Raw genomic sequence first — 55,955 nt, forward strand, 5'->3', positions numbered from 1 at the left:
CAGACCTGGAACTGCACGGCCCGAGCGCCGTGCCGGTTGCGCAGTTGAAGGCGGCCCTGACCGGCGTCTCCAACGCGGCGGACATCGTCGTGGCCTACGAGCCCGTCTGGGCGATCGGGTCCGGCCAGGCTGCCACTCCGGAGCAGGCCGAGCAGGTTGCGGCCCAGCTCCGCACCGTGCTGAAGGACACCCTCGGGGAAGATGTGGCCGCCAAGACCCGCATCCTCTACGGCGGTTCCGTCAAGGGCGTCAACATCGCCGGCTACATGCGCGAACCCAATGTGGATGGCGCCCTCGTCGGCGGAGCAAGCCTGGACATCGACGAGTTCTCCAGCATCGTGCGTTTTCAGAAGCACGTTGGACTGTAGCACCGGTTACACCGTCTGAGGCAACCCGCCGTCCCCCGAACCGGGGGACGGCGGGTTGTGACGTGAGTCAGGCTATGATTATCACTGATCTTGGTGGGGCAAGTGCCCCATCGCACTGTGAAAGGTTTCGCGTGGGTATTCTCCAGGTAGTGCTGCAGGTTTTGCTCGGCATTACGAGCCTCCTGCTCACCATGCTCATTCTGTTGCACAAGGGGCGTGGCGGAGGACTGTCCGACATGTTCGGCGGCGGTGTGACCTCGAACCTCGGCGCTTCCGGCGTCGCCGAACGAAACCTCAACCGCATCACCGTGATCCTGGGTCTTTTGTGGATCTCGTGCATCGTCGTGCTCGGCCTGATCACGAAGTTCGACGCGGGCCTCTGATCCACGTCGCGAGGCCGGGGTTGATTCCCGGCCGAACGAAATCTGCACGACCCGTTCAACCCGACATCGGTTGAAACGGCCAATCAGCTTCAACGCCCCTTTCTAGCGGAGGAACATCATGGCATCTGGTGGCAGCGCAATTCGTGGCTCCCGTGTAGGAGCTGGCCCCATGGGCGAGCAGGACCGCGGTTTCCACGCGGACCGGATCAGGGTTTCCTATTGGGACGCCCTGGGCAATGAGACCGTCCGGTACTTCGCGGCGAACCTCCCCGACGAGGAAATCCCGGAGACCATCGACTGCCCGTCATCCGGCCTGCCTGCCGGGCGCGACAAGGAGAACCCGCCGTCGGTGGTGAAGCTCGAGCCGTACAAGACGCACCTCGCCTACGTGAAGGAGCGTCGCACGGAGGAAGAAGCCGAATCCCTCCTCGAAGAGGCGCTCCAGCAGTTGCGGGTTCGTCGCGGGAAGCTCTCCGCCACCAACTAGCATCCTGTCGTCCGATCCCCGGTTCCGGACGACACAGAGCGGCCCCCGATAAATCGGGGCCCGCTCTTTTTGTCGCCGCCCTCTTCTCGTCTGGGCCGGCTCGCGCAGCCTGCTTCCGAGTCAGGTCAGAAGGTCGACGCCGTGAGGTTCTCCGGGACCTCTGCGGCGGCTTCCTTGTCGACGAAGAAGTTCGTGTACCGGCGTCCCTTGATCCCGGCCACGGGAACCTCGTCACGGCTCGCGCCGGCGAGGGCGAGCCCGAGGGCGGATGCCTTGTCCGGCCCGGCGAGGACCATCCAGATGCACCGGGAGGAGTTGAGGGCTGGCCGGCTCAGGCTGAGTCGTTCCGCGGGGGGCTTGGGGGAATCCCGGACGGCGAGCACACTCGCCTCCGATTCCCTGATCCCCGGCTGGTGCGGGAACAGCGACGCGACGTGCCCGTCAGGGCCGACGCCAAGGAACGTGATGTCGAAGCGCGGAAGGGCAGTGCCCTCGATGGACGCGGCCTCGAGCTGGGCCGCGTAGGCGGCGGCCGCGGAATCGAGATCGATGCCCTCGTCCGACGCCGCAAAGGGGCGGATGTTGGCCTCGGGGACCGCGATGTGGTCGAGGAGGGCGTTCCGCGCCTGCAGTTCGTTGCGTTCGGGGTCGTTCTTCGGCACCCAGCGCTCGTCGCCCCACCAGAAGGTGACCAGGTCCCAGTCAATGGTGTCCCTGGCGGCTGAGGCGTTGATCGCCTCGAGCACCTCGTTGGCGACGGAACCGCCTGCGAGCACCACATTGATCTCGCCCTGCTCGTGCAGGATGTCCACGGCCGTCGTGATGAATCGAGCCGCCACCGACGCAGCGAGGGCGGCCCGGTCGGGGTGTACGAGTACGCGTCGTTCGTTGGTCACGGTCGTCCTTCGGTTTGATCTGCGACCACATCGTCAAGGTGCGGGAGGCCGCGCGTGATGACCTCACCATACAGCTCATCAGGATCGAGGCGGCGCAACTCGTCGCTGAGGCAGTCGCGGAGACTGCGCCGTTTGAGGGTGAGGTCCTGCACCGGCTGGCCCGGCTGGGTGAGGGTGGCGATGCCGGGCACCTCGCGCTCGAGCGAGATCACCCCGGCCGCCCGGGTGAGGTGCACGCCGCGGATGCCGCTGGACAGCGGGTCGGTGGTGAACTCGTAGCTGACCGGAACCTGCAGCTGCAACTGCAGCCAGGCCGCCAGCAGCGCCGTCGACGGGGAATCCGACGCACCGGACACCTGAACGGCTGTGACGGGCTGGTAGGGCGGCTGGTCGAGGACCGCGGCGAGCTGGGCTCGCCACAAGGTCAGCCGGGTCCAGGCGAAGTCGGTGTCACCCGGGCGGTAGGAGGTGCAGAGGTGATGCAGTGCGGCCTGCGGGTCGAGCTGCGCGGACGCATCCGTGATCCGGCGGTAGGCGATGCGTCCGAGCGGGGACTCGGCGGGCACGGCAGGGGCCACACCGGGCCACCAGGCGACGACGGGAGCGTCCGGCAGCAGCAGACCGGTGACCAGGCTTTCCGGGTCGCTGGCGGCCTCGCCGTAGGCGCGGAGCACGATGACCTCGCTCGCGCCGGCGTCGCCGCCGACCCGGATCTCCGCGTCGATGCGTGGTGTCGTGGCCAGGCCCTTGTCATCGAGCGCCTGGGTGGACACGACGATGACCCGCATCGGGTGTTCGCGGGAGGCGTCGTTCGCGGCCTCGATGGCCTCCTCTTCATGGCCCATCGTCGACGCGATGATCAGGGTGAGGACCCGGCCGAGAGCGACCGCGCCGCCCTCTTCGCGGATCCTGACCAGGGCCTTGGATATCTTGGAGGTGGTGGTGTCGGGAAGATCGACGATCATGGGCGTCTCCAGTGTCGGCCGTCGCGAGACAGCAGTTCATCGGCTGAGGCCGGGCCCCAGGTTCCCGGACGGTACTGCTCCGGTTGTCCCTGCTCGGCCCAGAACTCCTCGATCGGATCGAGGATCTTCCAGGACAGTTCCACCTCTTCGTGCCGCGGGAAGAGGGGCGGGTCGCCGAGAAGCACGTCGAGGATCAGGCGCTCGTAAGCCTCCGGGCTGGCCTCGGTGAAGGCATGGCCGTAGCCGAAGTCCATCGTGACGTCTCGCACCTGCATGCCCACACCCGGCACCTTGGAACCGAATCGGATTGTGACGCCCTCGTCGGGCTGCACTCGGATCACGAGGGCGTTCTGGCCGAGGTCGGCCGTGTTGCCCTTCGCGAAGAGATGCTGCGGCGCGCGCTTGAACACGACGGCGATCTCGGTGACGCGGCGTCCGAGGCGTTTGCCTGCCCGAAGGTAGAACGGCACCCCCGACCAGCGACGGGTGTCGATCGTGAGGCGGAGCGCCGCATACGTCTCGGTGACCGATTCAGGGTCCATGCCATCCTCCTCGAGGAAGCCGAGGACCTTCTCCCCGCCCTGCCAGCCGCCGGCATACTGGCCTCTGGCCGTGCCGGTGGCGAGGTCTTCCGGCAGGCGGATCGACGCCAGCACCTTCTCCTTCTCCGTGCGGAGGTCTGCCGCGTCGAAGGAGATGGGCTCCTCCATCGCGGTGAGGGCCAGGAGCTGGAGCAGGTGGTTCTGGATCACGTCCCTGGCCGCGCCGATCCCGTCGTAGTAGCCGGCCCGGCCGCCGACGCCGATGTCCTCGGCCATCGTGATCTGCACGTGGTCGACGTAGTTGGCGTTCCAGATCGGTTCGTACAACTGGTTGGCGAAACGCAGCGCCAGAATGTTCTGGACCGTCTCCTTGCCCAGGTAGTGGTCGATCCGGAAGACGGAGTCGGGCGGGAAGACCGACTCGACGACGTCGTTAAGTTCGCGCGCGGTCTGCAGGTCGCTGCCGAACGGCTTCTCGATGACGACACGCCGCCATTGCCCGTTTTTCTGTTCCGCCAACCCGGACCGCCTCAGTTGCTCGGTCACCTGCGGGAAGGCCTTCGGCGGGATCGACAGGTAGAACGCGTGGTTGCCCATCGTTCCGCGTTCCTCATCGAGCGACGCGATCGTGTCCTTGAGACGCTCGAACGACTCGTCGTCGTCGAACGTCCCCGGAACGAAACGGATGCCCTCGGCCAGCTGAGCCCAGACATCCTCATGGAACTCGGTGCGGGCGAACTCCTTGACGGAGTCGTGCACCACCTTCATGAAGTCCTCGTTGTCCCAGTCCCGCCGGGCGAAGCCGACCAGGGCGAACCCGGGCGGCAGCAGGCCCCGGTTGGCCAGGTCGTAGACGGCCGGCATGAGTTTCTTCCGTGAGAGGTCTCCGGTCACGCCGAAAATGACGAGGCTGCTGGGCCCCGCGATTCGATTCAGGCGGTAGTCGGAGGGCGATCGCAGCGGGTTGAACTCCGGGGTGATTTCCACCGGGGACATGCAGCTCCTTCAGGGTGTGCACAGCGGCGTGGCCGTGGCCGGCCGGGTGACGGGATTCGGTTAGCGGAGGGCAGCGAACAGTGACGCCACGTTCGCTTCCGGCTGGGTGAGCGTGAGCGTGAGCACCGGGCGACCATGGTCGGCCAGAACGCTCGCGTCTCCACTGGCCTGGGCCTGGATGAGCTCGCCGAACGTGAACGGGCGCTCCGGGATGTCCAGGTCGACGGGGGGAGTGGCGAGGATCTGCAGGAAGACACCGGTGGCCGGGCCGCCCTTGTGCAGCTGACCGGTCGAGTGCAGGAACCGAGGTCCCCACCCGAAGGTCACCGGGCGCTTGGCGAGGGCCGCGAGCAGGTCGCGGATCTCGGCGAGCTGCGGCAGGGCCAGGCGGTTGACGTAGGCCTGCACGGACACATAACCGTCCGGGCCGAGCTCCTCCAGGAGCGCGTCGATCGCGGATGCCAGGTCACTGGCGGCCCCGATCACGTGGGCAGTTCCCCTGACCTCGATGCCGTCCGCGATGAACGCCGCGGGAGCGGGTTCCGGGCGGGCGTCGAGCAGGCCGCGGGTGGCGATCTTGGCAGCCTCCACGTCGGGCTGATCGAACGGGTTGATGCCGATCAGGCGCCCGGCGATGACCGTGGCGTACTCCCAGACCAGGAACTGCGCCCCGAGGGTTCCGCTGACGCGGATCTCATCCGCGCCGTCTCGGGCGGAGTAGACCTCCACCCCGGCATCGGCGACGAGGCGCACGACCTGGACGTCGGGGAGGTTCTCCGAGAGCTCGGGGGCATCCAGGCCGACGACGACCGGGAGGATGCCCTTTCCCTGTTTGCCGGTGGATTCGGCGATGAGCTGTTCGGCCCAGTCGGCGAAACCGACGATGTGCGTGCCGTCGGCGACGATGGCGAGCTTGTCCCGGCGCGGCGTGGTGGCGGCGATCGCCGCACCGAGGATGAGCCCCGGGTTCTCCGGGCTGTCCACGGCAAGCGCGATCGAGATCGCCTCGGCCTCGTCGAGCAACTCGGCGATGTCCACCCCGGCCAGGCCGGACGGCACCAGACCGAAGGCGGTCAGCACGGAGAATCGACCGCCGACGGTGGGATCGGCGTTGAAGACGCGGTAACCGGCGGCGCGCGCGGACGCGTCCAGCGGGGAGCCAGGGTCGGTGACGACGATGATCCGCTCGGCCGGGTCGATGCCGGCTTCGCGGAAGGCACGTTCGAACACGCGACGCTGGCTGTCGGTCTCCGCGGTCGAGCCCGACTTGGAGGAGACGACAAGAGCGGTCGCGGCGAGGTGCTCGCCGAGTGCGGCAAGGACCTGGCCGGGGTCGGTCGAGTCGAGTACCGTCAGCGGCACTCCGGCGGTGCGGGTGATGACCTCCGGCGCGAGCGAGGAGCCGCCCATGCCGGCGAGGGCGATCCGGTTCACTCCCGCGGCGCGCAGTTCGTCGCGCAGCGCCAGGATCTCGGGGATGAGCGGACGGGAGTCGGAAACCGACTCGGTCCAGCCCAGTCGCTTGGCAGCCTCGTCCTCGGCTTCCGGACCCCACAGGGCCGGGTCGAGCGCGGTGATACCGGACGCGACCATGTCGGCGACGAGGGTCGGGACCGTGCTGCGCACGGCGTCGGCGGCCGCGCCGCTGACCGAGATGCGGAAGCTCACAGTGCTGCCGTCGTGGTGGCCTTCGCTGCGTCGAGCGCCACGGAGACGGTTTCGAGGAGTTCGTTCCAGGACACGATGAACTTGGCGACACCCTCGGCCTCGAGGACCTGGGTGACGTCCACGTAGGAGACGCCTTCGTTCGCGAGGGCGTCGAGCACGGCATTGGCCTCGTCGTAGGCGCCGGTGACCGAGTCGGCGGGGATGACACCGTGGTCGAGCGTCGCCTCGAGCGTCTTCTCGGGCATCGTGTTGACGACCTCGGGTGCGACCAGGTTGGTCACGTAGAGGGTGTCCGGCAGGGCCGGGTCCTTGACGCCGGTGGATGCCCAAAGGGGGCGCTGCTTGTTGGCGCCGGCATTGAGCAGGCCGAGGGCGCGCTCGCTGGAGAACGCCTGCTCGAAGACCTCGTAGGCCAGCTGGGCGTTGGCGACGCCGGCCTTGCTCTTGAGGGCGAGGGCAGCATCCGTGCCGATGGCTTCGAGGCGCTGGTTGATCTCGGTGTCGACGCGGGACACGAAGAACGAGGCCACGGAATGGATCGTCGACAGGTCGAGGCCTGCGGAGCGGGCCTTCTCCAGGCCGGACAGGTAGGCGTTGATGACCTGGCGGTGACGCTCGAGGCTGAAGATCAGGGTGACGTTCACGCTGATGCCCTGCGCGATGGTCGCGGTGATCGCGTCGAGACCTTCGATGGTCGCCGGGATCTTGATCATGGCGTTGGGACGGTCGACCTTGGCCCAGAGTTCCTCGGCCTGGGCGACCGTGCCGGCCGCGTCGTGGGCGAGGCCGGGCTCGACCTCGATCGAGACCCGGCCGTCGACGCCGCGGGTGCCGTCGTAGACCGGGCGGAAGATGTCGCTGGCGGCCCGGACGTCGTCGGTCGTGATCTCGAAGACGGCCTCCTGTACGGTGGCGCCGCCGGCGGCGAGGGCCGCCACCTGCTCCACGTACGCGTCGCCCTTGCTCAGGGCGCCGGCGAAGATGGTGGGGTTGGTGGTCACACCGACGACGTTCTTCGTGTCGATCAGATTCTGCAGGCCGCCGGAAACGATGCGTTCGCGGGACAGGTCATCGAGCCAGATGCTGACGCCGGCAGCGGAAAGCTGGGCGAGGGGAGTGTTCTCGGTCATAGTGATTCTCCTAGTGAAGCGGGTGATTCAGGTGTGGGGGATGGGCGCCGTCGAGGAGCTCAGTGGGCGGCGAGCGATTCCTTGGCGGCGGCGACGACGGCCTCCGTTGTGATACCGAATTCGCGGAACAGGGTCTTGTAGTCCGCCGATGCGCCGAAGTGCTCGATGGAGATGCTGCGGCCGCGATCGCCGACGTAGCTATTCCAGGTCAACGCGATTCCGGCCTCGATCGATACCCGGGCCGTCACAGTTTTCGGAAGGACCGACTCGCGGTACTCCGCTGACTGTTCCGTGAACCATTCGAGGCTCGGCGCCGACACGACGCGCGCGTTGATGCCCTCAGACTTCAGCTGGTCCCTGGCGGCCAGCGCCAGTTGCACCTCTGAGCCGGTTCCGATCAGGATGACGTCGGGGGTGCCGTTGGCGGCCTCCGCCAGGATGTAGGCGCCCTTGGCCACGTTCCGCGCCGAGGCGAGGACGTCACCGGATGCTTCGCCGTCGCCGCGGGTGAACACCGGGATGTTCTGGCGGGTCAGCACGATCCCGGCCGGGCCGTTGCGTCGTTCGAGGATCGTCTTCCAGGCCCACGACACCTCGTTGGCGTCGCCGGGGCGCACCACGTCCAGGCCGGGGATGGCGCGCAGGGTCGCGAGCTGCTCGATCGGCTGGTGGGTGGGACCGTCCTCGCCGAGGGCGACGGAATCGTGCGTCCAGACGAAGATCGAAGGGGCCTTCATCAGCGCGGCAAGCCGGACCGCTGGGCGCATGTAGTCGCTGAAGATCAGGAACGTGCCGCCGAACGGGCGGGTGTTGCCGTGGAGCACGATGCCGTTGAGGATGGCGGCCATCGCGTGCTCGCGGATGCCGAAGTGCAGCACTCGGCCGTACTCGTTTCCCGTCCACTCATGGGTGGAGTGCTCGCCGGGAATGAACGAGGCTGCACCGCCGATGGTGGTGTTGTTCGACTCGGCGAGGTCGGCCGAGCCGCCCCAGAGTTCGGGGACGACGGCGCCGAGCGCCGTCAGGACCTTGCCGGATGCCGCGCGCGTCGACACCTCGGTGCCGCCTTCGAACACGGGGAGGGCCGCTTCGACGCCCTCGGGGAGTTCGCCGGACAGGACCCGGTCGAGCAGCGCCTTGCGCTCGGGGTTGGCCTCAGCCCAGACCCGGAACGCGGCATCCCACTCGGAGTGCGCGGCCGCGCCGCGGTCGAGTGCCTTGCGGGTGTGCTCGATGACCTCGTCGGCCACCTCGAAGGTCTGCTCCGGGTCGAAGCCGAGAATCACCTTGACGGCCGCCAGTTCGTCGGCGCCGAGCGCCGAACCGTGGATCTTGCCGGTGTTCTGCTTTTTCGGGCTGGGCCAGCCGATGATGGTCTTCAGGATGATCAGGGACGGCTTGTCGGTGACGCCCTGGGCGGCCTCGATCGCGTCGTTGAGCGCCTGCACGTCTTCGACGTAGGAGCCCGTCTTCTTCCAGTCGACCGTCTGCACGTGCCAGTGGTAGGCCTCGTAGCGGGCCGCGACGTCTTCGGTGAAGGCGATGTTGGTGTCGTCCTCGATCGAGATCTGGTTGCTGTCGTAGATCGCGATCAGGTTGCCGAGCTGCTGGTGGCCGGCCAGCGAGGACGCCTCGCTGGTGATACCTTCCTGCAGGTCGCCGTCGCCGGCGATCACGTAGACGAAGTGGTCGAACACGCTGGTGCCCGCCGCCGCGTCCGGGTCGAACATGCCGCGCTCGAAGCGAGAGGCGTAGGCGAAACCGACCGCGGAGGCTAGTCCCTGGCCGAGGGGACCCGTGGTGATCTCGACACCGTCGGTGTGACCGTATTCGGGGTGGCCCGGTGTCTTCGAACCCCAGGTACGAAGGGCCTTGAGGTCGTCGAGTTCGAGGCCGTAGCCACCGAGGTACAACTGAACGTACTGCGTGAGGGAGCTGTGTCCGACCGAGAGGATGAACCGGTCGCGGCCGATCCATTCATTGTCGGCAGGGTCGCGGCGCATGACCTTCTGGAACAGGAGATAGGCGGCGGGTGCAAGGCTCATCGCCGTTCCCGGGTGCCCGTTCCCGACCTTCTCGACGGCGTCAGCCGCGAGGAGACGTGCGGTGTCGACCGCCTTGTTGTCAATCGAATCCCACTGCAGTGCTGCCACTTGGTCTTGACCCTTCGTAGACAAAGGGGGCAGGTTGTCGAGAACCCGCACCCATTGGATTGAGCGCGCCCGTGGACATCGACGTCATCCAGGCATTGCGGCAGAGGCCCGACTTCGGTGGATCCGCGCATGCACCGAGATTGGCGAGCACCCCCCAGTATAGGCAGTCGTCGAGAAACGGCCGAGCGATGTGACGCTGGATGGCACCGGATCCCCGATGCCCCGGTCCGGAGCGCCCCTGCCTTATCCGCACGGCCGGATCGCCTAGACTCGTCTCACAATGCACAGCGTAAGAGGAGTCATGCCCGGACCCGTCTCAACCCCGACCGTGAGCCGAACCCGCTCATTCCGGCGCACGTTCCTGGCCTACCTGTCTCTGACCAAACCGAGGGTCGTCGAGCTTCTGCTCGTCGTGACCGCGCCGACCATGTTCCTGGCGCAGCAGGGCATCCCGAGCCTGTGGCTGGTCCTGGCGACCCTGGTCGGCGGTGCGTTCAGCGCCGGATCGGCCGGCGCCTTCAACTGCTACATCGACCGGGACATCGACCGGGTGATGGACCGCACCAAGGGCCGTCCGCTGGTGACAGGGGAGCTGACCGATCGTCAGGCCCTCGTGTTCGCGTGGGTGCTCGGTGCCGTGTCCATCGTCTGGCTCTGGGTGTTCACCAACTGGCTCGCCGCACTGCTGTCGCTCGGCGCCATCCTGCTCTACGTGGTCTTCTACACGCTGGTACTCAAACGGCGCACCGCGCAGAACATCGTCTGGGGCGGTATCGCCGGCTGCATGCCGGTCCTGATCGGCTGGGCCGCGGTCACCGGAGACCTGTCCTGGCCACCGTTCATCCTGTTCCTGATCATCTTCCTCTGGACCCCGCCGCACTACTGGCCGCTCTCGATGAAATACCGCAGCGAATACCAGGCCGCCGGGGTGCCGATGCTCGCGGTCATCCGCGGGCGCAGCCAGGTCGGCCTGCAGGTCATCCTCTACGCCTGGGCGACGGTCGCCTGCTCACTGCTGCTCATCCCGATCGCCGACATGGGGCTTGTCTACGCCTTCACGGCACTGGTCAGCGGCGGCTGGTTCATCTATGAAACGCACCGCCTGTACAGCCTCGCCATCCGGCACGAGCACGTGTCGCCGATGCGGGTCTTCCACGGTTCGATCGTCTATCTGACTCTCTTGTTCGTCGCCGTCGGCATCGACCCGCTGCTGCCCTTCTAGCCTTCCCCATCTTCCTGCGGCCGGGCCCTGACCATGACCGGTCCCCGTTCGGGGGGCGACTCTGCTGTAGTCTGACCTTGCCTCCTGTTCGCAGGAGGCGATCCGCCCCGGCCTACGCGACGTGCCATCAACTGCCGTGTCAGTTCCGTCAGTCACCCACGTGAAGAGGTCTCGAAGTGCTGGATTTCCTGGGCGACCGGTATGAGCAGATCCTGTTCTCCAGCTGGCAGCACTTCAGCCTCGTCGTGCAGTGCCTGGTGCTGGCGACAGTGCTGGCCGTGGTCATCGCCGCGCTGGTCTACCGCAGCCCGGCTCTGACCGGCGTCGTGAACTCGGTCTCCGCCATCGGCCTGACCATCCCGTCCTTCGCCCTGATCGGCCTGCTCATCTCGCCGTTCGGTTTCGGTGTGCTGCCCGCCGTCATCGTGGTCGCGTTCTTCGCCACGCTGCCCATCCTCCGCAATGCCGTCGTCGGCCTGTCCGGCATCGCGCCGACCGTGGTCGAGGCGGCACGGGGGATCGGCATGAGCAGATTCAGGTCCCTGGTCCAGGTGGAGCTGCCGCTCGCCTGGCCGATCATCCTGACCGGCATCCGGGTCTCTGCCCAGATGGTGATGGGCGTGGCCGCTGTGGCGGCCTACGCGCTCGGCCCAGGCCTCGGCGGGTTCATCTTCTCCGGCCTCTCCCGGCTCGGGGGCGCCAATTCGTTCGAATCCGTGGTCACCGGTGTCGTCGGGGTCATCATCCTGGCCCTCATCCTTGATCTCCTGCTCGTCGGCCTCGGCCGCCTGACCATCCCGCGAGGTATCCGTGCCTGAACACACACCCGCCAAACCGGCCGACTCCGTCGTGACCGGGGCCGGCATCCTGCTCGACCACGTGACCAAGCGGTACCCAGGCCAGGCCAGGCCGGCCGTCGACGGCCTCACCATGGAGATCCCCGCCGGCAAGACGGTCATGCTGGTCGGCCCATCCGGCTGCGGCAAGACCACGACGCTCAAGATGATCAATCGACTGATCGAACCGTCCGAGGGCCGGATCGTCGTGGACGGCGACGACGTCACGCAGATGAACGGCGACCGGCTCCGTCGGGGAATCGGCTACGTGATCCAGGCCGGCGGACTGTTCCCGCACATGACGGTCGCCACGAACATCGGCATCGTGCCCCGGATGCTCGGCTGGACCAGGGAGCGTGTTGCGGCTCGGGTCGACGAACTGCTCGAGCTGGTATCCCTTGACCCTGAGCAGTACCGGGACCGATACCCCAAGGAACTCTCAGGGGGTCAGCAACAGCGTGTGGGGGTGGCCCGTGCCCTGGCTGCCGACCCGCCGGTGCTGTTGATGGACGAGCCCTTCGGGGCGGTGGATCCGATCACCCGCCTCCGCCTGCAGGACGAGCTGATCAACATCCAGGACGAACTGCAGAAGACCATCGTCTGCGTGACCCACGACTTCGACGAGGCCGTGAAACTGGGCGACTGGATTGCGATCTTCGACGAGGGCGCCCAGCTCGTGCAATACGACACACCGGAACGGATCCTGGGCAACCCGGCTAACGAGTTCGTGGAGAACTTCATCGGGTCAGGGGCCGGGCTGAAACAGCTCACGCTGACAAGGGTCGCCGATGTGGGAATGGAGAAGGCGGTCCTCGCCCGGCCAGGCGAGCCGGCGGGGGACGTCCTCGCCCGGATCGTCGCCGCCGGGCACGGCCACGCCGTGGTCGTCGACTCGCGGGAACGTCCCATCCAATGGCTGTCCCGCCGCAAACTGGACCGGCTCGAGACGATCGGTTCGACGCCGGATCCGGCCCTGCCCGTGGTGGGGAGCAGGGCGACGCTCAGCGACGCGCTCGACACGATGCTCGTGTCCAGCGCCGGGGCTGCGCTCGTGACGGGCCGCCGTGACGTGTTCAAGGGCGTGATCGACATCAAGACCGTCATGGACGCGATCGGCCGGTCTCAGGATGCGGCGGCGCTGGACTCCACGGATGCCCCGGTCGGGCTGAACACGGGCATCTTCAGCACACCAGCCACCGGCGACGAGGGCGACGACAGTGCTCCCGCCGACAATCCCGGCCCGTCGGGTGCGGCCGGCGACGCCCCGGCAGCGCCGTGAGCAGGGCCCCCGCGCCAGGCCGCGCCGCCTGGCGCGGCCTGGCGCTCCAACTGGCCGGGATCGTCGCCGCCGGACTGGGCCTCGCGGGCTGGCTGGCCACCGCTGACCTGTCGAAGACCGAGCTGACGACGCTCGCCCCGGCCGCACTGTGGGGCTACACCGTCGAACACCTGCAACTCACCCTCGTCGCCGCCGTGATCGTGCTGCTGATCGCGGTACCGCTCGGCGTCGCCCTCACGCGCACCGCGATGCGGCGGTTCACCGGCCCGGTGCTCACCGCCGCGAACATCGGTCAGGCCGCCCCCGCCATCGGGCTGGTCGTGCTCCTCGCATTCTGGCTGGGTTTCGGTTTCTGGGCGGCGACCATGGGCCTCGTGCTCTACGCCCTGCTGCCGGTGCTGCGGAACACCATCGTCGGGCTCCAGCAGGTGGACGCCCGGCTGGTGGAGGCCGGCCGGGGGATGGGGATGAGCGCCGCCGCCGTGCTGCTGCGGGTCGAACTCCCGCTCGCGGTGCCGGTCATGCTCGCCGGCATCCGCACCGCCATGGTCCTGCTGGTCGGGACCGCTGCCCTCGCCACGTTCATCAACGGGGGTGGACTTGGCATCCTGATCACGACCGGGGTCAACCTGAAGCTCACCTCCGTGCTCGTGACCGGCTCGCTGCTGGTGGCGCTCCTCGCCCTCCTGGTGGACTGGCTCGGCCGCGTCGTCGAACAGCTCGCCCGGCCGAAGGGCCTCTGATGCCACCCCGGTCCACCACGCCGACACACGAGAACGGCCGAACCATGACGAATCCACGACGACGCCTCGTCGCCCCGGCAGTGCTGCTGGTCGCCGGGCTCGCCCTGACCGGCTGCGGACTGTCGCCGGCCACCTCCTACGTGCCGGCCGTCGGCCCGGGCACCATCCGGCCGATCCCCGGACTCAAGAACGCGTCGCTCACGGTCACCTCGAAGAACTTCACCGAGCAACTCATCCTCGGGAAGATCGCGGTGCTGGCCGCACAGGCCGCCGGGTTCTCCGTCACGGACCTGAGCAACCTGCCCGGAAGCCAGCCCGCGCGCGAACTCCTCGCCCTCGGCCAGGCCGACTTCATGTGGGAGTACACCGGCACGGCCTGGCTGACCTACCTCGCCCAGTCCGAGGGCATCCCCGACCAGGCAGCCCAGTGGAAGGCCGTGCACGACGCCGACCTGGCGAACGGGCTCACCTGGGGTAGTCCCGCCCCGATGAACAACACCTACGCCCTGGCCATCCGCAGCGAGGCGGCCGCGAAGCTCGGCGGAATCAGCACGATGTCGCAGATCGCGGCGCTTCCCGCGGCGGAACGCACCTTCTGCGTCGAGGCGGAATTCAACTCCCGCTCCGACGGCTTCAACCCGATGCTCAAAACCTACGGGCTCGAGCGTGGAACCGCCGCGGGCGTCCCGGACGCCAACGTAGGAATCTACGACGGCGGTGCGGTGTACAGCGCCACCGACAAGGGGGACTGCAACTTCGGCGAGGTGTTCACCACTGACGGCCGCATCGACTCCCTCGGGCTGACCGTGCTGACCGACGACCGGGCGTTCTTCCCTGCCTACAACGTGGCCCCCGTGTACTTCACCGACACCTTGACGAAGCACCCGGAGCTGGCGGATGTCTTCGACCAGATCACGCCGGCCCTCACCGACAAGGTGCTCAGGGCCCTCAACCGCAAGGTCGACGTCGACGGTGAAGAACCCGCCGACGTCGCCTTCGCCTGGATGAAGGCCCGGGGATTCATCACCGATCCCGATTAACGGGCGGCGGCGCTCTCCGCGAGCGGGCCGGCCGCCGGCGACGCCTTCGCCGACGGCACCGTGAGGTTCAGGACGAGCGCGGTCATGCCCGCCACGAGAACGCAGGACAGCACCATGTGAATGCCGACCAGCGCGGGCGGGAGCCCGACGTTCGCCTGGAGCAGGCCGACGCCGATCTGGCCGGCCTCGATGATCAGCAGCAGCACGGCCCAGCCGCGCGGCGGGAGCGTCAGGGCGACCGAGGCGATCACGAGGGCGATCGTCAGGGCGAGGGTGGCATAGGCCGGCCAGCTGTGCACGTGCTGAAGCAGCTCGGAGTCGAGGCCGTTGCGCGGCGCGTTCGCGTCCCCGGCGTGCGGGCCGGAACCGGTGGTGACGATCCCGACGAGGATGGTGACCAGGACGAGCGCGCTCGTGACGTACGCGAGGAACCGGAACCAGCCGGGGACGGCCGGCACCCGGGGTGGGTTTCCGGTGTAGACGCGGTGCAGGAAGACCGTGCAGAGAACGACCAGGGCGACGGAGATGACGAAGTGCAGCCCGACCACGTACGGGTTGAGTTTCACGAGCACGCTCACCCCGCCGATGACCGCCTGCGCGGGGATGCCCAGGCCGGCCAGCAACGCAAGCCAGAACAGGTCGGGACGCGACCGGCGCAGTCGCACGACCGCCAGGAACGCGGCGATCGCGACCAGCCCCAGCACGACGCCGAGCAGCCGGTTGCCGAACTCGATCACGCCGTGGATGCCCATTTCGGGCGTGTTGACGAAGGATGCGTCCGTGCACCGGGGCCAGGTCGGGCACCCGAGGCCGGAACCGGTGAGCCGCACCAGACCTCCCGTGCCCACGAGAAGGATCTGGGCGGCGAGGTAGATCCAGGCCACCACTCGAACCCGTTTGTCAACGCTCGTGGGCAACCATTCCGAAATCCGTTTCACCGGTTCTGCTTCCTCTTCGCTGTGGCACATGTGAAAACGCCGGATCGCACTACTAATCCCACCGCTAACCTGTAGAATTAGGTGTTTCCTGGGCGGCTCGACCGCGGTTGACACAACCGCGGCTGAGAACCACGTCGTCCTTAAACATCTTAGGTACGCAACGTAGCCGCCCACACAACCCGTTCCCTCGCCGGGTCTCCTTCGGAAGACCCGCCCGGGAATGACCGGACTAATATCCGGGTTGTCGTGGATGGGAGAAGAGGTATATATGTCTGACGTCCTGCTCGACCGCCCCGAACTCGCGGGGCTCGGTGTCTACGAATTCGGGTGGTCCGACTCCGACGCGGCCGGCGCATCCGCCCGCCGTGGCATCTCACCGGAGGTTGTCACCGACATCTCCAAGCTCAAGAACGAGCCCGCCTGGATGCTGAAGCGCCGGCTCAAGGCCCTCGAACTCTTCGAGCGAAAGCCCATGCCGACCTGGGGTGCCGACCTGTCCGGCATCGACTTCGACAACATCAAGTACTTCGTCCGGTCCACGGAGAAGCAGGCCCAGACCTGGGAAGACCTGCCCGACGACATCAAGAACACCTACGAGAAGCTCGGCATCCCCGAGGCCGAGCGCCAGCGTCTCGTCTCCGGCGTCGCCGCCCAGTACGAGTCCGAAGTGGTCTACCACCAGATCAACGAAGAACTCGAAGCCCAGGGCGTCATCTTCATGGACACCGACACGGCGCTCAAGGAGCACCCGGAGATCTTCCAGGAGTACTTCGGCACGGTCATCCCGTCGGGCGACAACAAGTTCGCCGCCCTGAACACGTCGGTCTGGTCCGGCGGCTCCTTCGTCTACGTGCCGCCCGGCGTGCACGTCGAGATCCCGCTTCAGGCCTACTTCCGGATCAACACCGAGAACATGGGCCAGTTCGAGCGCACCCTGATCATCGCCGACGAGGGCAGTTACGTTCACTACATCGAGGGCTGCACCGCTCCGATCTACTCCTCGGACTCGCTGCACTCCGCGGTCGTCGAGATCATCGTGAAGAAGAACGCCCGCGTGCGGTACACGACCATCCAGAACTGGTCGAACAACGTCTACAACCTCGTCACCAAGCGTGCCACGGCCGCCGAGGGTGCCACGATGGAATGGATCGACGGCAACATCGGGTCCAAGGTGACCATGAAGTACCCGTCGATCTACCTGATGGGCGAGCACGCCAAGGGCGAGACCCTGTCGGTGGCTTTCGCCGGCCCCGGCCAGCACCAGGACGCCGGCGCCAAGATGATCCACATGGCGCCGTACACCCAGTCGTCCATCGTCTCGAAGTCCATCGCCCGTGGCGGCGGCCGTTCCGGTTACCGCGGCGAGGTGCGAGTGGATGCCACCGCGCACCACTCCGCGAACACGGTGCGCTGCGACGCCCTGCTGGTCGACACCCAGTCCCGCTCCGACACCTACCCGTCCATCGACATCCGTGTCGACGACGTGCAGCTCGGCCACGAGGCCACGGTCTCCCGGGTCAGCGAAGAGCAGCTGTTCTACCTGATGAGCCGCGGCATGCCCGAAGACGAGGCCATGGCCATGATCGTGCGCGGCTTCATCGAACCGATCGCCCGGGAACTCCCCATGGAGTACGCCCTCGAACTCAATAAGCTCATTGAAATGGGCATGGAAGGATCCGTCGGCTAAATGTCCGCCGCCCCCACACCTACACACGCCCCACCCACTCAAGAATCGGCAGTGACCCCCACGGTGCCAACAACCGAAGCAATGCCCACCGAAGAGCAGCACGGAATCAAGGAACACTCGGACGGGCGGTTCGGTTTCGTGCCGGTCCAGACCCGTTCCGGCCGTTTCAAGAGCTTCAACGTCGCGGACTTCGCGCCGGTGACCGGGCGCGAGGCCGTCTGGAAGCTCTCGCCGGTCGCCAAGTTCACCGATCTCACGGCCGGGGAACTGGACGGTTCCGTCTACCCCGTGGAGTCCACCCCGGCCGCCGACATCACCGTCGGCTGGGTCGACCGGGATGATTCCCGGATCGGCACCGCCGGGGCCCCGGAGGAACGCGCTGCCGCCAACGCCTGGAGCAGTTTCGACCAGGCCCTGGCGATCACGGTCGGCGGCGAAGAGGCGAAGGAGATCACGGTCACCCGTGCCCACCTCGGCTCCGCGCCTCGCGGCGCGCACACCATCATCGAAGCGAAGCCGTTCAGCCAGGCCGTGGTGATCCTCGAGAACATCGGGGACGCGCGCCTCACCGAGAACGTCGAGATCATCCTCGGCGAGTCGGCGAACCTCACCGTGGTGACACTCCAGGAATGGAACGCCGGTGCGGTGCACCTGGCCAACCACTTCGCCTCGATCGGACGCGACGCGCGCCTCAAGCACATCGTGGTGTCGCTCGGCGGCAGCATCGTGCGGGTCAACCCGTCCGTCCGCCTGGCCGGACCCGGCTCTGACACCGAACTCCTCGGGCTCTACTTCGCCGACGCCGGGCAGCACCTCGAACAGCAGGTCTACGTGAACCACGATGCGCCGAACAGCCGCAGCCGGGTGACCTACAAGGGCGCGCTGCAGGGCACCGGAGCGCGGACCGTCTGGATCGGCGATGTGCTGATCGGCCGCACGGCGGCCGGCACCGACAGTTACGAGCAGAACCGCAACCTCGTGCTGACCGAAGGCACCCGCGCGGACTCGATCCCGAACCTGGAGATCGAGACCGGCGACATCAAGGGTGCCGGCCACGCCAGCGCAACGGGACGCTTCGACGACGAGCAGCTCTTCTACCTGCAGTCTCGCGGCATCACCGAGGATGAGGCCCGTCGGCTCGTCGTGCGCGGCTTCCTCAGCGAAATCGTGCAGCAAATCGGGTCCAAACCGCTCGAGGACCGGCTCCAGGCAGCGATCGAAGCGGAACTCCGCGGAACAGAGGAAAAGTAACCATGGCGTCCACGAAAATCTGCGCGTTCGACGAGCTCGAACCGAATGAGGCCGTCAAGGTCGAAATCGACGGAGTACCCATCGTGGTCGTCCGCGACGCAGCCGGCGACGTGTTCGCCATCGGCGACACCTGCACGCACGGGGACATCTCCCTGTCCGAGGGATTCGTCGAAGACGACACCGTCGAATGCTGGGCGCACGGTTCCAAGTTCTCCCTCAAAACGGGCAAGCCCCTGAACCTGCCGGCTTACGAGCCGGTACCGGTCTTCAAGGTCGAGCTGATCGACGGTGATGTCTACATCGACCCTTTGGTTATCGTGCCCGTCTGACCTGGTCGACTTCCGACCCAGTGGCCACCAGCCACCCCAACGTACCGGCGCCAGCGCCGGAGAATGAAAGAGATAGCGAATCCATGTCTGTTCTTGAGATCAAAGACCTGCACGTCAGCGTCGAGACCGACCAGGGCACCAAGCAGATCCTGCGCGGGGTCGACCTGACCATCAAAGAGGGCGAAATCCACGCCATCATGGGCCCCAACGGCTCGGGCAAGTCGACCCTCGCCTACACGATCGCCGGCCACCCCAAGTACAAGGTCGACAGCGGCTCGATCCTGCTCGATGGCGAAGAGGTCACCACCATGACCGTGGACCAGCGCGCCAGGGCCGGCCTCTTCCTGGCCATGCAGTACCCGGTCGAGATCCCCGGCGTCACCGTCACGAACTTCCTCCGCACCGCCAAGACCGCGATCGACGGAGAGGCCCCGGCCATCCGCACCTGGATCAAGGACGTCCGCGAATCGATGGCGCGCCTTCGGATGGACAAGAGCTTCGCCGAGCGCAACGTCAACGAGGGCTTTTCGGGCGGCGAGAAGAAGCGCAACGAGATCCTCCAGCTCGAACTGCTCAAGCCGAAGTTCGCCATCCTTGACGAGACCGACTCCGGACTCGACGTCGACGCGCTCAAGATCGTGTCGGAGGGCGTCAACCGGGCCAAGGAGAACACCGGCCTCGGCCTGCTCCTGATCACGCACTACACCCGCATCCTGCGCTACATCACGCCGGACTTCGTGCACGTGTTCGTCGACGGACGGATCGCCGAACAGGGCGGCCCCGAGCTCGCCGACCGGCTCGAGGACGAGGGCTACGATCGCTTTCTGACCGAATCGAACGTAGGCTAAAAACATGGTTTCAACGCTGACACCGGCGCGATTCGACGAAATCGAAGAAGCGCTCAAAGACGTCATGGACCCCGAGCTGGGCATCAATGTCGTCGACCTCGGCCTGATCTACGACCTCGGCTGGGACGACGAGAACGACGCCCTCATCATCCACATGACGCTGACCTCCGCGGGCTGCCCGCTGACCGACGTGCTCGAAGAACAGACCGCCGAGGCCCTGGACGGCGTCGTCGACCAGTTCCGAATCAACTGGGTCTGGATGCCGCCGTGGGGCCCCGAGAAGATCACTGACGACGGGCGCGACATGATGCGCGCCCTCGGCTTCTCGATCTAGCACACGGTCTCCCGCCCCGGCCGACGGGGCAGAGTGAACACGGGACGGATGTTCGCGCAGCCTGGCTGCGCGGACATCCGTTTTGTCGTGCGGGGCCGGGCGACGGGCGGCCGCGACGTGCACAAACACAGGTTGGAATGCCATTCCAGTGAGTGGAATGCTATTCTAAGAAAATGGAGAAGTCGCCTGATTCACCGGCAACGCGGCGCACGAGGCAGGGCGCGGCCACCCGAGAGGTGATCGTCGAGGCGGCCCAGCGGCTCATGTTCGACCGCGGGTACATCCCGACGTCGATCGCCGCGATCGCGGAGCACGCCGGCGTCGCAGTGCAGACCATCTACAACTCCATCGGCGGCAAGGCCGACGTGCTCGCGGCGGTGCTCGATCGAGCCGCCGCCGCGGAGGCTCCGGGCCCGGGGTCCGCTGGCGGACCCGGACCCGGACCGGGAGCGCCCGCCCGGTCGGCGGGCGAGGTCATCCGCAGGCTCGCGGCGGGGATCGTCGAGGTCAACACCCGAACCGCCGGGGTTCACCGGGTGATCCTTCAGGCCGCGGGCGTCGACCCCGACGTGGCGAAGCTCGAACTGCGGCGCTCGTCCCAGCGCCTCTACCAGTACGGCGAGGCCGCCACGGCCCTGCGCGGACTGCGCGGCCTGCGTGCGGGCCTGAGCGACCACGAGGCCGCGGCCGCGATCTGGGCGATCGGGCACCCGCAGGTGTATCGGTCGTTGGTTCTTGATCTCGGCTGGTCCGGCGCGGCCTACCGGGACTGGGTCGAAAAGACGCTCTCCGCGGCGCTGTCTTAGCTTCGCGCGCGCACGGCGACGGGCGAACAAATATACTGGATAGCTGGCCCGGTTGGGCCGGAGACTCCCACAACCCCCGTGAACGGACTATTGCTGTGCTCAGTGTGCAAAATCTCGAGATCCGAGTTGGGGCGCGCGTGCTCATGGAAGACGTCAGTTTCCGGGTCTCCGCCGGTGACAAGATCGGCCTGGTCGGCCGAAACGGCGCGGGCAAGACCACCCTGACGAAGACGCTGGCGGGCGAGACCGTGCCGACGAAGGGCCAGATCGACCGGTCCGGTGAAATCGGCTACCTGCCCCAGGACCCCCGTTCCGGTGACCCGGAGATGCTCGCCCGCACCCGGATCCTCGACGCTCGCGGCCTCGGCACGATCTCCCTGGGGCTGAACCAGGCCGGACTCGACATGGGCAGTACCGATCCCAAGGTCGCCGCGAAGGCCATGCGCACCTATGGAACGCTGACCGACCAGTTCAACGCGCTCGGCGGGTATGCGGCCGAGGCGGAGGCCGCGTCGATCGCCAGCAACCTCAACCTTCCCGACCGCATCCTGGACCAGCAGCTGAAGACCCTCTCCGGTGGCCAGCGCCGCCGGATCGAACTCGCGCGCATCCTGTTCTCTGCCGCCGAGACGATGATCCTCGACGAACCGACCAACCACCTCGACGCCGACTCCGTGGTCTGGCTGCGCGAGTTCGTCAAGAGCTACCGCGGCGGCTGCATCATCATCAGCCACGACATCGAACTTGTCGGCGACACCGTCAACCGGGTCTTCTACCTCGACGCCAACCGCATGGTCATCGACATCTACAACATGAACTGGAAGAACTACCAGCGCCAGCGCGTCGCGGATGCGGACCGCCGCAAAAAGGAGCGCGCCAACGCCGAGAAGAAGGCGTCCACGCTGCAGCTGCAGGCCGCGAAGTTCGGAGCCAAGGCCAGCAAGGCCGCCGCCGCCCACCAGATGGTGGCCCGCGCTGAGAAGCTCCTCTCCGGGCTCGACGCCGTGCGCGCGGTCGACCGGGTCGCCAAGTTGCGGTTCCCCGAGCCCGCGCCGTGCGGCCGCACCCCGTTGATGGCGACCGACCTGTCCAAGAGCTACGGTTCGCTGGAGATCTTCGCTGCCGTTGACCTCGCCATCGACCGCGGTTCCAAGGTCGTCATCCTCGGCCTCAACGGCGCCGGCAAGACCACTCTGCTTCGGATGCTCGCCGGCGTGGACAAACCGGACACCGGACGGATCGAACCCGGCCATGGCCTGCGGATCGGTTATTACGCGCAGGAACACGAGACGATCGACGTCAAGCGCAGTGTGCTCGAGAACATGGTCTCCTCCTCGCCCAACATCACCGAGATGGAGGCGCGGCGGGTGCTCGGCTCGTTCCTGTTCACCGGGGACGATTCGCACAAGCCGGCCGGGGTGCTCTCCGGCGGCGAGAAGACCAGGCTCGCCCTGGCCATGATCGTCGTGTCTGGCGCCAACGTGCTGCTCCTGGACGAACCGACCAACAACCTGGACCCGGCCAGTCGCGAGGAGATCCTCGACGCCCTCGCCCACTACAGCGGCGCTGTGGTGCTCGTCAGCCACGATGAGGGGGCCGTCGAAGCCCTCAACCCCGAGCGGGTTCTGATCATGCCTGAGGGCACTGAGGACCACTGGAACAAGGACTACCTCGATCTGATCACCCTGGCCTGATCACCGTGGCCCGTCCAGTCGGGCGCCCGGCATCCTGACCCGGATGCCGGGGCCCGGCAGGGTCAGTGCGGGGAGTCGATCAGGTCGTCTTCGACCTCGGCGTCGCTGCGGGGCTTCGCGGCCTGCCGTCTGGCCCGCTCGAGGGCCCGGGCTCGTTCCTGCGGGTCGTCGGCGTTGACCGACCGGAATTCCTGGCGAATCGCCCAGCCCAGTCCGACGAACGCGAGCAGCGCGAAGACGAACCATTGGAACGCGTAGGACAGGTGCGGGCCCTCGTCCCGCGCCGGCCGGGTGACCGCCACCGGGCGTTCTCCCGGCGCCGGGTCCTCCGACTTCATCAGGCCGTAGGCCCCGGTGTACGTCGGTAGGTCGAGCCTTCCCTGCACCTCGGTGAGGTTGATCGTGGCGATCTGGTTCCCGAGCGCCGAACGACCGGCCAGGGACGGTTCGCCTGCCTTCAGCCGGGCGACGACGGTCACCTCGCCGTCGGGCGCCTCAGGGACCGATGCCGGTGCCTCCGGGGTCTCGCCGGTCGGCAGCCAGCCGCGGTCGACGATGAAGACCGTGCCGTCCTTCAGGCGAAGCGGCGTGAGCACCTCGAAGCCGGGGTGGATGTTGAGCGGACGGTTCCGCACGATCAGTTCGTCGGCCTTGAGGTATGTTCCGCTCATCACGACGGGCAGCCATTTCTGGGACTCGGCGAAGGACCGCGGGTCGGGCAGAGCCTGCGCCAGCGGGATCGGCTCGGAATCGAAGTTGGCGTCCACTTTGACGATCTCGGCCAGGGCTTCGGCCCGGCGGGCGAGCTGCCAGGTTCCCAGTCCCGCACAGATCGCGGCGAAGAGGATGGTGAGCGCGAGGTAGCCGGCCCAGCGCCGGGTGAACGCGAATTTCCAGCCGATCACGCCTGGTCCGTCTCGACAGACAGAGGGGCAACCGTGAGCGGGAAGTCGCGCGCCGCCAGGAACTCCCTGAGGTAGTCGACGTGAAGGTCGCAGGCGAGCCAGGTCTTGAACCGGTCGCCGGTGTGGATGCGGGGATTGCGCCAGTCCAGTCGCCAGATCGCATCCGAGCGGCAGCCGGCCCGGGAGCAGGTCGCGGTCTCCAGGTCGGTGCCGAGACCGATCACGGCGGGCCGCTCTCGTCCGGCTTGCGGTACACCTCGATCGCGCCGGGCCGGACCACGGTGCCGGCCGGGGCGCCACCGTGCACGTTCGCCACGACGACGGCGAAGTAGGGGAGGAGGATGGCCCCGGCGGCGCAGAGCAGCAGCCACCAGCCGTGCACGAACAGCATGAGCACGATGCAGACCATCCGGATGCCCATGGCCACCGAATACTTGATCATCCGGGCGCGTCGCTCCGCCTCCGGCGACGGAGGTAAAGAGGTGATCGACTGCTGTTTCATGAATGCCATCGCTCCGGTCAGCCGGCTAAAGATTCGCTTGATAAGCCTACGTCTCGTCGACCGACGACACGGACGCCGTAAACTGAAATCTACGTGCGCGCGGCTGTTCGTTCGCTGGGAAAAGATTGGACCACCCCATGACGACTGTCAGGACCGTTCTCGTGACCGGGGGAAACCGAGGAATCGGCTTCTCCATCGCCGAGGAGTTCGTCAAGCAGGGACACCGGGTCGCGGTGACCGCCCGCTCCGGCCAGGGGCCGGAGGGCAGCCTGACCGTGCGCGCTGACGTCACCGACGCCGCCTCGATCGACGCCGCGTTCACCGAGATCGAGGCCGCGCTCGGCCCGGTCGAGGTCGTCGTCGCCAACGCGGGAATCACCCGGGACACCCTGCTGATGCGGATGACCGAGGACGACTTCACCTCCGTGATCGACACCAACCTCAGCGGAGCGTTCCGGGTCGTGAAACGAGCCTCCAAGGGGATGCTCAAGGCCCGCTTCGGCCGGATCGTTCTGATCTCCAGCGTCGTCGGCCTGTACGGTTCCGCCGGGCAGGTGAACTACTCCGCGTCCAAGAGCGGCCTGATCGGGCTCGCCCGGTCCGTCACCCGGGAACTCGGGGCCAGGGGGATCACGGCGAACGTCGTCGCGCCCGGCTTCATCGAGACCGACATGACCGCGCAACTGTCCGAGACCCAGCAGGCCGACTACAAGAAGAGCATCCCGGCCGGTCGTTTCGCCACCGCCGGTGAAGTCGCGCGGGTGGTCACCTGGCTGGCCGGCGACGACGCCGCCTACATCTCCGGAGCGGTCATCCCCGTCGACGGCGGATTGGGCATGGGGCACTAACCGCGCAGGCCGAGCACGGGCAGCACCTGGCTGAGGTCGCAGACGTCGATCGCCAGGTCGGCCCGTGCGCGCACCACGGGTTTCGCGTTGAAGGCGATGCCCAGCCCTGCCGCCTGCATCATCAGCAGGTCGTTCGCGCCGTCGCCGACGGCGACGGTCTGCCGGAGCGGCAGCGACTCCGCCGCGGCCCACTCCGTGAGGGCGGCCGCCTTGGCCCTGGCATCGATGATCGGACCGACCAGGCCGCCAGTCAACCGGCCGTTCACCGCCTCCAGACGGTTCGCCCGCCAGTGGTCGAGGCCGAACCGGGCGGCGAGCGGGTCGAGGACCTCATGGAACCCCCCGGACACCACCCCGACGCTGCAGCCGTGGGCGTGCAGGCCCGAGATCAGGTCGTGCACCCCCGGCGTCGGCCGGATCAACGCTCCGACGTCCGCGAAGACACCGGTGGACAGTCCGGCCAGGGTCTTCACCCGCGCCCGGAGGCTCGCGGCGAAGTCGATCTCACCGCGCATGGCCTGCTCGGTGACCTCCGCCACGAGTTCGAGGGAGCCGGCGGCGTCCGCCAGCAACTCGATGACCTCGTTTTCGATGAGGGTGGAATCGGCATCAAGGACAACGAGGAATCGAGCGGGGACGGTCACGGGTGTACGTGCACGCCCTTGCCGACCACGGTGATGCCGGAATCGGTGACGCTGAAACCCCGGGCCAGGTCGCGGTCGCGGTCGACGCCGATTTCGGCGCCGGCGCCGACGATGACGTCCTTGTCGAGGATCGCCCGGCGCACGATCGCGCCCGGCTTGATCTGCACCCGGTCGAAGACGATCGAGTCCACCACCTGGGCGCCGGAGTCGATCGCGGCCCACGGGCCGAGCACGCTGCGTTCGATGTGCGCACCGGAGATGACGCAACCGAGGGAGACGATCGAGTCGATCATGGTGCCGAGGGCGCCATGGGCGTCGCGGACGAACTTCGCCGGCGGCGAGTTCAGCTGCTGGCTGAAGATCGGCCACTTCTGGTTGTAGAGGTTGAAGACGGGAAGCGCGCTGATCAGGTCCTGGTGGGCCTCGAAGAACGAGTCCATCGTTCCCACATCGCGCCAGTAGTACCGGTCGCGGTCGGTCGAACCCGGCACGACGTTGCGCTTCAGGTCGTACACGCCGGCTTCGCCGCGGGACACGAAGTCCGGGATGATGTCGCCGCCCATGTCGTGGCTGGAATCGGTGCGTTCGCCGTCGCGGAGAACGGCCTCGATCAGCGCGTCGGCGTTGAAGACGTAGTTGCCCATCGAGGCGAACACCTCGTGCGGGGCATCGGCGAGGCCGACGGCATCCTTGGGCTTCTCACGGAAGTCCCGGATGTGATCCGGCGTGGCCGCGTCGACCTCGATGACGCCGAACTGGTCGGCGAGTTCGATCGGCTGCCGGATTGCGGCGACGGTCGCCTGCGCCCCGGAGGCGATGTGGGCGGCGATCATCTGGCTGAAGTCCATGCGGTAGACGTGGTCGGCGCCGACGACGACGACGATGTCGGGCTTCTCGTCGTGGATCAGGTTCAGGCTCTGCAGGATCGCGTCGGCCGAGCCGCTGAACCAGCGTTTGCCGAGCCGCTGCTGGGCGGGCACCGAGGCGATGTACGAGTTGAACAGGCCGCCGGAGACATGCCACGTCTGCGAGACGTGGCGGTCCAGGCTGTGCGACTTGTACTGCGTCAGCACCACGATCTGAGTGAGGCCGGAGTTGATGAGATTGGACAGCGCGAAGTCAATCAACCGGTAGTGGCCGCCGAACGGCACTGCCGGCTTCGCGCGGTCCTCGGTCAACGGCATCAGCCGTTTTCCCTCGCCGCCAGCAAGCACGATTCCAAAGATCTTCTTCGACTCCATACCCTTACAGTAGGGCCATCCGGAGCACTGGACCAGCACGGATGGGTGTGTCTTGGGTCGCGCTGCGCTAGCTTTACTGCATGCGAGTGGATCTGTTGACCAAGGAGTACCCCCCGGAGATTTATGGCGGAGCCGGCGTGCACGTCGCCGAGCTCGTGCGCGCCCTGCGCACGGACATCGACGTGGTCGTTCGGTGCTTCGGTGCGCCACGTGACGCCGCCGACACGTTCGCCTACGGCGTCCCCGCCCAGCTCAAAGATGCGAATGCCACGCTGGCCACCCTGGGCGTCGACCTGCAGATGGCCCAGGACGTGCAGGGGGCCGACATCGTGCACTCCCACACCTGGTACGCGAACGGGGCCGGACACATCGCCAAGCTGCTCCACGGCGTGCCGCACGTCGTGACCGCGCACAGCCTCGAACCGCTCCGGCCGTGGAAGGCGGAACAACTGGGCGGCGGCTACCGGGTGTCCAGCTGGATCGAGCGAACCGCGTTCGAGGGCGCGGATGCCGTGATCGCCGTCAGCGACGGCATGCGCCGCGACATCCTCCGCAGCTATCCCGCGCTCGACGAGGCCCGGGTGCAGACGGTCTACAACGGCATCGACCTCGAGCGGTGGAAGCCCACCGTCGACCATGACATCGTGCGCGCCCTCGGCATCGACCCCGACCGGCCCGCCGTGGTCTTCGTGGGCCGGATCACCCGTCAGAAGGGCCTGCCCTACCTGCTGCGCGCGGCCGCGGCCCTCCCCGCCGACGTGCAGCTGGTCCTCTGCGCCGGCGCGCCCGACACTCCCGGGATCCTCGCCGAGGTCACCGCGGGGGTCGAAGCCCTGCAGCGCGAGCGCACCGGCGTCGTCTGGATCGACCGGCTGCTCCCGCAGCACGAGCTCGCGGCCGTCCTCACCGCCGGAACGGTCTTCGTCTGCCCGTCGGTCTACGAGCCGCTCGGCATCGTCAACCTCGAGGCGATGGCCTGCGGTCTGCCCGTCGTCGGAACCGCCACCGGCGGTATCCCCGAGGTCGTCGCCGACGGCGTCACCGGCCGCCTCGTGCCGATCGACCAGGCAACCGACGGCACCGGCACACCGATCGACCCTGACCGGTTCGTCGCCGACCTGGCGAGGACCCTGGCCGAAGTGCTGTCCGATCCCGAACTCGCGGCTCAGATGGGCCGCGCCGGGCGGGTCCGCGCGGAGGAAATGTTCAGTTGGAGCCAGATCGCCACCCGCACCCGGGAGATCTACGCCTCACTGCTCTAGCACCGGCCGGGGCGTGCCCGGCGCCCGGCGACGGCAGATAACATGGCTGTATGGTCAACGTTCTTCACTTCACCGACGTCTCCGTCGTCCGGGCTGGCACAACCATCCTCGACTCAGTGAATTGGAGTGTTGAAGACAATCAGCGCTGGGTGATCCTCGGCCCGAACGGCGCCGGCAAGACGACGCTGCTGCAGATCGCGGCCGCCCTGATGCACCCGTCGAGCGGTCGGGCCGAAGTGCTCGAAGAGCCCATCGGCGGCACGGACCTGTTCGAGCTTCGCCCCCGGATCGGCTTCGCGTCCACCGCGATGGCCCGGAAGGTTCCCGCCAACGAGAAGGTCCTCGACGTCGTCATGACGGCCGCCTACTCGGTGACGGGCCGGTGGAACGAGGAGTACGAGACCATCGACGAGCGCCGCGCCCAGCGCGTGCTCGCCGAATGGCGACTCGACCACCTCGCCGACCGGAAGTTCGGCACACTCAGCGACGGCGAGCAGAAGCGTGTGCAGATCGCGCGCTCGATCATGACCGACCCTGAGGTCCTGCTCCTGGACGAACCGGCAGCCAGCCTCGACCTGGGCGCGCGCGAAGAACTGCTTCGCCTGCTCGGCGGCTTCGCAAGCGAACCGAAGTCCCCGGCCATCATCATGGTCACCCACCACGTCGAGGAGATCCCCGTCGGGTTCACCCACGTGCTGCTCCTGTCCGGCGGCCGCGTGGTCAGCGCAGGGCCTCTCGCCGAGGCGCTGACTGCCGAAGCGCTCACCGAAGCGTTCGGGCTGCCGATCGAACTGCGCGAAACCGACGGGCGCTTCACCGCCCGCGCGGCCTGACCAGCCCGAACCCCGGCGGAATGGCCGCCGCCGCGGCCGGGTTCTGCTAAACTCGACAGTCGGTCCTACGACCACATAGCTTTTCTGCCGCACCTGGCGAGACTGTTCTCGCCAATCGAAGCGCACCTCACCAATCGAACAGCAATAAGGAAGTCTTCATGAAGTCTGACATTCACCCCACGTACGCTCCCGTGGTTTTCCGCGACCTCGCGTCGGGTGCGACGTTCCTTACCCGTTCGACGGTCTCCAGTTCCAAGACCATCGACTGGGAAGACGGCGCCACCTACCCGGTCATCGACGTGGAAATCTCCTCCGAGTCGCACCCGTTCTACACCGGCAAGCAGCGCATCATGGACTCCGCCGGACGGGTCGAGAAGTTCAACTCGCGCTACAAGGGCTTCGGCAAGTAACCAGCCCCGCAGCGGCGCGGCGACACGCCGCGGCACCATAGTGAAGGCGACCAGCCGAGGCTGGTCGCCTTTTCTGTTGTCAATTCCGTCCTGGTCAGCGCTGTCCTGGTCAGCGCTCCGGCCAGCCGCCGGATGCGACGAACTCCGGGTCGCGTTCGCGGCGCATGTAGGTCTGGAAGCTTTCGGCCTGCTCGAGCGACCACTTCGCCTGCAGGTCATGCAGTTCGGAGACGGTGACCGGGAGCTTGGCCGCGTGGGCGCGCGCGATCGCCTGCGCGACCCGGCCGGCCGCGATCGCATCCGCACCGGAATCGTGCGCGTCGTCGAGGGAAACGCCGTAGAACGCACTGGTCACTTCCAGGGTGCGCTTGCCCTTGCGGTAGCGGTCGACTGCCTTGTCGATCACGAGCGGGTCGACGACCGGCGACGGCGCCACAAGCGGAGAGACGCCGTGGCGCAGCGACTCCCGGTTGAGCAGGGTGAGGTCGTAGGGCGCGTTGTAGGCCACCAGGGGAAGGCCGCGGCCGAGGTGCTCGCGGATGGTCGCCACGATCTCGGCAACCCCTTCGGCGGCCCCACGCCCGTTCTCCGCCGCGTACTCGGTCGTGATGCCGTGCACATTCGTGGCCTGGGCCGGAATCTCGATGCCGGGGTCGAGCAGCCAGTCCACCCTCTCGAGCACCTCCCCGGCCCGGTCGATGACGGCCACGGTCGCCGAGACGATCCGGCTCGTCTCCACGTCGATGCCGGTGGTCTCGAGGTCGAATACGGCCAGGGTGTCGCTCCAATTGCTCATGGGCACAGCCTACGGGCGACCACCGTCACTGCCCGCCGCCGGCCCGGCCGCCGTGCAGCCGCCATCGCAGTGCGGCCGCTACCCGCAGTGCAGCCAGTAGAAGCTCTGCGCCCCGAGCGTCAGGGTGAGCACGCCCGCGTCATCGAAGCTCGGGAACACCGCACCGCCGAAGATGTCGTACAGGCGAGTGCCGGCCAGGTCCGGGTCGTCGATCCGGAACGCGATCGGGTTGTGCGAGAAGCTGAACACACAGAGGACCGTCTCCGGCTGGTCGCCGAAATTCGTACCGGACCCGGCGTATTCGCGGGTGAAGGCGAGCACGGACTCGTGGTCGGTGGCCAGCACCCGGATCAGGCCCAGGCCGAAGGTCGGGTGGAGCTTGCGCACATGGATGACGTTGCGGATCCAGTGCAGCAGCGACCCCGACTGGGCCAGATGGGATTCCACGTTCGTCTGGGTGTAGTTGTAGACCAGCGACTGCACGAGCGGCAGGTAGAGCTTGCCCGGGTCGGCGGCGGAGAATCCCGCGTTCCGGTCGGGCGTCCACTGCATCGGAGTGCGTGAGCTGTCCCGGTCGGGGAGCCAGATGTTGTCGCCCATCCCGATCTCGTCGCCGTAGTACAGGAACGGGCTGCCGGGCAGGGCGAACAAGAGGGCATGGGCGAGTTCCAGCTCGCGCCGGGAGTTGTCCAGCAGTGGGGCGAGCCTGCGGCGGATGCCGATGTTCGCGCGCATCCGTGGGTCGTAGGCGTACCAGCCGTACATGGCCTGGCGGTATTCCTCACTGACCATCTCCAGCGTCAACTCGTCGTGGTTGCGGAGGAAGACGGCCCAGCCCGCCGATTCGGGGATGTCCGTCGTTTCCGACAGGACGCGCACGAGTTCGCCGGCGCGCTGGGAGCGCAGGGAATAGAAGATGCGCGGCATCACCGGGAAGTCGAAGGCCATGTGGCATTCCGGCTCCGCGTCGGTGCCGAAGAAGGCCGCCACCTCGCGCGGCCACTGGTTCGCCTCCGCGATCATGATCCGTCCCGGGTAGTCCCGGTCCAGCAGCATCCGCAGTCTCCGGACGAACTCGTGGGTGGGAGGTTCACCCTCACCGTTTCCTTCCTCCGACTCGTACAGGTACGGGATCGCGTCGAGCCTGAACCCGTCGACGCCGAGGTCGAGCCAGAACCGGACGACCTCGTGGATCGCCTCGTGAACGGCCGGATTCTCGAAGTTGAGGTCTGGCTGGTGGGAGAAGAACCGGTGGAAGTAGAACTGCCGCCGGACGGAGTCGAAGGCCCAGTTGGACTCCTCGGTGTCCGTGAAGATGATCCGGATGTCCGGGTACTTGTCGTCGCTGTCGCTCCACACGTAGTAGTCGCCGTACGGCCCGTCCGGGTGCTCCCTGGACTGCTGGAACCAGTCGTGCTGGTCGGAGGTGTGGTTCAGCGGCAGGTCGATGACGATGCGCATATTGCGCTCGTGGGCTTTCGTGACCAGTTCCTTGAACTCCTCGAGCGTGCCGAACTCCGGCAGGATCGAGCGGTAGTCCGACACGTCGTAGCCGCCGTCTTTCAGCGGGGAGGAGAAGAACGGCGGAATCCAGAGAGCGTCGATGCCCAGCCACTGCAGATAGTCGAGCTTGGAGATCAGGCCGGCGAGATCGCCGGAGCCGTCGGCATTGCTGTCGACGAATGACCTGACCATGACCTCGTAGAACACGGCGCGCCGATACCAGCGCGGATCGAGGGTGAGACCGGGAAGCCGGATGGGTGCGGTGAAACTCACAGGATTCCTTCCGGGCCCGGGCTCTGATCGACGGGAACAGCACGAGTCTAGATTCACCGGTACCGGGTCTGTCGAGCCCGATCGGAGAGTCAGCCCTAAACTGGGTCTGATGAACGTTCCTTCGCCGTATGACGAACTGCTCGCCCGGATTCCCGTCACCGTGCACACCGTGACCGTGCTCGGAAGCGACACCCGGTACTGGGAGTACGGCGATCCGGCAGCGGCCACGACGATCGTGATGGTGCACGGGTTCCGCGGCGACCACCACGGCCTGGAGCCCGTCGTCGCGCAGCTCCCCGGCTTCCGGATCATCTCCCCGGACCTGCCCGGGTTCGGCGAATCGGGCCCGCTGACCCCGATCCGGCACGACATCGCCGGTTACGGCCGCTGGTTGTCCGAACTCGTCGACGTCCTGGCGATCCCCGGGCGCACGGTCATCCTCGGGCACTCGTTCGGCTCGATCATCGTGGCCGCCGCGATCGCGGGCGGCCTCACCGCCGACGAGGTCGTGCTGGTGAACCCGATCGCCGCGCCGGCGCTCTCGGGGCCGCGCGGCATCCTGACCCGGCTGGCCGTGTTCTACTACTGGGCGGCGGCGAAGCTGCCCGAGCGGCTCGGTTTCGCCCTGCTCCGCAACCGTGTGATCGTGCGGGTGATGAGCATCACGATGGCCAAGACCGGCGACCGGGACCTCCGCCGCTGGATCCACAACCAGCACGACCGGTACTTCTCCGCGTTCGCCGACCGTTCGGTCGTGCTCGAGGCGTTCACCGCGTCCGTGGGCTCCGACGTCAGCGAATTCGCCGCCGCCATCCCGCAGCCCACCCTGCTCGTCGCCGCCGACAAGGACGACATCACCCCCGTAGCCGCCCAGCACCGGCTGCAGGCACTGTTCCCGCAGGCGACCCTGCGAGTGATCCCCGACGTCGGCCACCTGATCCACTATGAGGTTCCCGCCCAGGCCGCGGATGAGATCCGCCGCTTCCTCGCCCAGGAGTCTCCGGAATGAAGATCGTGTTCGACTGCCGCTACACCCGGTTCGACCGGCACGACGGCATCAGCCGGTACACCGCGGGCCTGGTCACCGAATTGGGCAAGTTGCACCCCGTGATCATGCTGATCAGCGACCACCGGCAGCTCGCCCTCCTGCCGGCCCTGCCCTGGCAGCTCGTGAGCGGCCCCACCAGCGTCCGTGAACCGCTCGTCGCCCGCCAGGTCAACCGGCTGCATCCCGACGTCGTGTTCAGCCCCATGCAGACCATGGGGTCCTGGGGCCGCCGGTACCGGCTGATCCTCACCGTGCACGACCTGATCTACTACCGCAACCGCACCCCGCCACGTGACTTCCCGGCCGCGGTCCGCCTGCTCTGGCGTCTGTACCACCTGGCCTGGTGGCCGCAACGGATGCTCCTGAACCGGGCCGACGCGATCGTGACGGTCTCGGCGACCACCCGCGACCTGATCCGGGACCACGCCCTCACCCACCGGCCGGTCACCGTGGTTCCCAACGCGGCCGGCGCGCTCAGCGCGGACCCCGTGCAGCGCACGACGCCTGAAACGGGTCGCCTCGTCTACATGGGCTCGTTCATGCCGTACAAGAACGTCGACACGCTCGTTCGCGCCGTGGCCGGGCTGCCGGGGCACGAACTGCACCTGATGAGCCGGGTCGGCGAGTCCGAACGCGCCCGGCTCACCGCGCTTGCCCCCCAGGCGAGGCTGGTCTTCCACGACGGTGCCAGCGACACGGAGTACGCGGCGGTGCTCCGCAGCGCGACGGCATTGGTGACCGCCTCCCTGGACGAGGGCTTCGGGATTCCGCTGGTCGAGGCGATGAGCCAGGGGATCCCGGTCGTGGTCAGCGACATCCCCATCTTCCGCGAGATCGGGGGCGACGCGGCCCTGTACTTCGACCCGGCCAGCCCGGACGCCCTCGCCGCGGCCATCAGCCGGCTCGACCAGCCGGGGGAGTGGGCCGAACGTTCACGGCTCTCCGTCGCCGCGGCGGGCCGGTTCACCTGGGCGGATTCGGCCCGCAAGCTCCTGGATCTGATCACCGCCACGGCCGCGCCGCACTGAGCCGGCCGGCCGGTTTCGAGTTCACAGCCGGTCGCGAGGCCTCAGCCGGTGTAGTGCGTGTTCTCGGCGAGGGTGCGCACGGTCGCGTCGAAGTACTCGAGCTCCAGCCGCCCATCACGCCAGACGAATTCGTGCACCGACCCGTTGGCGATGATCTCGTCGTGGCGGGGCCGTTCACCGCCGGTGCTGTTGCGGATCAGAGTTCCGATCACGCCGCCGTGACAGATGACGAGCACGGACTGGCCGGGCCGGGCCGCGGCGACGAGGCCGAGCGCCGGCAGCACCCGGTCCAACACCTCCTGACGCGTCTCCAGTCCGGGCACGGCGACCCCGTTGGGGAACCGGGACTGCCGCTCGGCGAAGGTGAGCCCCTCGATCTGGCCATGGTGACGTTCGGTGAGCGCCTCGACCACCTCCGGCTGCGCCAATTCGAGCTCGCCGGCGATGATCCGCGCGGTCTCGTGCGCCCGGTCAAGCGGGCTCGTCACGATCGCGTCCCAGTGCCGGCTGCGCAGCCGCAGGCCGGTCTCCGCGGCCTGGGCCCGTCCGGTCGAATTGAGCGGGATATCCGTGCTGCCCTGGATCCTGGTGCGCAGGTTCCACTCGGTCTGCCCGTGGCGCACTATCGAGAGTCTGGTCATGGCCGCCGTTCCGTCATCGCGCATGGACCGGGATCAGTCGACCAGACGGGCCGCGAGGCCCGCGAGCGTCTCCGACGTCCCGGCCTCCAGCTTAATCAGCGCCCGGCCGTCTCCCTTGGTGACGCCGCGGTTGATGACCACGATCGGCAGTTTGCGACGCCTGGCCTGTTCGAGCAATCGGATCCCCGAATTCACCACCAGGGAGGACCCGGCTATGACGAGGGCCTCCGCGCCGGCCACGAGCGCGGTCGCCTCGGTGAACTTGACGGTCGGCACCAGCTCGCCGAAGAAGACGACGTTGGGCTTGAGCATGCCACCGCACACGGTGCAGGCGGGGATGACGAAACCCTCAACGTCGGCGACGTCCGCGTCCCCGTCCGGCGCCACCCGCACGGCATCGGGTTCGCCGAGGAACGGATTGTCCTGTTCGAGGCGGGCCGCGACGCTGTCCCGGCCGAACGCCTGGCCGCAGGCGAGGCACACGACCAGGTCCATCGACCCGTGCAGGTCGACGACGTGCCGCGAACCGGCCCGCGTGTGCAGGCCGTCGACGTTCTGCGTGATCACCCCGGAGATCGCGCCATGCTGCTCGAGCCGGGCCAGCGACCGGTGGCCGAGGTTCGGTTCGGCCGCGCGGAACCGATGCCAGCCGAGATGGCTGCCCGCCCAGTAGCGTTTGCGCGCCCGCTCGTCCTCAACGAAGGTCTGGAAATTCATCGGGGTGCGCACCGGCGCGCCCTTGCCCCGGTAGTCGGGAATGCCGGAATCGGTGCTCATCCCGGCGCCGGTGAGCACAGCGGTCTGCTTGCCGCGCAGCAGTTCCGCGACGGTGTCCAGTGCCTCGGCGGCGACCGCGTCGGAGACCGGAATCGTCTCGGTGGTCATGGTGCTCCATCCTCTGTCCCTCCGAGTCTAAACTCGCGGGTTTTGGTGTGGGTGACAGATCCGGGTGACGGACCTGACAGGCTGGAGTCGCTCATTCCCTCGAAAGGCGCCATCGCTGTGCAGATCGTTCACATCACCGACCTCGACCTGCCCGGTCTTGCCGACTACGCACGACTGACGGATGTCGCGCTGCGGCGCGTCGCCGAACCGGCGGGGGGCCTCTATATCGCCGAGTCCAGCAAAGTCATCGTGCGGGCTCTCGCGGCCGGGCACCAGCCGCGTTCCGTGCTCGTCCAGGAGCAGTGGCTGCCCGATGTGCTCCCGTTGCTGGCGGAGTGGCCCGACGTGCCCGTCTACGTCGGCGAGGCGGGCGTCCTCGAGAAGCTGACCGGGTACAACCTTCACCGGGGTGCACTGGCCGCGATGCACCGCCCGCCCCTGGCCGCGGTCGCCGACCTGATCCGGGACGCCCGGCGCATCGTCATCCTCGAGGACATCGTCGATCACACCAACGTCGGGGCGATCTTCCGTTCGGTCGCCGGACTCGGCGCCGACGCGGTGCTGATCACCCCGCGCTGCGCCGACCCGCTCTACCGGCGCAGCGTCAGGGTCAGCATGGGAACCGTGCTGCAGGTGCCGTGGACGCGGCTGCCCGAGTGGGGTGAGGCCGCACCGCTGCTTCACGCCGCCGGCTTCCACCTCGCAGCACTGGCCCTGTCGGACGATGCGGTGAGCCTGGACCGGTTCGCCGCGGACGCGCCGGAGCGCCTCGCCCTCATCCTCGGCACCGAGGGCGACGGGCTCAGCGCACTGGCCATCTCCGCCGCGGACACGGTCGTCACGATCCCGATGCTGCACGGCGTCGATTCGCTCAACGTCGCCTCCGCCAGTGCCGTCGCCCTGTACGCCCTGCGCGTCCCCGCGCCGGCCGACGGTAGAATTGACGGATGCCGCTGACCCGACGCCAAACCTTCCGCCGTCGTCGCCTCGCCGTGATCGGGGTTCTCGCCGTCGTCCTGGGCGGCGTCGGCTACCTCGCCGGCACCGGCCTCGCCCCGGTCCCCGAGGCCGCCGCGAGCCTGACCCAGCCGGCCGCGCTGACCCAGCCCGCCGCCCAGCTGACCTGGCCGGGGGCCGGGTCGGGCGCCATCGGCGCCGTCGGCTACGACGGGGTGCTCGGCTCCGGCGGCGAGCAGGGCACCGTGCCGATCGCGAGCATCACCAAGATGATCACCTCGCTCGTCGTGCTCGACAAGAAGCCCCTGACCGGCAAGCAGGCCGGACCCGACATCGCGTTCTCCGACAAGGACGTCGACATCTACTACGACGTGATCGCCGAGAACGGGTCCGTCGCGCCCGTGTCCGCCGGTATGGTCCTCAGCCAGCGCCAGACCATGGAGGCCATGCTGCTTCCGTCGGCGAACAACTACAGCATCTCCCTCGCCGTCTGGGCCTTCGGCTCGGTCGATGCCTACCTGGCTGCGGCCCACGACTGGCTTGCCGCGCACGGCCTGGACCACACGTCCGTGGCGGACACGAGCGGTCTCTCCCCGGGCAGCAAGAGCAGCCCGTCCGACCTGATCGAGATCGGCAAACTCGTCGTCGCCGACCCGGCCCTCGCCTCGATCGTCTCCGAACGCACCGCCGACCTGCCCACCATCGGCACCGTCACCAACACCAACAAGCTCCTCGGCAAGCACGGCGTCACCGGGTTGAAGACCGGCACCACCGACGAGGCCGGGGCCTGCCTGCTCTTCTCCGCGGAATTCAACGTCGGCTCCGAGACCATCACCCTGGTCGGCGTCGTGCTCGGCGGCACGGACCACACCGAACTCAACGCCTCCATCTCCGCGCTGATCGAGAGCGTGAAGCCCGGGTTCCGGGAGGTCACCCTCACCGACAAGGGCGCCGCGTACGCCTCCTACGACACCAAGTGGGGCCAGGAGAGCCACGCGGTCGCCGCGAAGGCCGCCTCCGTTCTCGTCTGGTCGGACACGCCGGTCACCGCCGTGGCCACGGCACGTCCGATCACCCTCGGTGACGCCGGAGACAAGGTCGGCGCGGTCGACTTCGCCGTGGGCGGCAAGACCGTCAGCGTTCCCCTCGTACTCGACAAGACCATCGACGACCCGGGCCCCGAGTGGCGGTTCAGCCATCCCGGTGAACTGGCCGCCGCCGAGAAATAGGAACCCGGCCCGGCCGGTCCGTCAGGCCGGGGTTCGGCTGAACGGCCCGGCCTCCGGACGCTTGGGCAGCACGTGGTCGCCGGAGGACTGGTGGCGGATCCGCCGGAGCACCCATGGGACGAGGTACTCGCGCGCCCACAGGATGTCCTCACTGCGGGCCTTCCGCCAGGTCGTTCCCGGCATCGGCTCCGGCACGAGCGCTTCGAGGGTATTCGTCACGTTCAGCACGTCGAGCACCATCCGCGCCACGGTGTGGTGGCCGAGCGCGTTCAGGTGCAATCGGTCTGGGGCCCACATTCCGGCTGCCTGGATCTCGGTCAGCGACCAGAGATCGGCGACCACGCAGTCGTACCTCGCCGCGATGGCCCGGATGTTCTCGTTGTAGATCGCGACCTTGCCCCTGATGCCGCGGAAGACGGGGGAGAACCCGACGTCGGCGCCCGTGAACAGCACGATGGTCGCTCCGTCGGCGGCGAGCCGGCTCACGGCCTCTTCGCACCGGGCGGCGATGACGTCAGGGTCGGAGCCGGGCCGGAGCACGTCGTTGCCGCCGGCGGAGATGGTGATCAGGTCGGGGTGCAGCGCGAGAGCCGGCTCGATCTGCTCGTCGATGACCTGGCCGATCAGCTTTCCGCGGACCGCGAGGTTCGCGTAGGCGAAATCCTCTGTGCCCTGGCTGAGAACCTCGGCCACCCGGTCCGCCCAGCCGCGGTGCCCGCCGGGGCTGGCCGGTTCCGGATCTCCCACCCCCTCCGTGAAGGAATCGCCGAGGGCGACGTAGCGGGACCACGGGTGCTTCGGCGTCGTCATGCTTCCATTGTCCCCGCTCGTACCAAACTGTCGGCGCACCTTGCTAGATTTTAGGGAGTGACTACTTTGCCTGCCTTCGGACCAATCCAGGGAACGAGTGCAGCCGAACACCTGTCCCCGTCCTTCCCTGAGCGCGCAGCCTGGGGCACGGCGAACAAGCTGCGGGCATGGCAGGCCGAGGCTCTCGAAGCGTATTTCGTGCACCAGCCGCGCGATTTCCTGGCCGCGGCCACGCCGGGGGCCGGCAAGACCACCTTCGCCCTGCGGCTGGCGGCCGAGCTGAAGGCCAGGCGGCTGATAGACCGGATCACCGTCGTCGCCCCGACCGAGCATCTCAAGCGCCAGTGGGCGGATGCGGCCGCCCGGGCGGGCATCCGGCTCGACCCGAGCTTCAAGAACGCGAATGGGCGCTACGGCAGCCACTTCCACGGCGTTGCCGTCACCTACGCCCAGGTGGCCAGCCGAGCGGCCTTGCACCGTGAACTGACCCAGTCCAGCCGCACCCTGGTCATCCTCGACGAGGTGCACCACGGCGGCGACGCACTGAGCTGGGGCGACGCCATCCGGGAGGCCTTCGAGCCGGCCACCCGCCGGCTCTCCCTGACCGGCACCCCGTTCCGCTCCGACACCTCGCCGATCCCGTTCGTGAGCTACCTGCCCGACGAGCACGGCATCCGGCTGTCCCAGAGCGACTACAACTACGGCTACGGCCGCGCCCTCGAGGACGGCGTGGTGCGCCCCGTCATGTTCATGGTCTACGCCGGACACATGAAGTGGCGCACGAGGGCCGGTGACGAGATGGAGGCGAAGCTCGGCGAGGGCAACACCAAGGACATCACCTCGCAGGCCTGGCGCACCGCTCTCGAGCCCACCGGGCAGTGGATCCCGGCGGTTCTGCGCGCGGCCGACTCACGGCTCACCCAGGTGCGCCACGGCATCCCCGACGCCGGCGGACTCGTGATCGCGACCGACCAGACCACGGCCCGCGCCTACGCCACCATCCTCGAGGAGATCTCCGGGGAGCCGGTCACGGTCGTGCTCTCCGACGAGAAGGAATCCAGCGACCGGATCGACGAGTTCTCGCACAACACCCGCCGGTGGATGGTGGCCGTGCGGATGGTGTCAGAGGGCGTCGACGTGCCCCGGCTGGCCGTGGGCGTCTACGCGACGAGCGCGTCCACCCCGCTGTTCTTCGCCCAGGCGATCGGCCGATTCGTGCGGGCCCGGCGCCGCGGTGAGACCGCGTCGATCTTCCTGCCGAACGTGCCGGGCCTGCTCAGCCTCGCCAACGCACTCGAACTCGAGCGGGACCACGCCCTCGACCGCAGCAACCGCGACGACGGCGACGACGGGATGTACAACCCCGAAGACGCCATGGTCGCCGCCGCGAACAAGGAGGAGAAGGGCTCTGACGAGCTCGGCGAGGAATTCCTCTGGCAGGCCATCGACTCGCAGGCCACCTTCGACATGGTCATGTTCAACGGCGACGAGTTCGGCGAGCTGGCCGAGCCCGGGACCGACGAGGAATTCGACTTCATCGGCATCCCCGGCCTGCTCGAGCCTGAACAGGTCTCCGAACTGCTCCGCCAGCGGCAGACCCGCCAGGCCAAGCGGTCGACGGACCGGCGCAAAGACCCCGTGACAGGTGAGATAGCGCCGGAGGAACCACCGCCGCTGTACCGCACGTTGAAGGAACAGCGCACCCTGCTCGCCAGCCTGGTCGGCATGTGGTCCAAGCTCGCCAGCGAACCGCACGGCATGGTTCACGCCGAACTCCGGCGCGAGTGCGGCGGTCCCGCCGTCGCTCAGGCCAGCGTCACGCAGCTGCAGAAACGGATCGACCTGCTCCGCCGCCGCCTCGGTCGCAGCTGACCAACTCACGCCGTACGGGGACTCAGACGACGACCTCCTCGGGAATCCGGACCGCTCGGCCCGGCGCGACGTCGCCGGCCACGTCCAGCGCGGCCAGGATGTCCGCCATCAGGTCGTCGACGTGCTCCAGCCCGATCGACAGCCGCACGACGGCGGCGGCCGGCCGGGCACCGGCCTCGACCGGCCGGTGGGTCAGCGAGGCGGGGTGCTGAACGAGCGAATCGACCCCGCCGAGGGAGACCGCGTGGGTGATCAGCCGGCAGGCCTCGGTGAAGCGCACGGCCGCGTCGAACCCTCCGGCGAGGTCGAGGGCGATGATCGATCCGGCGCCGGCGCTCTGCCGGTTCAGCAGGCCCTGCGGGTCCTGGCCGGGCAGGCCGGGATAGTGCACCCGGGCGAGCGCCGGATGCCCGACGAGCCGTCCCGCGATCTCGGCCGCGGTGGCCTGCTGGGCGAGAACCCGCACGGGCAGGGTGCGGAGCCCCCGGTGCAGCAGATACGCCCCGAACGGATGCAGGATCCCCCCGGTCAGCGCGCGCACCTGGCGCAACCGCACCACCCAGCCGGCCGGACCGGACACGGTTCCGCCCATCGCGTCACCGTGGCCGCCCAGGTATTTCGTCGCACTGTGCAGCACCAGGGTCGCACCTGATTCGAGCGGCCGCTGCAGCACCGGCGTCGCAAAGGTGTTGTCGACCAGCAGGGGAACCTCGCCGGCGGCATCCGCCACCGCCCGGATATCGGTCAGTTCCAGGGTCGGGTTCGCGGGCGTCTCGAGGATGACGAGCCCGGTGTCGGCCCGGATCGCCGCGGCCACGCCGGCCGCGTCGACCCAGGTCACTGTCGTGCCCAGCAGTCCGGTCGCCAGTACGTGGTCGGTGCCGCCGTAGATCGGTCGCAGGGCCACCACGTGCGGCTTGCCCGCGGCCACGGTGGCGATCAGCACGGCAGCCAGGGCGGCCATCCCGCTGGCGAAGGCGACGGTGCCCTCCGCGCCCTCGAGGGCGGACAGCGCCGTCTCGAACCGGGCGACGCCCGGCTGCCACAAACGTTGGTAGACGGCGGACTCGCCCGGCACCAGGGTGCCGCCCGTGGCGAGGTTCTCATAGGAATCGCCGCCGGCCTCGACCTCGCTGAGCGGGTTCGTCGTCGACAGGTCGATCCCAGGAACATGCATCCCGGCCTTGGTCAGGCCGTCCATCCCGGCGTGCACGGCAATGGTTTCCAGGTGCGGCATCGTTGGCATCATCCTCAGACCAAAACAGATTCTGTGTCCGCACACAAGGCCTCCTGCAGGGTCTTCCGTCTGGACGGGGATTGTCGCATAAACTGCTCGTCAAGGAAAGTGTGGGTCCATGGAACCGAAGAAATCCGAAATCGACCGGGTCGACCGTGCGCTCCTCCGCGCCCTGTCGGTCAACGCGAGGGCCTCCGGCGCCGCCCTGGCGGCGGAGATCGGCGTAGCCGAGTCGACCGTGTCCCTTCGGCTGCGCCGCCTGCAGCAACTCGGGCACATCCGCGGCTACCGGGCGAACATCGACCTGGCCGCGCTCGGCGCCTCCCTCCAGGCGTTGATCTCGGTGCGCCTGGTCAAGCACGCGAGGGTGCAGATCGACGACTTCCGCAACGCGGCGCCGCACTGGCCTGGCGTGATCGGCCTGTTCCACACGGCCGGAGCCGACGACTACCTGCTGCACGTGGCTGCTGCGGATGCCTCCGACCTGCGTGACTTCGTGCTGGAGCATCTCGCGGAGCATCCGGCCGTGGCCCACACCGAGACCAACCTGATCTTCGAGTACGTCGACGGGGACGGCTGGCAGGACCTGGTCAAGTAGCCGCAGCCGGTCGACGAGCCCCTGGCGCTACGATTGTGCCGTCAGGGAGGACGGGGCATGGACAAGGGCAGGCTCGAGGCCTTCAGCGACGGGGTGCTGGCCATCGTCATCACCATCATGGTGCTGGAGTTGCGGGTGCCGGAGGAGCCGAGCTGGGCCGGGCTGGCCGGCGTGCTGCCGACCTTCCTGAGCTACCTGCTCAGTTTCGTCTACGTCGGCATCTACTGGAACAACCACCACCACCTGTTCCAGCTGGCCGGCCGGGTCAACGGCACCATCCTCTGGGCGAACCTGCATCTCCTGTTCTGGCTGTCCCTGTTCCCGTTCACCACCCGGTGGACCGACGAGTCCGGATTCGCGCTCGTGCCCGTGCTCGTCTACGGCGGCAACCTGCTGCTGGCGGCCGTGGCCTTCTACGTCCTGCAGGCAACCCTGGTCCGCCAGCAGGGGAGGGATGGAGCCCTCGCCCGCGCGCTCGGCCGGGACTGGAAGGGGAAGTCCTCGCCGGTGATCTACCTCGCCGGGCTTGTGCTCGCCCTGCTGCATCCGCTGGCCGGAATGGCGGCCTACCTCGTGGTCGCGCTGCTCTGGCTCGTGCCAGACCGCCGGGCCGAGCGGTTTCTTGCCCCTTCAGCGGGAGAGTGAACGGGGGAGTGAGCCCGGCTGGTCCCGGGCCGCCTGCAGGTCTTAAAAAACAACGCCCCCCGCCGAAGCGGGGAGCGTTGAAGCAGCTTATGTGGCTGTTATTTAGAGGGCGCGGATGTTCTCGGCCTGGGGACCCTTGGGGCCCTGGGTTACCTCGAACTCGACCTTCTGGTTCTCGTCGAGCGACTTGTAGCCGTTCGATGCGATCGCGGAGTAGTGCGCGAAGACATCGGCGCTTCCGTCGTCGGGAGCGATGAAGCCGAAGCCCTTTTCAGCGTTGAACCATTTCACGGTACCTGTTGCCATTTTTGAAACTCCTCCAGGAGTGTTAGAAAGACCTCGACTTTCGAGGCCGTTCGTCGCGGTATTCGTCGTCCGCTTCCGAAAGGAATACGCCGCGGGAACCGAAGTCACCGCGTTTTAAGACGTGCAAGCACTACAACTACTGAGATAACACTAGCCCACGTCGCCCGGTGCGAACTCTTTTCTGTGAGAATTTGAGGCTAAAGCGTTATGTTTCCTGAAAGTCGTGCACAAAGTGGGCGGGGCCTGCACTAATCCACGGTCACGAAGTCGATGAGGTGTTCCACCCGGCCGAGCAGTTGCGGCTCGAGGTCGGCGAAGGTCCGCACCCGGCCGAGGATCCGCTGCCAGGCCCGGGCGATGTCGGCCTGATCCTCGTGGGGCCAGCCGAGGGCCTCACAGATCCCGTGCTTCCATTCGATACTGCGGGGAATGTCGGGCCAGGCTGCGAGCCCCAGGCGCTCGGGCTTGACCGCCTGCCAGACGTCGACGTACGGATGCCCGACAACGAGCACGTGACGGCCGTACGGCCCGCGCGCCACGGCGTCGGCGATCCGGCTCTCCTTGGAGCCGGCGACGAGGTGGTCGACCAGCATCCCGACCTTGCGGGTCGGCCCCGGCTTGAACTCGGCGAGAAGTTCCTCGAGGTTGTCCACGCCCTCGATGTACTCGACGACGACGCCCTCGATCCGGAGGTCGGCGCCCCACACCTTCTCGACCAGCTCGGCGTCATGGCGCCCCTCGACGAAGATCCGGCTGCCGCGGGCGACCCGGGCCGGGGCATCCGAGACGGCCAGGGAGCCGGAGGCGGTGCGGGCGGGCTTCCGGGATGCTGCGCGGGCGGGGGCGACGAGCACGACGGGCCGGCCGTCGATCAGGAAGCCGCCGCCGAGCGGGAACAGGCGCAACTTGCCGTGGCGGTCCTCCAGCGTGACGACGCTCTTCTCGATCCGCACCACGGCGCCGCAGAAGCCAGTGGCAACCTCTTCGACGACGAGGCCGGCGGTCGCGTCCTGGGACGGGATGACGGTGCGACCCACGTCGCGCCAGCCTGCGTGGAGCACATCCGCGCTGTAACTGTCCTGCGGGTCGCCATCGTGCATGTCTCGGTCGTCCATTCCTGTTGTCTGGCCAGGGGCCCAGATCCCCGGCGCCGGATTCCGCCTCGATCGACGCTAGCGGAAGTCACGCGAGATCGTGGTGGCGGTGATGGTGAGCGGCTCGAAACGGTCGGCGATCAGGTTGGTCACACCCTCTGGAGAGCGCTCGAGAATGCCGCGCACGATGAGGGCCGGTGATTCCCGGGCGACCCGCCGGAACCGATTCCAGACGCCGAGTCCGGCGATCACATTGAGGGTCCCCGTCTCATCCTCCAGGTTGAGGAAGGTGACCCCGCCCGCGGTCGCCGGGCGTTGCCGGTGCGTGACGACGCCGCCCACTTCGAGCCGACGGCCGCTTTCGCGCTGCGCCAGGGCGTCGATCGGCACCGCTCCCCGAGCGGCGAGCGACGCTCGGGCATGCCGGATCGGATGGTCGTCGGGGGAGATGCCGGTGGCCCACAGGTCGTAGACCACCTGTTCAGCCGCGGTGAGCAGCGGCAGCAGCGGCGGCTGGACCGACACGGACGTGCCGGCGAGGTAGCCGGATCGCTCCCAGGATGCGTCGCCGGCGGTCCACAGGGCGGCGCGGCGGTCCAGGCCCAGCCCCTGGAACGCGCCGGCGGTGGCGAGCGCTTCGAGCTGGTCGGTGCTCAGCCGGACCCGGCGGGCGACATCCGCCATCGACCGGTAGGGCCCGTTCTCGGCACGTTCGGCGACCAGCCTGCGGGCGAGATCCTGGCCGATCCCGGTCACCGCGGCCAGCCCCAACCGCACGCTGAACGCCCCATCGCGCCGGTGCTCGCGGAAGTCGGGAGGAACGGCCCGGTCGAAGGGGCCGACAGGAGGCTGCTCCGCGTGGAGGCAGGCGGGGCGCCCGCTCCCTCCCGGCGTGCTCCCGCCCGGGACTCCAGCGGGGCGTTCCAGCGATGCGTCGGGCTCCGACCTGAGGATGTCGGGCCGGAGCACCTGGACTCCGTGCCGCCTGGCGTCCGCCACCAGCGACTGCGGGGAGTAGAACCCCATCGGCTGGGCGCGCAGGAGCGCGGCGAGGAAGGCGGCGGGATAGTGCAGCCGGAGCCAGGCGCTGGAATACACGAGCAGGGCGAAACTGATCGAGTGGCTTTCGGCGAAACCGAAATTGGCGAAGGCCTCGATCTTGGCGTAGATCGAGTCGGCCACCTCACCGGTGATGCCGTTGGACGCCATTCCCGCGTAGAGGCGGGCCCGGAGGGTGGAGATCTTCTCCACCCCGCGCTTGGAGCCCATCGCCCGGCGCAGCAGATCGGCGTCCTCGCCGGTGCAGCCGCCGACGGCCATGGCCATCTGCATGAGTTGCTCCTGGAAGAGGGGCACGCCCAGGGTGCGTTCGAGCACCGGTTCGAGCTTGGGGTGCAGGTAGGTCACCGGTTCCTGGCCCAGCTTGCGCCGGATGAACGGATGCACCGCCCCACCCTGGATCGGGCCGGGCCGGATCAGGGCGATCTCCACGACGAGGTCGTAGAACCGGCGAGGCTGCAACCGCGGCAGGGTGCCCATCTGGGCGCGGCTCTCGACCTGGAACACCCCGACCGAGTCGGCCCGGCAGAGCATGTCGTAGACGCCCTGCTCTTCCCGGGGGATGGACTCGAGGCTCCAGGACTCACCCAGCTCCTCCCGCACGAGGTCGAAGGTGTACTGCAGGGCGGCCAGCATGCCCAGTCCGAGCAGGTCGAACTTCACCAGGCCCATCCAGGCGCAGTCGTCCTTGTCCCACTGCAGGACGGTGCGCTGGTCCATCCGGGCGTGCTCGATCGGGCAGACCTCGCCGACGGGCCGGTCGGTGAGCACCATCCCGCCGGAGTGGATTCCGAGGTGGCGTGGCGCGGTGAGGAGTTGTTCGGCCAGGTCGGACACGAGCGGGGGAATGTCATGGTCGACGCTCGCCACAGCCTCTCCCGACCGCTCCACCTGCTTCGACCACGCGTCCTGGCGGCCGGTGCTGTAGCCCAGGGCGCGGGCCACGTCCCGGACCGCGGATTTCGGCCGGTAGGTGATCACGTCGGCAACCTGGGCGGCGTTCAACCGTCCGTAGCGCCGGTAGACGTACTGGATCACCTCCTCCCGGCGGTCCGAGTCGAAGTCGACGTCGATGTCGGGCTCCTCGTCACGGAGGCTGGAGAGGAAGCGTTCGAAGGGCAGCCGGTAGAAGATCGAATCCACGGCGGTGATCCCGAGCACGAAACAGACGGCTGAGTTCGCGGCCGAACCGCGACCCTGGCAGAGGATGCCCCGTCCTCGGGCGAATTGGACGATGTCGCGCACGATCAGGAAGTAGCCGGGAAAGTCCTTCGCCTCGATCACGGCGAGTTCCTTCTCGATCCGTTCACGCACGTTGTCATTGAGGCCCGGATAGCAGCGGGTCGCACCCTCCCAGACCAGGGCGCGGAGCCAGCTCATGGGAGTGTGTCCCTCCGGCACATCCTGGCTCGGCAGGCGAGGTCGGGCCCGGCGAAGCGAGAAGGCGAGTTCCCTGGCCAGCGGGACCGTGTTCGCTACCGCGCCGGGGTAGCGGCGGAATCGGGCGGCCATTTCGTCGCCGGCACGGAGGTGGGCGCCGGCCGTTGCGGGCAGCCAGCCGTCGAGTTCGTCCAGGCTCCGTCTGGCGCGCACGGCCGCGACGGTGGCGGCCAGCCGGGCATGCTCAGGACTGGCGTAGTGCACGTTGTTCGTGGCCAGCAGAGGCAGGCCCGCCCGTTCGGCGAGCGCGGCGAGGGCGTCGTTCGTGCTGGAGTCGAGCTGGTTGCCATGGTCGAACAATTCGACGTAGACGTTGTCCCGGCCGAAGAGCCGCACAAGCCGGGTCAATTCCGTGGCCGCGGCGGCCTGGTCCCCGGTCGCCAGGGCAGCCCGGACGGCGCCCTTGCGGCATCCGGTCAGGACGGCCCACTGGCCGGCCGACTGCTCTGAGAGTCGTTCGAGGTCGTAGACCGGCCGTCCTTTCTTGTCGCCGGCGAGCTGTGCCTGCGTGATGGCCCCGGCCAGCCGGTGGTAACCGGTCTGGCCTCGGGCAAGCACGACGAGGTGGGTGCCCTCCGGATCGGGTATCCCGTTCTGCGGACCGGACAGGCCGAGGGACAGCTCCGCACCGAAGACCGTGCCGACCTCGGGGTGACTCTCGGCCGCCTCCGCCAGGCGGACCACCCCATAGAGCCCGTCGTGATCCGTCAGGGCGAGCCCGGTCAATCCGAGGCGGTTCGCCTGTTCGAGGAGCTGTTCGGGGGAGCTTGCGCCGTCGAGGAAGCTGAAGCTGGAGTGCGCGTGCAACTCGGCATAGGGCGTTGAGCCTGGAGTGGGCCGTGCCGTGACGGCTGGTTCCTCGTCTGGGCGGTAGGGCGCTCGTCGTCGCGACCAGGCCGGGCTGTCTCCACCGTCGGCGTTGGGCGGTGTGGCGGTCGGGCGGCGCCGGTCGGAGAGCGCGCGCTCCAGTTCCGACCAGGAGATCGGCGGGTTGCTCCATCCCATCAGGGTTCTCCTTCCGGATTCCGGCCGGATGGCCTGAGGGGCATGAGTGGCCTGAGCGGCATGATGGGCCAGGGTCGCTCAGTCATAGCGGCCCTCCGCCCACCAGCGGCGGTCGTCGAGTTGGAGAAGCCAGGCGGCGCCGTCGGCATCGACGATTTGCACCCGGTCGACCTGGCGGCCGCCTCCCGGTCGCCACCAGCCCTCATGCACGGGCCACGGGCCGGCCCAGGCGACCACCGGACGCAGGTCGTCCTGATGCCCTGCGGGGGAGAACTGCACGGGATCGGCGGGGAGGAGACCGCGCTCGTCCACCAGGACCTGGCTTCCGTCCTGGGTGAGCAGGCAGACGGGTCGTCGCTCCCGGAACACGGTTGCCGGCAAGGGCCCTGCCAGGCTCCCCGGCCACGGGGCCGCGGCGGACCCGGCCGGCCCGGCGTGACGGCCGGCAGGCGCATCCCCCCAGGGGACGAAGACCTGGCGCTCGGCGAGCAGCCTGCCGCCGCCGACCACGGCCGTGACCACCCCCTCGTGCCCCAGCATGCTCTGCACCCGGGACAGGGCGTGATGAATGCGTTCGTCTGGTCCGGAGCCCCAGAGTCCCGGCTCGTGGTTGCCGGCCGCGTCGACCTCCTCCGGGAGGGTCCGGAGCCAGCACACCGCCGAGTCGAGCCCGGGATCGCCGGCCCCGCTGCCCTGCAGCTGCCAGCGCACCCGGTCGACGACGTCGGCGGCGTCGAACCAGCGCGGATGCCGCCAGCTGCGACCGACCATCCGGCCGGAGTCCAGGCCGACCTCGACCCGGAGGGTCGTGCAGACCAGGCGGGCGCCGGCGAGGCCGTCGACGAATCCGTCGGCCGGCGCGCGGGCCGCGAAGGCGACCTGGTCGATCCGGTCGAGGGGAGGCTCGAACCGGAGCAGCAGGTCGCGCTGCGGGGGCGGCACCCTGGCCTGCACGGGAGCCGGATCGTCGCCGCGGGCCTGCGCCTGCGCCGCCATACCCGCGGGCCCGAACCGCTGCGCGACCTGTGCGGCGGGAAGGGCGGCGAGATCGCCCAGGGTGTGCACGCCCAGGCGCCGCAGCAGCAAGGCCAGCCGCGCGTCCACGACCAGGGCGACCGGCATTCCGGCCAGGAAGCCGGGTGAGTGTCCGGGCGGCACCGCCCGGACCGTCGCCCGTTGAGCGCTCCGCGCGGCCTGCTCAGCGGCGAACGGCCCGTCGGCGATGCCGACCCGGGCATCGGCGACCCCCAGGTCGAGGACAGCGTCACGGATGGATTGCCCGGCCGGTTCCTCGCCGCCGTAGAACCGGGCGGGACCCCGGGCCCGCACGGCGCAGGTGCCCGGGCGGATCGTCGCCACGCCGGGGGCAACCTCCTCGAGCCGGGCCAGCACCGGCTCGAACGCCCGCTCGTCCAGCAGCGGGTCGTAGGGCAGCACGACGAGGCTCCCGCACCGGTATTGCGCCTCGCGGAGCGTCAGCCCGCGCCGCACCCCGTCAGCCCGCGCCGACGCCGACGCCGCGAATACCGTTCCCTGGGAGATCAGGGCCAGCGGTGCATCGCGGGGGAGACCGGCCTCCGCGCCGGCGGCGGCGACCGGCCAGTCCGGGCACCAGAGCACGATCGTCCTCGAGGATGCGGGCGGGGTCGGGGGAAGCTCAGGGGCGACCACGGTCAGCCTGCCCGTTCCCGGAGGAACCCGGCCGCGTCGTTCGACGGGTGCGGTTCACCGCCCCCGAAGACCACCGAGGCCTTTCGCGTCGTTCCTCCGCCGTGCCCGGCGGCGGCGACGACCGTGACGCACACCCCGGACAGGGCCCCGTGGCCGGGACCCAGCCCTTCCCAGTCCCGGGCCTCGAGGGTCAGCTCCGCCTCGCACTGCGCCCACGGTCCGGCGACGAGGAGGACACCTCCCCGCTGGCGGAGCCGCGCGGCGAGACGGGCGGCATCGGCGGAACGCGCCTGGAGCGGCGGGCGCACGGCCACGACCGGCAGGACGTCCACGAGTGCGGCCGTCACGGCCAGCCAGCGTTCACCCGGCAACGGCACCTGAATGGTGCGGTCGAGGGCGATTCCCAGGCCTGCGGCCGCTTCGATTCCGAAGTCCGGCAGGCTGACGACCCCGCACCATGCGCCCTCCCGCGACGGGGCGGCGAGGAGGGCCATCAACAGCAGGGTGGAGTTCGGCACCGTGTACACGCACCCGCGCCGCAGCCCTCCACCGGGGAAGAGCCCGGCCAGGGCAGGCAGGGTCGGCAGATGGCCGCCGAGTCGGGTGGCCTGCATCGCGTCGATCCGGTCCTGGAGCCCGGACGCAGGCCCACCACCGGACGGTGACGACAGGGTGGCGGTTGCACTGGACACACCACCATAATCGAACGTATCTTCGATTAAGTCAATGGTCTCTCTCGGCGGCATTTCCGGTCGCCGCGGCTGCCTCACGGGCGAGGAAGGCGCCGAGTTCACCGATTGTGCTCATCAGCGGCGCCGGGAAAACGACCACGGTGTTCTTGTCCACCCCGATCTCAACGAGGCTCTGCAGGTTCCGGAGCTGCAGGGCCAGCGGGTGCGCCATCATCGTGTCCGAGGCGTCGCCGAGGGCGGCCGCGGCAAGGGACTCGCCCTCCGCGTTGATGATCTTCGCCCGCTTCTCCCGTTCGGCCTCGGCCTGCCTGGCCATCGCCCGCTTCATCGTGTCGGGGAGCAGGATGTCCTTGAGCTCGACGAGGGTGACCTCCACGCCCCAGTCCAGGGTCTGCACGTCGAGGATCTCGCGAATATTGACGTTGAGGATGTCCGTCTCGGCGAGGGTCTCATCCAGGGTGTGCTGGCCGACGACCTTCCGCAGCGTGGTCTGGGCGATCTGGTCGATCGCGGCGTGCACGTTCTCGATGGCGATCACCGACTTCACGGGGTCGACGATCCGGAAGTAGGCGACGGCGGACACCCCCACGCTGACGTTGTCCCGGGTGATGATGCCCTGGGATTGGATCGGCAGGGTCACGATCCGCAGGGCCACGCGGTGCAGCACATCGACGAACGGGATGATGAAGGTCAGTCCGGGCTGGCGCGTGCCGATCAGACGCCCGAACCGGAGCACCACGCCCTGCTCGTACTGTTTAATCACCCGGATTGAATTCGTGGCGACGATGAACGCCAGCACGAGCACGACCGCCAGAACCACGATGAACACGACCATGGGGGACTCGCTTCCACGGCGAACAGGCGCCGATGCCCCGATTCTGCTCCCACCGGCGCCCGCCCGCCAGTGCCCCGGCGCATGGTCACCGGCAGCAGCGGTAGTAGCCTGTCGCTATGTGCGGGCGATTCATCATCACGGATACGGCGTCTGACCTCGCCGCCATGTTCGACGTCGCGCACGAGGGTGAAAACCTTCCCGAGCCCTCGTGGAACATCAAACCGACCGAGCAGATACCGATCGTGGTCGAATCGGCGAAGTCCGGGCCCGTCGTGCGCCGCCTCGAATCCGCGCGGTGGTCCCTCGTCCCGTCCTCCTCCACCGAACTCGCCCTCGGCTACCCCACCTTCAACGCCCGCGCCGAGACGGCGGCGGAGAAGGCCACCTTCCGCGCCTCGGTCGCGTCCGGCCGTGCGCTCATCCCCGCGACCGGCTACTTCGAGTGGCACGCGGTCGGCACGGAGAAGACGCCCTATTTCATCCACTCGGATGACGGCCTGCCGCTCGCGTTCGCCGGCCTCTATTCGTGGTGGCGCAATCCTGTCCTCGCCGCCGACGATCCGGCGCGCTGGGTGCTCACGGCGACCATCCTCACCACCGACGCGGACGGCCCGCTGCGCGACCTCCACGACCGGATGCCCGTGGTGCTTCCCGAGGAATGCTGGGACCAGTGGCTCGACCCGCACACGGTCGGCGACCAGGCCCTCGTCGACGCTGCCGTCGAGGCATCCCGGGAAGCGAGCGCGGCGCTCCGCTTCCACCAGGTTGCCCCGGTGACGGGGAACGGCCCCGAACTGATCGAACCGGTCGGCGCGCGAGCTGCGGGCTGACCGGCCGCCCGTTCCCTCCCCGGGACTTTCACCCGGTACGCTCGACTCATCGGCCCGGCGAACCTGTGCGGGCACCCCTTGAGAGGACCCCCCCCATGAAAGTCGTCGCCTTCATCGTCGCCATGGCGATTTTCATCCTCGGATTCTGGCTCTTCGGGCTCGCCTTCGCGGTGACCGTCGGCCAGCTGCCGATCTTCTTCGGCGGAATCCTCTGCGTCGCCTTCGCCGTGTACATCCCGGTCCAGCTGCTGCGCGACTAGACCGTCATGCTCGCCGAGCAATTCACCGACCCGGTCGCCTTCCACGCTGAGGGTCCGGTCTGGTCGGATGGCTGGGGCGGCCTGCGCTGGGTGGACATGTTCGCCGGCGACATCCTGTCGCTCGACGGCGACACGGTCAACCGCCGCAACGTCGGTCCCTTCGTGGCGGCATTGCGTCCCCGGGCATCTGGCGGCGCGGTGATCGCCCTCGAACGGGGGTTCGCCCTCGAGGACGCCTCCGGTGACCTGACCCGTCAGGATTGGTTGTGGGACGAACCGGGCATGCGGATGAACGAGGGCGGCTGCGACCCGCATGGCCGGTTCTACTGCGGGTCGATGGCCTGGGACCAGCGGGCAGGGGCCGGGTCGCTCTACCGGCTCGAGGCCGACGGCCGGGTCAGCGTGGTCCAGGAGGACCTGACCATCTCCAACGGGCTGGAGTGGAGCCCGGACGGGTCCCTCGCCTACTACAACGACACCCCCACCGGCCGGGTCGCCGTCTTCGACTACGACGCCGAATCGGGCCTGACCGGACTGCGCACCTTTGCCGAGATCCCCGCCGACGCCGGCTACCCCGATGGGCTGACCGTCGACAGTGACGGATGCGTCTGGGTGGCGCTCTACGCGGGAGGGGCGGTGCGGCGCTACACGCCGGACGGCATCCTCGACGGAGTCGTCGAGGTCGGGGCGCACCGGGTCACCGCCTGCACCTTCGGCGGTCCTCGGCTCGACCGGCTGTTCATCACCACGTCGCGCGAGGACCTGGAACCCGGGGAAGACCCCCTGGCCGGATCCCTGTTCGTGGCCGACGTGGGGGTCACCGGACGGCCCGTTCGGGAATTCGCCGGCTGAGCGTCAGCGCAGGAGCCCGGCGACGAGGTTGATCAGGGTGGCCAGGATGACCGAGCCGAACAGGTAGGACAGCAGGCTGTGGCGGAGCGCCGTCATCCGAATCGAATGGTCCTCGATGTTCGTGTCCGACACCTGGAAGGTCATCCCCAGGGTGAAGGCCAGATAGGCGAAGTCCCCGTAGTCGGGCGGTGCCGTCTGGTTGAAGTCGATCCCGCCGTCGACGCCGGAGTAGTACAGCGACGCGTACCGCAAAGTGAAGAGCGTGTGCAGCAGGACCCAGGACAATGCGACGCTCAGCACAGCCACCCCGGCCTGGATGCCCTGCTGGCCGGCGGTGGTCTGGGTTACCAGTAGGAGGAACGCGACCGCGCCGAGGCTGGCCAGGCTGGTGAGTACGATCAGGAGGTCCGCGACCCCCCGCGACGGGTCTTCCCTCGTCGCATGGCCGGCGGTTGTGACGGCATCCATCGGGGCGATCGTGAGCCAGACCCAGGCGACATAGGTGATGCAGGCCACGCCCCAGCCGGCGATCGGCGCGAGTGCCCAGTCGCCGGACAGGCCGGTCAGCACCGCCGCCGCGATTCCCAGCACCGCCATCACGACCAGGCGGGTGCTCGAACGGTGGACCTTCAGGACTCCGATGGGCTTCACCCGCTGATCGTCCCACAGAAACCGGCCGGGGTGCCCCTGGCCGGCAGCGTGGCGCGTGCGGCGAGATTCCAGCAACGATCGATAGGGTGAATACAGGAAAATCGACCGTTGAACCCGAAAGTGACCGCGAGGATGTCAGAAAGCCCGGCCGCGGCTTCACCTTATGAGGTGTTGGGCGTCACGCCGTCGGCGAGTGCCGAGGAGCTTCGCCGCGCCTACCGCCGTCTGCTGCGCCAGACGCACCCGGATGTCGGCGGCAGCGCCGTGCAGTTCCACGCCGTGCAGGTGGCCTGGGAACGGGTGGGCACTCCCGACAGCCGGGCCGCCTACGACGGCCTGCGCTACCCGGACTCCGGTGAGCCGCCCGTCCACGCCGCCCACGCCTCGGCGCACACGGCCGGCCAGGCCACTCGCTCCGGGCTCAAGGCGCGGATGTACGGCCACCCGGGCGGGCTGGCGCGGCAGCGCTACCTCGACCTCCTGCGCGAATGGGCCGGCCGCGGCACCACCATCGACGACCCCTACGCGCCGGCGCTCGTGCGGTCGGCCCCGCGGGAGATCCGTCACTGCCTGGCGAAGGCCCTCGCCGAAGAGTCCACCGCCCAGCAGATCAGCGGACTGGGGATCGGCTTCACGGCGTGGCACGACGTTGCCGCGGGCGGGCACGTCGACAAGATCGACCATGTCGTGCTCGGGCCGGCCGGGCTGTTCGGGGTGCTCTCCGAGGACTGGGGCGCACCCGTCCAGTTGCGGCGCGGCGAACTGGTCGGCGAGTCCCTCCACGACGAGGACCACCCCGTCGACAACTTCACGGATGCCGCCCGCGCCCTGGCCAGGTCGCTCCGGGTGCGCTTCACCGCGATCGTGATCGTGCTGCCCGACGATGCCGTCTCGGAGCCCCTGACGGTTCCGGGTCGCGGACGGCGCCCCACTGTGATCACCGTTCCCCGGTCACGGCTGGTCGGGCTGTTGCGCGACGGCCTGCCCGGCATGGAGCGAGGCAGCTTCGAGAAGGTGTTCGAGCTGCGGAGCCGTCTGCAGGACGGCATCCGCTTCATCGCGGACTAGCGAAGTCCGAGCTTGTCCACCCAGAAGCCGAGGAACTGCGCCCCGGCCTCGTCGTGGATCAGGTCGCCCTCGACGATGATCGGATAGGGGCGGTCGAGGATGCCGTCGGCCGGTCGCACGTCGACGTGGGACACGTCATAGCCGGCCGCGTGCAGGTGGTCGGCCATCAGGTAGTCGCTGCGCGAGTCCCCGACCGAGCGCCAGACGCTCGGGAGCGGACCGGACTGGGCGAAGAAGGCGAGCGCGCGCTCGGCGCCCCGGTCCTTGTCGAGGGTGACCGACTCGATGTCGGTCGAGATGATCGTCGGGTCGATCCGGAACGGCACGGCACCGTCCGCGTCGGCCACGACCCGATCGCCGAACCGCACCCCGAGACCGAGACCGGTCAGCACCGAGAACGCGGCCTCGTTGAACCGCGCGGCGGCGGCCTGGTAGACGGCGTGGTCGGCATCCGTGCGTTGTTCGACGGAGACCATCGCCTGCTTCGTCTCGTCGAAGAACATGGTGTCGGCGAAACGGTCGGACACCAGCCGGCGCAGGGCCTCGACGGCCTCGGCGGGGAGGGCGACGGAGTCATCGACGACGACCGCGCCGATGCCGGCGGCGGTGATCGGGAACCAGACGGCGCCCTTCTCGCAGACACCGTACATGCGCATCGTCTCGGGCAGCCCCGCGGCGCGGAGGGGAACGACGACCTGGTCCCGGATGAACGCGACCGACCGTCCGGTGACGAACGCGATCGGGACGTTGGCGCCGGCCAGGGTGATCAGGTCGGTGATGATGCTCGCGGTGGCGATGGTGCGGGTCACCGGGCTGGCGATCGGCCCGTCCACGTCGAGCAGGAGTCCAAGTGGGGAGAGAGATTCGGGCATGAGCCCATTGTTCCACGCGTCGTCAGACCGCACCGGCGGCCGTGGGGCTGCCTACCGCGCCTCGACGATCACCTTTCCGTTCGTCGTCTCCGCGACGATGCTCCGGAGGGCGGCCGGATCGGTGCGTACGGACCCGGTGTCCACGTCTCCGTTCGTCGTTCGGGCCTGCACCCGGTAGGCCACGCCGTCGTCCGGCAGCCGCACGGTGACGGACCCGTTGGTACTGCGGGCCTCGACATTCCGCGGCGGGTCGAGGAAGACGAGGTCGACGCTCCCGTTCGTGGTGGTCGCCGAAGCCTCGCGGGAGGAGGAGTCCCGCACGGTGATCGCGCCGTTCGTCGTGTGCAGGTCGATCCGCTCCCGCGTTCCGCTGGCGGTGATCGCGCCGTTCGTCGTGGCCAGGCGGAGCGGGCCGGTCAGTCCGGCGGCCGTGATCCTGCCGTTCGTGGACTGGGCCGTCACCGGCAGCGAAGCGGGGAGGGTCACCGACACGTCGAACTGGCAGAAGCCGAACCACTGCTCAGGGCAGCCGCCGGTGACGGTGGTCACGCCGTCGAC

The 55,955-nt window shown here is 68.4% G+C and carries 57 protein-coding genes (2 of these 57 cut by a window edge); 30 read left to right on the top strand and 27 right to left on the bottom strand.

The features are described from left to right. The 3 genes from tpiA to IWX89_RS10730 form a co-directional block, all read left to right on the top strand. Positions 1-368, top strand: the end of a protein-coding gene (tpiA, locus tag IWX89_RS10720; RefSeq protein ID WP_196903556.1) for a triose-phosphate isomerase. Its footprint begins 433 nt before the window's first position; only the last 368 of its 801 coding nucleotides appear in the window; the start codon falls outside the window, past its left edge; it ends in the stop codon at positions 366-368. A 131-nt stretch (positions 369-499) separates the two neighbouring features. Beyond that, positions 500-751 carry a preprotein translocase subunit SecG gene (gene secG / locus IWX89_RS10725; RefSeq protein WP_134523892.1) on the top strand — a complete coding sequence of 84 codons (252 nt, stop codon included), beginning with the start codon at positions 500-502 and terminating at the stop codon, positions 749-751. 118 nt (positions 752-869) lie between these two features. Next, positions 870-1,238, top strand: a complete 369-nt coding sequence (locus tag IWX89_RS10730; RefSeq protein ID WP_196903557.1) for an RNA polymerase-binding protein RbpA — start codon at positions 870-872, stop codon at positions 1,236-1,238. Positions 1,239-1,363: 125 nt separating this feature from the next. Here IWX89_RS10730 and pgl read toward each other — a convergent pair whose 3' ends face one another. Genes pgl through tkt form a run of 6 tightly spaced genes read right to left on the bottom strand, consistent with a single transcriptional unit; the run spans position 1,364 to position 9,588 of the window. Continuing rightward, positions 1,364-2,134, bottom strand: a complete 771-nt coding sequence (pgl, locus tag IWX89_RS10735; protein WP_196903558.1) for a 6-phosphogluconolactonase — start codon at positions 2,132-2,134, stop codon at positions 1,364-1,366. Next, positions 2,131-3,099: a glucose-6-phosphate dehydrogenase assembly protein OpcA gene (locus IWX89_RS10740; protein ID WP_196903559.1), complete on the bottom strand. Its 969-nt coding sequence runs from the start codon at positions 3,097-3,099 to the stop codon at positions 2,131-2,133. Before IWX89_RS10740 ends, pgl begins: the two co-directional genes overlap by 4 nt. Then, entirely contained in the window at positions 3,096-4,637 is a 1,542-nt protein-coding gene (gene zwf / locus IWX89_RS10745; RefSeq protein ID WP_196903560.1) for a glucose-6-phosphate dehydrogenase, read from the bottom strand. The genes IWX89_RS10740 and zwf overlap by 4 nt, the downstream gene beginning before the upstream one ends. Positions 4,638-4,697: 60 nt before the next feature. Continuing rightward, positions 4,698-6,305: a glucose-6-phosphate isomerase gene (locus IWX89_RS10750; RefSeq protein ID WP_196903561.1), complete on the bottom strand. Its 1,608-nt coding sequence runs from the start codon at positions 6,303-6,305 to the stop codon at positions 4,698-4,700. Continuing rightward, entirely contained in the window at positions 6,302-7,435 is a 1,134-nt protein-coding gene (gene tal, locus IWX89_RS10755; RefSeq protein WP_196903562.1) for a transaldolase, read from the bottom strand. Before tal ends, IWX89_RS10750 begins: the two co-directional genes overlap by 4 nt. 59 nt (positions 7,436-7,494) lie before the next feature. Then, a complete protein-coding gene (gene tkt / locus IWX89_RS10760; RefSeq protein ID WP_196903563.1) occupies positions 7,495-9,588 on the bottom strand; it encodes a transketolase in 2,094 nt (697 codons plus the stop codon). 301 nt (positions 9,589-9,889) lie between these two features. On the opposite strand from tkt, the gene IWX89_RS10765 reads away from it, so the two are divergent. The 5 genes from IWX89_RS10765 (at position 9,890) to IWX89_RS10785 (ending at position 14,708) form a co-directional block, all read left to right on the top strand. After that, on the top strand, positions 9,890-10,810 hold the full coding sequence (locus IWX89_RS10765; RefSeq protein WP_196903564.1) for a heme o synthase: 921 nt from the start codon (positions 9,890-9,892) through the stop codon (positions 10,808-10,810). 176 nt (positions 10,811-10,986) lie between these two features. Beyond that, entirely contained in the window at positions 10,987-11,628 is a 642-nt protein-coding gene (locus IWX89_RS10770) for an ABC transporter permease (RefSeq protein WP_196903565.1), read from the top strand. Further along, positions 11,621-12,925, top strand: a complete 1,305-nt coding sequence (locus IWX89_RS10775; RefSeq protein ID WP_307836512.1) for an ATP-binding cassette domain-containing protein — start codon at positions 11,621-11,623, stop codon at positions 12,923-12,925. The genes IWX89_RS10770 and IWX89_RS10775 overlap by 8 nt, the downstream gene beginning before the upstream one ends. Further along, positions 12,922-13,668 carry an ABC transporter permease gene (locus tag IWX89_RS10780; RefSeq protein WP_196903566.1) on the top strand — a complete coding sequence of 249 codons (747 nt, stop codon included), beginning with the start codon at positions 12,922-12,924 and terminating at the stop codon, positions 13,666-13,668. Before IWX89_RS10775 ends, IWX89_RS10780 begins: the two co-directional genes overlap by 4 nt. A gap of 44 nt (positions 13,669-13,712) precedes the next feature. Then, the gene (locus IWX89_RS10785) at positions 13,713-14,708 is read left to right on the top strand and encodes a glycine betaine ABC transporter substrate-binding protein (RefSeq protein WP_196903567.1); all 996 of its coding nucleotides are present in this window, start codon (positions 13,713-13,715) and stop codon (positions 14,706-14,708) included. On the opposite strand, the gene IWX89_RS10790 is transcribed toward IWX89_RS10785, so the two are convergent. Further along, positions 14,705-15,646: a COX15/CtaA family protein gene (locus IWX89_RS10790; protein WP_307836513.1), complete on the bottom strand. Its 942-nt coding sequence runs from the start codon at positions 15,644-15,646 to the stop codon at positions 14,705-14,707. The two genes, IWX89_RS10785 and IWX89_RS10790, sit on opposite strands and share 4 nt — an antisense overlap. Positions 15,647-15,914: 268 nt before the next feature. Between IWX89_RS10790 and sufB the strand changes: the two genes are divergently transcribed. The 7 genes from sufB (at position 15,915) to IWX89_RS10825 (ending at position 22,595) form a co-directional block, all read left to right on the top strand. Then, positions 15,915-17,333, top strand: coding sequence for a Fe-S cluster assembly protein SufB (sufB, locus tag IWX89_RS10795; RefSeq protein WP_196903569.1), 1,419 nt, complete (start codon positions 15,915-15,917; stop codon positions 17,331-17,333). Positions 17,334-17,414: 81 nt separating this feature from the next. Further along, positions 17,415-18,584 (top strand): Fe-S cluster assembly protein SufD, encoded by a 1,170-nt coding sequence (gene sufD, locus IWX89_RS10800; protein WP_196903570.1) that lies wholly within the window; start codon positions 17,415-17,417, stop codon positions 18,582-18,584. 2 nt (positions 18,585-18,586) lie between these two features. Further along, on the top strand, positions 18,587-18,913 hold the full coding sequence (locus tag IWX89_RS10805) for a non-heme iron oxygenase ferredoxin subunit (RefSeq protein WP_196903571.1): 327 nt from the start codon (positions 18,587-18,589) through the stop codon (positions 18,911-18,913). An 83-nt stretch (positions 18,914-18,996) separates the two neighbouring features. Next, positions 18,997-19,761, top strand: a complete 765-nt coding sequence (gene sufC / locus IWX89_RS10810; protein ID WP_134506594.1) for a Fe-S cluster assembly ATPase SufC — start codon at positions 18,997-18,999, stop codon at positions 19,759-19,761. A gap of 4 nt (positions 19,762-19,765) precedes the next feature. Next, positions 19,766-20,095: a metal-sulfur cluster assembly factor gene (locus tag IWX89_RS10815; RefSeq protein WP_134366452.1), complete on the top strand. Its 330-nt coding sequence runs from the start codon at positions 19,766-19,768 to the stop codon at positions 20,093-20,095. Positions 20,096-20,268: 173 nt separating this feature from the next. Beyond that, positions 20,269-20,901 (top strand): TetR/AcrR family transcriptional regulator, encoded by a 633-nt coding sequence (locus tag IWX89_RS10820; protein WP_196903572.1) that lies wholly within the window; start codon positions 20,269-20,271, stop codon positions 20,899-20,901. A gap of 95 nt (positions 20,902-20,996) precedes the next feature. Next, on the top strand, positions 20,997-22,595 hold the full coding sequence (locus IWX89_RS10825; protein WP_134506588.1) for an ABC-F family ATP-binding cassette domain-containing protein: 1,599 nt from the start codon (positions 20,997-20,999) through the stop codon (positions 22,593-22,595). 62 nt (positions 22,596-22,657) lie between these two features. Here IWX89_RS10825 and IWX89_RS10830 read toward each other — a convergent pair whose 3' ends face one another. The 3 genes from IWX89_RS10830 to IWX89_RS10840 are packed head-to-tail and all read right to left on the bottom strand — an operon-like array spanning position 22,658 to position 24,011. Further along, positions 22,658-23,500: an SURF1 family protein gene (locus IWX89_RS10830; protein WP_196903573.1), complete on the bottom strand. Its 843-nt coding sequence runs from the start codon at positions 23,498-23,500 to the stop codon at positions 22,658-22,660. Continuing rightward, positions 23,497-23,724, bottom strand: a complete 228-nt coding sequence (locus tag IWX89_RS10835; protein ID WP_196903574.1) for a hypothetical protein — start codon at positions 23,722-23,724, stop codon at positions 23,497-23,499. The genes IWX89_RS10830 and IWX89_RS10835 overlap by 4 nt, the downstream gene beginning before the upstream one ends. Beyond that, positions 23,721-24,011, bottom strand: coding sequence for a DUF3099 domain-containing protein (locus IWX89_RS10840; protein WP_231383163.1), 291 nt, complete (start codon positions 24,009-24,011; stop codon positions 23,721-23,723). The genes IWX89_RS10835 and IWX89_RS10840 overlap by 4 nt, the downstream gene beginning before the upstream one ends. A gap of 128 nt (positions 24,012-24,139) precedes the next feature. On the opposite strand from IWX89_RS10840, the gene fabG reads away from it, so the two are divergent. Further along, entirely contained in the window at positions 24,140-24,850 is a 711-nt protein-coding gene (gene fabG / locus IWX89_RS10845) for a 3-oxoacyl-ACP reductase FabG (protein WP_196903575.1), read from the top strand. Here the strand turns inward: fabG and serB are convergent. Both serB and glgC read right to left on the bottom strand, forming a co-directional pair. Next, positions 24,847-25,494 carry a phosphoserine phosphatase SerB gene (serB, locus tag IWX89_RS10850; RefSeq protein ID WP_196903576.1) on the bottom strand — a complete coding sequence of 216 codons (648 nt, stop codon included), beginning with the start codon at positions 25,492-25,494 and terminating at the stop codon, positions 24,847-24,849. The genes fabG and serB overlap by 4 nt on opposite strands. Beyond that, on the bottom strand, positions 25,491-26,735 hold the full coding sequence (gene glgC / locus IWX89_RS10855; protein WP_196903577.1) for a glucose-1-phosphate adenylyltransferase: 1,245 nt from the start codon (positions 26,733-26,735) through the stop codon (positions 25,491-25,493). Before glgC ends, serB begins: the two co-directional genes overlap by 4 nt. 80 nt (positions 26,736-26,815) lie before the next feature. Between glgC and glgA the strand changes: the two genes are divergently transcribed. The 3 genes from glgA (at position 26,816) to IWX89_RS10870 (ending at position 29,240) form a co-directional block, all read left to right on the top strand. After that, on the top strand, positions 26,816-27,997 hold the full coding sequence (gene glgA, locus IWX89_RS10860) for a glycogen synthase (protein ID WP_196903578.1): 1,182 nt from the start codon (positions 26,816-26,818) through the stop codon (positions 27,995-27,997). A gap of 50 nt (positions 27,998-28,047) precedes the next feature. Then, entirely contained in the window at positions 28,048-28,830 is a 783-nt protein-coding gene (locus IWX89_RS10865) for an ABC transporter ATP-binding protein (RefSeq protein ID WP_196903579.1), read from the top strand. A gap of 158 nt (positions 28,831-28,988) precedes the next feature. After that, on the top strand, positions 28,989-29,240 hold the full coding sequence (locus tag IWX89_RS10870) for a type B 50S ribosomal protein L31 (RefSeq protein WP_134506572.1): 252 nt from the start codon (positions 28,989-28,991) through the stop codon (positions 29,238-29,240). Positions 29,241-29,349: 109 nt separating this feature from the next. Here IWX89_RS10870 and IWX89_RS10875 read toward each other — a convergent pair whose 3' ends face one another. Continuing rightward, positions 29,350-30,036 carry a 3'-5' exonuclease gene (locus IWX89_RS10875; protein ID WP_196903580.1) on the bottom strand — a complete coding sequence of 229 codons (687 nt, stop codon included), beginning with the start codon at positions 30,034-30,036 and terminating at the stop codon, positions 29,350-29,352. Between the two features lie 78 nt (positions 30,037-30,114). After that, positions 30,115-31,812 carry a maltose alpha-D-glucosyltransferase gene (treS, locus tag IWX89_RS10880; RefSeq protein ID WP_196903581.1) on the bottom strand — a complete coding sequence of 566 codons (1,698 nt, stop codon included), beginning with the start codon at positions 31,810-31,812 and terminating at the stop codon, positions 30,115-30,117. Positions 31,813-31,921: 109 nt separating this feature from the next. On the opposite strand from treS, the gene IWX89_RS10885 reads away from it, so the two are divergent. Further along, positions 31,922-32,821 carry an alpha/beta fold hydrolase gene (locus tag IWX89_RS10885; RefSeq protein ID WP_196903582.1) on the top strand — a complete coding sequence of 300 codons (900 nt, stop codon included), beginning with the start codon at positions 31,922-31,924 and terminating at the stop codon, positions 32,819-32,821. After that, positions 32,818-33,888, top strand: a complete 1,071-nt coding sequence (locus tag IWX89_RS10890) for a glycosyltransferase family 1 protein (protein WP_196903583.1) — start codon at positions 32,818-32,820, stop codon at positions 33,886-33,888. The genes IWX89_RS10885 and IWX89_RS10890 overlap by 4 nt, the downstream gene beginning before the upstream one ends. Before the next feature lie 41 nt (positions 33,889-33,929). Here the strand turns inward: IWX89_RS10890 and IWX89_RS10895 are convergent, their stop codons facing one another. Both IWX89_RS10895 and IWX89_RS10900 read right to left on the bottom strand, forming a co-directional pair. Next, complete coding sequence (locus IWX89_RS10895) at positions 33,930-34,529, bottom strand: histidine phosphatase family protein (RefSeq protein WP_196903584.1); 600 nt, start codon at positions 34,527-34,529, stop codon at positions 33,930-33,932. Between the two features lie 33 nt (positions 34,530-34,562). Further along, a complete protein-coding gene (locus IWX89_RS10900) occupies positions 34,563-35,414 on the bottom strand; it encodes a Sir2 family NAD-dependent protein deacetylase (protein WP_196903585.1) in 852 nt (283 codons plus the stop codon). A 117-nt stretch (positions 35,415-35,531) separates the two neighbouring features. Between IWX89_RS10900 and IWX89_RS10905 the strand changes: the two genes are divergently transcribed. Both IWX89_RS10905 and IWX89_RS10910 read left to right on the top strand, forming a co-directional pair. Continuing rightward, positions 35,532-36,371: an RNA methyltransferase gene (locus IWX89_RS10905; RefSeq protein WP_196903586.1), complete on the top strand. Its 840-nt coding sequence runs from the start codon at positions 35,532-35,534 to the stop codon at positions 36,369-36,371. Beyond that, a complete protein-coding gene (locus IWX89_RS10910; RefSeq protein ID WP_196903587.1) occupies positions 36,362-37,600 on the top strand; it encodes a D-alanyl-D-alanine carboxypeptidase family protein in 1,239 nt (412 codons plus the stop codon). Before IWX89_RS10905 ends, IWX89_RS10910 begins: the two co-directional genes overlap by 10 nt. A gap of 21 nt (positions 37,601-37,621) precedes the next feature. On the opposite strand, the gene IWX89_RS10915 is transcribed toward IWX89_RS10910, so the two are convergent. Beyond that, a complete protein-coding gene (locus tag IWX89_RS10915) occupies positions 37,622-38,410 on the bottom strand; it encodes an SGNH/GDSL hydrolase family protein (RefSeq protein WP_196903588.1) in 789 nt (262 codons plus the stop codon). 57 nt (positions 38,411-38,467) lie between these two features. Between IWX89_RS10915 and IWX89_RS10920 the strand changes: the two genes are divergently transcribed. Then, on the top strand, positions 38,468-40,282 hold the full coding sequence (locus IWX89_RS10920; RefSeq protein ID WP_196903589.1) for a DEAD/DEAH box helicase: 1,815 nt from the start codon (positions 38,468-38,470) through the stop codon (positions 40,280-40,282). A 22-nt stretch (positions 40,283-40,304) separates the two neighbouring features. On the opposite strand, the gene IWX89_RS10925 is transcribed toward IWX89_RS10920, so the two are convergent. Then, positions 40,305-41,519: a PLP-dependent aspartate aminotransferase family protein gene (locus IWX89_RS10925; protein WP_196903590.1), complete on the bottom strand. Its 1,215-nt coding sequence runs from the start codon at positions 41,517-41,519 to the stop codon at positions 40,305-40,307. Between the two features lie 118 nt (positions 41,520-41,637). On the opposite strand from IWX89_RS10925, the gene IWX89_RS10930 reads away from it, so the two are divergent. Together IWX89_RS10930 and IWX89_RS10935 are read left to right on the top strand one after the other, a co-directional pair. After that, positions 41,638-42,117 (top strand): Lrp/AsnC family transcriptional regulator, encoded by a 480-nt coding sequence (locus IWX89_RS10930; RefSeq protein ID WP_134506540.1) that lies wholly within the window; start codon positions 41,638-41,640, stop codon positions 42,115-42,117. Positions 42,118-42,174: 57 nt separating this feature from the next. Further along, on the top strand, positions 42,175-42,762 hold the full coding sequence (locus IWX89_RS10935) for a TMEM175 family protein (RefSeq protein WP_196903591.1): 588 nt from the start codon (positions 42,175-42,177) through the stop codon (positions 42,760-42,762). 102 nt (positions 42,763-42,864) lie between these two features. Here IWX89_RS10935 and IWX89_RS10940 read toward each other — a convergent pair whose 3' ends face one another. The 6 genes from IWX89_RS10940 to IWX89_RS10965 form a co-directional block, all read right to left on the bottom strand. Then, complete coding sequence (locus IWX89_RS10940; protein WP_035840308.1) at positions 42,865-43,068, bottom strand: cold-shock protein; 204 nt, start codon at positions 43,066-43,068, stop codon at positions 42,865-42,867. 248 nt (positions 43,069-43,316) lie between these two features. Next, positions 43,317-44,183 carry a DUF3097 domain-containing protein gene (locus IWX89_RS10945; RefSeq protein ID WP_231383164.1) on the bottom strand — a complete coding sequence of 289 codons (867 nt, stop codon included), beginning with the start codon at positions 44,181-44,183 and terminating at the stop codon, positions 43,317-43,319. Positions 44,184-44,240: 57 nt separating this feature from the next. Further along, on the bottom strand, positions 44,241-47,666 hold the full coding sequence (locus IWX89_RS10950) for an error-prone DNA polymerase (protein WP_196903592.1): 3,426 nt from the start codon (positions 47,664-47,666) through the stop codon (positions 44,241-44,243). Positions 47,667-47,744: 78 nt separating this feature from the next. Next, positions 47,745-49,337, bottom strand: coding sequence for a DNA polymerase Y family protein (locus tag IWX89_RS10955; protein ID WP_196903593.1), 1,593 nt, complete (start codon positions 49,335-49,337; stop codon positions 47,745-47,747). 2 nt (positions 49,338-49,339) lie between these two features. Further along, on the bottom strand, positions 49,340-50,029 hold the full coding sequence (locus IWX89_RS10960) for a hypothetical protein (RefSeq protein ID WP_196903594.1): 690 nt from the start codon (positions 50,027-50,029) through the stop codon (positions 49,340-49,342). Positions 50,030-50,060: 31 nt separating this feature from the next. Continuing rightward, on the bottom strand, positions 50,061-50,864 hold the full coding sequence (locus IWX89_RS10965; protein WP_196903595.1) for a slipin family protein: 804 nt from the start codon (positions 50,862-50,864) through the stop codon (positions 50,061-50,063). Positions 50,865-50,980: 116 nt separating this feature from the next. Between IWX89_RS10965 and IWX89_RS10970 the strand changes: the two genes are divergently transcribed. From IWX89_RS10970 to IWX89_RS10980, 3 genes are all read left to right on the top strand, one after another. Further along, on the top strand, positions 50,981-51,694 hold the full coding sequence (locus IWX89_RS10970) for an SOS response-associated peptidase (RefSeq protein ID WP_196903596.1): 714 nt from the start codon (positions 50,981-50,983) through the stop codon (positions 51,692-51,694). A gap of 95 nt (positions 51,695-51,789) precedes the next feature. Beyond that, a complete protein-coding gene (locus tag IWX89_RS10975; protein WP_196903597.1) occupies positions 51,790-51,954 on the top strand; it encodes a hypothetical protein in 165 nt (54 codons plus the stop codon). Positions 51,955-51,960: 6 nt separating this feature from the next. Then, on the top strand, positions 51,961-52,806 hold the full coding sequence (locus IWX89_RS10980; RefSeq protein WP_196903598.1) for an SMP-30/gluconolactonase/LRE family protein: 846 nt from the start codon (positions 51,961-51,963) through the stop codon (positions 52,804-52,806). A gap of 3 nt (positions 52,807-52,809) precedes the next feature. Here the strand turns inward: IWX89_RS10980 and IWX89_RS10985 are convergent, their stop codons facing one another. Then, positions 52,810-53,457, bottom strand: coding sequence for a DUF1345 domain-containing protein (locus tag IWX89_RS10985; RefSeq protein ID WP_307836514.1), 648 nt, complete (start codon positions 53,455-53,457; stop codon positions 52,810-52,812). Between the two features lie 168 nt (positions 53,458-53,625). On the opposite strand from IWX89_RS10985, the gene IWX89_RS10990 reads away from it, so the two are divergent. Further along, a complete protein-coding gene (locus IWX89_RS10990) occupies positions 53,626-54,525 on the top strand; it encodes a DnaJ domain-containing protein (RefSeq protein WP_307836515.1) in 900 nt (299 codons plus the stop codon). Here IWX89_RS10990 and IWX89_RS10995 read toward each other — a convergent pair. Together IWX89_RS10995 and IWX89_RS11000 are read right to left on the bottom strand one after the other, a co-directional pair. Next, positions 54,522-55,397 carry a hypothetical protein gene (locus IWX89_RS10995; protein WP_196903599.1) on the bottom strand — a complete coding sequence of 292 codons (876 nt, stop codon included), beginning with the start codon at positions 55,395-55,397 and terminating at the stop codon, positions 54,522-54,524. The two genes, IWX89_RS10990 and IWX89_RS10995, sit on opposite strands and share 4 nt — an antisense overlap. Positions 55,398-55,448: 51 nt before the next feature. Beyond that, positions 55,449-55,955: the 3' portion of a DUF4097 family beta strand repeat-containing protein gene (locus IWX89_RS11000; protein ID WP_196903600.1), read on the bottom strand. It continues 306 nt past the right edge of the window; only the last 507 of its 813 coding nucleotides appear in the window; the start codon falls outside the window, past its right edge; the stop codon is at positions 55,449-55,451.

The sequence above is a fragment of the Cryobacterium sp. MP_M3 genome (genome assembly GCF_015752155.1).
In the GTDB taxonomy this organism is placed as follows: Bacteria; Actinomycetota; Actinomycetes; order Actinomycetales; family Microbacteriaceae; genus Cryobacterium.

Excerpts from the sequence above, each read along its gene's own strand:
- IWX89_RS10900 (WP_196903585.1), bottom strand. The coding sequence starts at position 35,414 with ATGACCACCGAGACGATTCCGGTCTCCGACGCGGTCGCCGCCGAGGCA.
- IWX89_RS10820 (WP_196903572.1), top strand. The coding sequence starts at position 20,269 with ATGGAGAAGTCGCCTGATTCACCGGCAACGCGGCGCACGAGGCAGGGC.
- IWX89_RS10785 (WP_196903567.1), top strand. The coding sequence starts at position 13,713 with ATGACGAATCCACGACGACGCCTCGTCGCCCCGGCAGTGCTGCTGGTC.
- IWX89_RS10885 (WP_196903582.1), top strand. The coding sequence starts at position 31,922 with ATGAACGTTCCTTCGCCGTATGACGAACTGCTCGCCCGGATTCCCGTC.
- IWX89_RS10840 (WP_231383163.1), bottom strand. The coding sequence starts at position 24,011 with ATGGCATTCATGAAACAGCAGTCGATCACCTCTTTACCTCCGTCGCCG.
- IWX89_RS10815 (WP_134366452.1), top strand. The coding sequence starts at position 19,766 with ATGGTTTCAACGCTGACACCGGCGCGATTCGACGAAATCGAAGAAGCG.
- IWX89_RS10995 (WP_196903599.1), bottom strand. The coding sequence starts at position 55,397 with ATGCCCGAATCTCTCTCCCCACTTGGACTCCTGCTCGACGTGGACGGG.
- IWX89_RS10915 (WP_196903588.1), bottom strand. The coding sequence starts at position 38,410 with ATGACGACGCCGAAGCACCCGTGGTCCCGCTACGTCGCCCTCGGCGAT.
- IWX89_RS10970 (WP_196903596.1), top strand. The coding sequence starts at position 50,981 with ATGTGCGGGCGATTCATCATCACGGATACGGCGTCTGACCTCGCCGCC.
- IWX89_RS10945 (WP_231383164.1), bottom strand. The coding sequence starts at position 44,183 with ATGGACGACCGAGACATGCACGATGGCGACCCGCAGGACAGTTACAGC.
- IWX89_RS10875 (WP_196903580.1), bottom strand. The coding sequence starts at position 30,036 with ATGAGCAATTGGAGCGACACCCTGGCCGTATTCGACCTCGAGACCACC.
- fabG (WP_196903575.1), top strand. The coding sequence starts at position 24,140 with ATGACGACTGTCAGGACCGTTCTCGTGACCGGGGGAAACCGAGGAATC.
- IWX89_RS10890 (WP_196903583.1), top strand. The coding sequence starts at position 32,818 with ATGAAGATCGTGTTCGACTGCCGCTACACCCGGTTCGACCGGCACGAC.
- IWX89_RS10730 (WP_196903557.1), top strand. The coding sequence starts at position 870 with ATGGCATCTGGTGGCAGCGCAATTCGTGGCTCCCGTGTAGGAGCTGGC.
- IWX89_RS10870 (WP_134506572.1), top strand. The coding sequence starts at position 28,989 with ATGAAGTCTGACATTCACCCCACGTACGCTCCCGTGGTTTTCCGCGAC.
- sufD (WP_196903570.1), top strand. The coding sequence starts at position 17,415 with ATGCCCACCGAAGAGCAGCACGGAATCAAGGAACACTCGGACGGGCGG.
- IWX89_RS10930 (WP_134506540.1), top strand. The coding sequence starts at position 41,638 with ATGGAACCGAAGAAATCCGAAATCGACCGGGTCGACCGTGCGCTCCTC.
- sufC (WP_134506594.1), top strand. The coding sequence starts at position 18,997 with ATGTCTGTTCTTGAGATCAAAGACCTGCACGTCAGCGTCGAGACCGAC.
- IWX89_RS10740 (WP_196903559.1), bottom strand. The coding sequence starts at position 3,099 with ATGATCGTCGATCTTCCCGACACCACCACCTCCAAGATATCCAAGGCC.
- IWX89_RS10980 (WP_196903598.1), top strand. The coding sequence starts at position 51,961 with ATGCTCGCCGAGCAATTCACCGACCCGGTCGCCTTCCACGCTGAGGGT.
- glgC (WP_196903577.1), bottom strand. The coding sequence starts at position 26,735 with ATGGAGTCGAAGAAGATCTTTGGAATCGTGCTTGCTGGCGGCGAGGGA.
- glgA (WP_196903578.1), top strand. The coding sequence starts at position 26,816 with ATGCGAGTGGATCTGTTGACCAAGGAGTACCCCCCGGAGATTTATGGC.
- IWX89_RS10765 (WP_196903564.1), top strand. The coding sequence starts at position 9,890 with ATGCCCGGACCCGTCTCAACCCCGACCGTGAGCCGAACCCGCTCATTC.
- tal (WP_196903562.1), bottom strand. The coding sequence starts at position 7,435 with ATGACCGAGAACACTCCCCTCGCCCAGCTTTCCGCTGCCGGCGTCAGC.
- IWX89_RS10910 (WP_196903587.1), top strand. The coding sequence starts at position 36,362 with ATGCCGCTGACCCGACGCCAAACCTTCCGCCGTCGTCGCCTCGCCGTG.
- IWX89_RS10925 (WP_196903590.1), bottom strand. The coding sequence starts at position 41,519 with ATGCCGCACCTGGAAACCATTGCCGTGCACGCCGGGATGGACGGCCTG.
- zwf (WP_196903560.1), bottom strand. The coding sequence starts at position 4,637 with ATGTCCCCGGTGGAAATCACCCCGGAGTTCAACCCGCTGCGATCGCCC.
- IWX89_RS10895 (WP_196903584.1), bottom strand. The coding sequence starts at position 34,529 with ATGACCAGACTCTCGATAGTGCGCCACGGGCAGACCGAGTGGAACCTG.
- IWX89_RS10940 (WP_035840308.1), bottom strand. The coding sequence starts at position 43,068 with ATGGCAACAGGTACCGTGAAATGGTTCAACGCTGAAAAGGGCTTCGGC.
- IWX89_RS10805 (WP_196903571.1), top strand. The coding sequence starts at position 18,587 with ATGGCGTCCACGAAAATCTGCGCGTTCGACGAGCTCGAACCGAATGAG.
- IWX89_RS10965 (WP_196903595.1), bottom strand. The coding sequence starts at position 50,864 with ATGGTCGTGTTCATCGTGGTTCTGGCGGTCGTGCTCGTGCTGGCGTTC.
- IWX89_RS10865 (WP_196903579.1), top strand. The coding sequence starts at position 28,048 with ATGGTCAACGTTCTTCACTTCACCGACGTCTCCGTCGTCCGGGCTGGC.
- IWX89_RS10935 (WP_196903591.1), top strand. The coding sequence starts at position 42,175 with ATGGACAAGGGCAGGCTCGAGGCCTTCAGCGACGGGGTGCTGGCCATC.
- IWX89_RS10950 (WP_196903592.1), bottom strand. The coding sequence starts at position 47,666 with ATGGGATGGAGCAACCCGCCGATCTCCTGGTCGGAACTGGAGCGCGCG.
- IWX89_RS10975 (WP_196903597.1), top strand. The coding sequence starts at position 51,790 with ATGAAAGTCGTCGCCTTCATCGTCGCCATGGCGATTTTCATCCTCGGA.
- sufB (WP_196903569.1), top strand. The coding sequence starts at position 15,915 with ATGTCTGACGTCCTGCTCGACCGCCCCGAACTCGCGGGGCTCGGTGTC.